This is a genomic window from Cloacibacterium sp. Arc13 (genome assembly GCF_041431305.1).
GTDB classification, from domain to species: domain Bacteria; phylum Bacteroidota; class Bacteroidia; order Flavobacteriales; family Weeksellaceae; genus Cloacibacterium; species Cloacibacterium caeni_B.
The window spans coordinates 114,001-170,346 of record NZ_JASMRM010000003.1 but is presented as its reverse complement, the minus strand read 5'-3'; the positions used below and the strand labels follow the sequence as shown (position 1 = coordinate 170,346).

At 33.2% G+C, this 56,346-nt stretch carries 57 protein-coding genes and 1 tRNA gene (1 of these 58 only partly in view); 39 read left to right on the top strand and 19 right to left on the bottom strand.

The annotated features are described in order from the left end of the window. The first annotated feature begins 242 nt into the window (after nucleotides 1-242). The 8 genes from QO190_RS04500 to QO190_RS04465 all read left to right on the top strand — a co-directional run bounded on the left by QO190_RS04500 (nucleotide 243) and on the right by QO190_RS04465 (nucleotide 8,266). Nucleotides 243-671 (top strand): CBS domain-containing protein, encoded by a 429-nt coding sequence (locus QO190_RS04500; protein WP_371461973.1) that lies wholly within the window; start codon nucleotides 243-245, stop codon nucleotides 669-671. A 111-nt stretch (nucleotides 672-782) separates the two neighbouring features. After that, nucleotides 783-1,970, top strand: a complete 1,188-nt coding sequence (locus tag QO190_RS04495; protein ID WP_371461972.1) for a homogentisate 1,2-dioxygenase — start codon at nucleotides 783-785, stop codon at nucleotides 1,968-1,970. A 195-nt stretch (nucleotides 1,971-2,165) separates the two neighbouring features. Beyond that, complete coding sequence (locus tag QO190_RS04490; protein ID WP_104793296.1) at nucleotides 2,166-3,449, top strand: acetyl-CoA hydrolase/transferase family protein; 1,284 nt, start codon at nucleotides 2,166-2,168, stop codon at nucleotides 3,447-3,449. Between the two features lie 104 nt (nucleotides 3,450-3,553). After that, entirely contained in the window at nucleotides 3,554-4,684 is a 1,131-nt protein-coding gene (hppD, locus tag QO190_RS04485) for a 4-hydroxyphenylpyruvate dioxygenase (RefSeq protein ID WP_371461971.1), read from the top strand. An 88-nt stretch (nucleotides 4,685-4,772) separates the two neighbouring features. Further along, nucleotides 4,773-5,243, top strand: coding sequence for a hypothetical protein (locus QO190_RS04480; protein WP_371461970.1), 471 nt, complete (start codon nucleotides 4,773-4,775; stop codon nucleotides 5,241-5,243). A 72-nt stretch (nucleotides 5,244-5,315) separates the two neighbouring features. Continuing rightward, nucleotides 5,316-6,563 carry a fumarylacetoacetase gene (gene fahA / locus QO190_RS04475; RefSeq protein WP_371461969.1) on the top strand — a complete coding sequence of 416 codons (1,248 nt, stop codon included), beginning with the start codon at nucleotides 5,316-5,318 and terminating at the stop codon, nucleotides 6,561-6,563. 376 nt (nucleotides 6,564-6,939) lie between these two features. Next, nucleotides 6,940-7,353: a GxxExxY protein gene (locus QO190_RS04470; RefSeq protein WP_371461968.1), complete on the top strand. Its 414-nt coding sequence runs from the start codon at nucleotides 6,940-6,942 to the stop codon at nucleotides 7,351-7,353. Nucleotides 7,354-7,444: 91 nt separating this feature from the next. Continuing rightward, nucleotides 7,445-8,266 (top strand): flavin reductase family protein, encoded by an 822-nt coding sequence (locus QO190_RS04465; protein WP_371461967.1) that lies wholly within the window; start codon nucleotides 7,445-7,447, stop codon nucleotides 8,264-8,266. Between the two features lie 64 nt (nucleotides 8,267-8,330). On the opposite strand, the gene QO190_RS04460 is transcribed toward QO190_RS04465, so the two are convergent. The 11 genes from QO190_RS04460 to QO190_RS04410 form a co-directional block, all read right to left on the bottom strand. Then, nucleotides 8,331-9,164 carry an alpha/beta hydrolase family protein gene (locus tag QO190_RS04460; protein WP_371461966.1) on the bottom strand — a complete coding sequence of 278 codons (834 nt, stop codon included), beginning with the start codon at nucleotides 9,162-9,164 and terminating at the stop codon, nucleotides 8,331-8,333. Between the two features lie 111 nt (nucleotides 9,165-9,275). Next, nucleotides 9,276-9,869 carry a hypothetical protein gene (locus QO190_RS04455; protein WP_371461965.1) on the bottom strand — a complete coding sequence of 198 codons (594 nt, stop codon included), beginning with the start codon at nucleotides 9,867-9,869 and terminating at the stop codon, nucleotides 9,276-9,278. Between the two features lie 191 nt (nucleotides 9,870-10,060). Continuing rightward, on the bottom strand, nucleotides 10,061-12,061 hold the full coding sequence (locus tag QO190_RS04450) for a M13 family metallopeptidase (protein ID WP_371461999.1): 2,001 nt from the start codon (nucleotides 12,059-12,061) through the stop codon (nucleotides 10,061-10,063). A gap of 268 nt (nucleotides 12,062-12,329) precedes the next feature. Beyond that, on the bottom strand, nucleotides 12,330-14,417 hold the full coding sequence (locus tag QO190_RS04445; protein WP_371461964.1) for a M13 family metallopeptidase: 2,088 nt from the start codon (nucleotides 14,415-14,417) through the stop codon (nucleotides 12,330-12,332). A 101-nt stretch (nucleotides 14,418-14,518) separates the two neighbouring features. After that, the gene (locus tag QO190_RS04440; protein ID WP_371461963.1) at nucleotides 14,519-15,181 is read right to left on the bottom strand and encodes a head GIN domain-containing protein; all 663 of its coding nucleotides are present in this window, start codon (nucleotides 15,179-15,181) and stop codon (nucleotides 14,519-14,521) included. Between the two features lie 62 nt (nucleotides 15,182-15,243). Further along, nucleotides 15,244-17,943, bottom strand: a complete 2,700-nt coding sequence (locus tag QO190_RS04435; protein ID WP_371461962.1) for a ParA family protein — start codon at nucleotides 17,941-17,943, stop codon at nucleotides 15,244-15,246. Between the two features lie 11 nt (nucleotides 17,944-17,954). Beyond that, nucleotides 17,955-18,380, bottom strand: a complete 426-nt coding sequence (locus QO190_RS04430) for a hypothetical protein (RefSeq protein ID WP_371461961.1) — start codon at nucleotides 18,378-18,380, stop codon at nucleotides 17,955-17,957. A 58-nt stretch (nucleotides 18,381-18,438) separates the two neighbouring features. Continuing rightward, on the bottom strand, nucleotides 18,439-19,698 hold the full coding sequence (locus tag QO190_RS04425; RefSeq protein WP_371461960.1) for a CinA family nicotinamide mononucleotide deamidase-related protein: 1,260 nt from the start codon (nucleotides 19,696-19,698) through the stop codon (nucleotides 18,439-18,441). A gap of 74 nt (nucleotides 19,699-19,772) precedes the next feature. Beyond that, nucleotides 19,773-20,639: a lipoyl synthase gene (gene lipA / locus QO190_RS04420; RefSeq protein WP_213196629.1), complete on the bottom strand. Its 867-nt coding sequence runs from the start codon at nucleotides 20,637-20,639 to the stop codon at nucleotides 19,773-19,775. Between the two features lie 79 nt (nucleotides 20,640-20,718). Further along, nucleotides 20,719-21,267 (bottom strand): RNA polymerase sigma factor, encoded by a 549-nt coding sequence (locus QO190_RS04415; RefSeq protein WP_069797158.1) that lies wholly within the window; start codon nucleotides 21,265-21,267, stop codon nucleotides 20,719-20,721. A 359-nt stretch (nucleotides 21,268-21,626) separates the two neighbouring features. Further along, nucleotides 21,627-22,403: a LuxR C-terminal-related transcriptional regulator gene (locus tag QO190_RS04410; protein ID WP_371461959.1), complete on the bottom strand. Its 777-nt coding sequence runs from the start codon at nucleotides 22,401-22,403 to the stop codon at nucleotides 21,627-21,629. A gap of 266 nt (nucleotides 22,404-22,669) precedes the next feature. On the opposite strand from QO190_RS04410, the gene QO190_RS04405 reads away from it, so the two are divergent. From QO190_RS04405 to QO190_RS04390, 4 genes are all read left to right on the top strand, one after another. After that, complete coding sequence (locus QO190_RS04405; RefSeq protein WP_371461958.1) at nucleotides 22,670-22,873, top strand: hypothetical protein; 204 nt, start codon at nucleotides 22,670-22,672, stop codon at nucleotides 22,871-22,873. Between the two features lie 118 nt (nucleotides 22,874-22,991). Beyond that, entirely contained in the window at nucleotides 22,992-23,879 is an 888-nt protein-coding gene (locus QO190_RS04400) for a DPP IV N-terminal domain-containing protein (protein ID WP_165785729.1), read from the top strand. Nucleotides 23,880-24,004: 125 nt separating this feature from the next. Next, nucleotides 24,005-25,300, top strand: a complete 1,296-nt coding sequence (gene tyrS / locus QO190_RS04395; protein ID WP_371461957.1) for a tyrosine--tRNA ligase — start codon at nucleotides 24,005-24,007, stop codon at nucleotides 25,298-25,300. A gap of 119 nt (nucleotides 25,301-25,419) precedes the next feature. Further along, the gene (locus tag QO190_RS04390) at nucleotides 25,420-26,175 is read left to right on the top strand and encodes an acyl-CoA desaturase (RefSeq protein ID WP_213189708.1); all 756 of its coding nucleotides are present in this window, start codon (nucleotides 25,420-25,422) and stop codon (nucleotides 26,173-26,175) included. Nucleotides 26,176-26,260: 85 nt separating this feature from the next. Here QO190_RS04390 and QO190_RS04385 read toward each other — a convergent pair whose 3' ends face one another. Further along, nucleotides 26,261-26,719, bottom strand: a complete 459-nt coding sequence (locus tag QO190_RS04385) for an Lrp/AsnC family transcriptional regulator (protein WP_069797161.1) — start codon at nucleotides 26,717-26,719, stop codon at nucleotides 26,261-26,263. 199 nt (nucleotides 26,720-26,918) lie between these two features. Here QO190_RS04385 and QO190_RS04380 point away from each other — a divergent pair, with 199 nt between their 5' ends. Both QO190_RS04380 and QO190_RS04375 read left to right on the top strand, forming a co-directional pair. Continuing rightward, nucleotides 26,919-28,124 (top strand): aminotransferase class I/II-fold pyridoxal phosphate-dependent enzyme, encoded by a 1,206-nt coding sequence (locus QO190_RS04380; protein ID WP_371461956.1) that lies wholly within the window; start codon nucleotides 26,919-26,921, stop codon nucleotides 28,122-28,124. Between the two features lie 316 nt (nucleotides 28,125-28,440). Then, nucleotides 28,441-29,073, top strand: coding sequence for an alpha/beta hydrolase (locus tag QO190_RS04375; protein WP_069797163.1), 633 nt, complete (start codon nucleotides 28,441-28,443; stop codon nucleotides 29,071-29,073). 36 nt (nucleotides 29,074-29,109) lie between these two features. On the opposite strand, the gene QO190_RS04370 is transcribed toward QO190_RS04375, so the two are convergent. Further along, nucleotides 29,110-30,408, bottom strand: coding sequence for an aminopeptidase P N-terminal domain-containing protein (locus QO190_RS04370; RefSeq protein WP_371461955.1), 1,299 nt, complete (start codon nucleotides 30,406-30,408; stop codon nucleotides 29,110-29,112). 73 nt (nucleotides 30,409-30,481) lie between these two features. Further along, entirely contained in the window at nucleotides 30,482-31,492 is a 1,011-nt protein-coding gene (locus QO190_RS04365; protein WP_371461954.1) for an NAD(P)H-dependent glycerol-3-phosphate dehydrogenase, read from the bottom strand. Nucleotides 31,493-31,781: 289 nt separating this feature from the next. Here QO190_RS04365 and QO190_RS04360 point away from each other — a divergent pair, with 289 nt between their 5' ends. Further along, nucleotides 31,782-32,672 (top strand): M23 family metallopeptidase, encoded by an 891-nt coding sequence (locus tag QO190_RS04360; RefSeq protein ID WP_371461953.1) that lies wholly within the window; start codon nucleotides 31,782-31,784, stop codon nucleotides 32,670-32,672. A gap of 81 nt (nucleotides 32,673-32,753) precedes the next feature. Then, entirely contained in the window at nucleotides 32,754-32,897 is a 144-nt protein-coding gene (locus tag QO190_RS04355) for a hypothetical protein (RefSeq protein ID WP_371461952.1), read from the top strand. A 48-nt stretch (nucleotides 32,898-32,945) separates the two neighbouring features. Here QO190_RS04355 and QO190_RS04350 read toward each other — a convergent pair whose 3' ends face one another. The 4 genes from QO190_RS04350 to mce form a co-directional block, all read right to left on the bottom strand. Next, entirely contained in the window at nucleotides 32,946-33,599 is a 654-nt protein-coding gene (locus QO190_RS04350) for an NAD(P)-dependent oxidoreductase (RefSeq protein ID WP_371461951.1), read from the bottom strand. 53 nt (nucleotides 33,600-33,652) lie between these two features. Beyond that, nucleotides 33,653-34,063 carry an Rrf2 family transcriptional regulator gene (locus tag QO190_RS04345; protein WP_371461950.1) on the bottom strand — a complete coding sequence of 137 codons (411 nt, stop codon included), beginning with the start codon at nucleotides 34,061-34,063 and terminating at the stop codon, nucleotides 33,653-33,655. Between the two features lie 111 nt (nucleotides 34,064-34,174). Beyond that, a tRNA-Ile gene (locus QO190_RS04340) sits at nucleotides 34,175-34,248 on the bottom strand. Between the two features lie 76 nt (nucleotides 34,249-34,324). Beyond that, the gene (gene mce / locus QO190_RS04335) at nucleotides 34,325-34,723 is read right to left on the bottom strand and encodes a methylmalonyl-CoA epimerase (RefSeq protein WP_213189717.1); all 399 of its coding nucleotides are present in this window, start codon (nucleotides 34,721-34,723) and stop codon (nucleotides 34,325-34,327) included. Between the two features lie 229 nt (nucleotides 34,724-34,952). Between mce and rbfA the strand changes: the two genes are divergently transcribed. The 8 genes from rbfA to QO190_RS04295 all read left to right on the top strand — a co-directional run bounded on the left by rbfA (nucleotide 34,953) and on the right by QO190_RS04295 (nucleotide 43,403). After that, nucleotides 34,953-35,315 (top strand): 30S ribosome-binding factor RbfA, encoded by a 363-nt coding sequence (gene rbfA, locus QO190_RS04330; protein ID WP_069797170.1) that lies wholly within the window; start codon nucleotides 34,953-34,955, stop codon nucleotides 35,313-35,315. A gap of 3 nt (nucleotides 35,316-35,318) precedes the next feature. Next, the gene (locus tag QO190_RS04325; RefSeq protein ID WP_371461949.1) at nucleotides 35,319-36,533 is read left to right on the top strand and encodes an ABC transporter permease; all 1,215 of its coding nucleotides are present in this window, start codon (nucleotides 35,319-35,321) and stop codon (nucleotides 36,531-36,533) included. A 54-nt stretch (nucleotides 36,534-36,587) separates the two neighbouring features. After that, nucleotides 36,588-38,381: an endonuclease gene (locus tag QO190_RS04320; RefSeq protein WP_371461948.1), complete on the top strand. Its 1,794-nt coding sequence runs from the start codon at nucleotides 36,588-36,590 to the stop codon at nucleotides 38,379-38,381. A gap of 61 nt (nucleotides 38,382-38,442) precedes the next feature. Next, entirely contained in the window at nucleotides 38,443-39,177 is a 735-nt protein-coding gene (locus tag QO190_RS04315; RefSeq protein WP_371461947.1) for a shikimate dehydrogenase, read from the top strand. A 173-nt stretch (nucleotides 39,178-39,350) separates the two neighbouring features. Further along, a complete protein-coding gene (locus tag QO190_RS04310) occupies nucleotides 39,351-41,135 on the top strand; it encodes a DUF349 domain-containing protein (protein ID WP_371461946.1) in 1,785 nt (594 codons plus the stop codon). Nucleotide 41,136: 1 nt separating this feature from the next. After that, nucleotides 41,137-41,739 carry a hypothetical protein gene (locus QO190_RS04305; protein WP_371461945.1) on the top strand — a complete coding sequence of 201 codons (603 nt, stop codon included), beginning with the start codon at nucleotides 41,137-41,139 and terminating at the stop codon, nucleotides 41,737-41,739. Between the two features lie 36 nt (nucleotides 41,740-41,775). Further along, a complete protein-coding gene (gene ribD / locus QO190_RS04300; protein WP_371461944.1) occupies nucleotides 41,776-42,798 on the top strand; it encodes a bifunctional diaminohydroxyphosphoribosylaminopyrimidine deaminase/5-amino-6-(5-phosphoribosylamino)uracil reductase RibD in 1,023 nt (340 codons plus the stop codon). Beyond that, nucleotides 42,798-43,403 (top strand): YigZ family protein, encoded by a 606-nt coding sequence (locus QO190_RS04295; RefSeq protein ID WP_371461943.1) that lies wholly within the window; start codon nucleotides 42,798-42,800, stop codon nucleotides 43,401-43,403. The genes ribD and QO190_RS04295 overlap by 1 nt, the downstream gene beginning before the upstream one ends. A gap of 2 nt (nucleotides 43,404-43,405) precedes the next feature. Here QO190_RS04295 and QO190_RS04290 read toward each other — a convergent pair whose 3' ends face one another. Continuing rightward, nucleotides 43,406-44,116, bottom strand: coding sequence for a zinc metallopeptidase (locus QO190_RS04290; protein ID WP_371461998.1), 711 nt, complete (start codon nucleotides 44,114-44,116; stop codon nucleotides 43,406-43,408). 109 nt (nucleotides 44,117-44,225) lie between these two features. Between QO190_RS04290 and QO190_RS04285 the strand changes: the two genes are divergently transcribed. The 15 genes from QO190_RS04285 to QO190_RS04215 form a co-directional block, all read left to right on the top strand. Further along, nucleotides 44,226-45,350 (top strand): GNAT family N-acetyltransferase, encoded by a 1,125-nt coding sequence (locus tag QO190_RS04285; protein WP_371461942.1) that lies wholly within the window; start codon nucleotides 44,226-44,228, stop codon nucleotides 45,348-45,350. A 10-nt stretch (nucleotides 45,351-45,360) separates the two neighbouring features. Then, nucleotides 45,361-45,540 (top strand): hypothetical protein, encoded by a 180-nt coding sequence (locus QO190_RS04280; RefSeq protein WP_069797182.1) that lies wholly within the window; start codon nucleotides 45,361-45,363, stop codon nucleotides 45,538-45,540. Nucleotides 45,541-45,656: 116 nt separating this feature from the next. After that, nucleotides 45,657-46,028 carry an NADH-quinone oxidoreductase subunit A gene (locus tag QO190_RS04275; protein WP_069797183.1) on the top strand — a complete coding sequence of 124 codons (372 nt, stop codon included), beginning with the start codon at nucleotides 45,657-45,659 and terminating at the stop codon, nucleotides 46,026-46,028. Nucleotides 46,029-46,097: 69 nt separating this feature from the next. After that, nucleotides 46,098-46,655, top strand: a complete 558-nt coding sequence (locus tag QO190_RS04270) for an NADH-quinone oxidoreductase subunit B (protein ID WP_069797184.1) — start codon at nucleotides 46,098-46,100, stop codon at nucleotides 46,653-46,655. Nucleotides 46,656-46,780: 125 nt separating this feature from the next. Then, the gene (locus QO190_RS04265) at nucleotides 46,781-47,275 is read left to right on the top strand and encodes an NADH-quinone oxidoreductase subunit C (protein WP_069797185.1); all 495 of its coding nucleotides are present in this window, start codon (nucleotides 46,781-46,783) and stop codon (nucleotides 47,273-47,275) included. A 22-nt stretch (nucleotides 47,276-47,297) separates the two neighbouring features. Beyond that, nucleotides 47,298-48,521 (top strand): NADH-quinone oxidoreductase subunit D, encoded by a 1,224-nt coding sequence (locus tag QO190_RS04260; protein ID WP_371461941.1) that lies wholly within the window; start codon nucleotides 47,298-47,300, stop codon nucleotides 48,519-48,521. 123 nt (nucleotides 48,522-48,644) lie between these two features. Further along, nucleotides 48,645-49,154: an NADH-quinone oxidoreductase subunit NuoE gene (gene nuoE, locus QO190_RS04255; protein ID WP_371461940.1), complete on the top strand. Its 510-nt coding sequence runs from the start codon at nucleotides 48,645-48,647 to the stop codon at nucleotides 49,152-49,154. 12 nt (nucleotides 49,155-49,166) lie between these two features. Further along, nucleotides 49,167-50,519: an NADH-quinone oxidoreductase subunit NuoF gene (gene nuoF, locus QO190_RS04250; protein WP_104793257.1), complete on the top strand. Its 1,353-nt coding sequence runs from the start codon at nucleotides 49,167-49,169 to the stop codon at nucleotides 50,517-50,519. A 45-nt stretch (nucleotides 50,520-50,564) separates the two neighbouring features. Continuing rightward, on the top strand, nucleotides 50,565-51,569 hold the full coding sequence (locus QO190_RS04245) for a 2Fe-2S iron-sulfur cluster-binding protein (protein WP_371461939.1): 1,005 nt from the start codon (nucleotides 50,565-50,567) through the stop codon (nucleotides 51,567-51,569). A gap of 75 nt (nucleotides 51,570-51,644) precedes the next feature. After that, entirely contained in the window at nucleotides 51,645-52,694 is a 1,050-nt protein-coding gene (gene nuoH / locus QO190_RS04240) for an NADH-quinone oxidoreductase subunit NuoH (RefSeq protein WP_213196658.1), read from the top strand. 113 nt (nucleotides 52,695-52,807) lie between these two features. Continuing rightward, a complete protein-coding gene (locus QO190_RS04235; protein ID WP_069797219.1) occupies nucleotides 52,808-53,362 on the top strand; it encodes an NADH-quinone oxidoreductase subunit I in 555 nt (184 codons plus the stop codon). Next, nucleotides 53,363-53,857 carry an NADH-quinone oxidoreductase subunit J gene (locus QO190_RS04230; protein WP_069797193.1) on the top strand — a complete coding sequence of 165 codons (495 nt, stop codon included), beginning with the start codon at nucleotides 53,363-53,365 and terminating at the stop codon, nucleotides 53,855-53,857. Between the two features lie 4 nt (nucleotides 53,858-53,861). After that, a complete protein-coding gene (nuoK, locus tag QO190_RS04225) occupies nucleotides 53,862-54,188 on the top strand; it encodes an NADH-quinone oxidoreductase subunit NuoK (RefSeq protein WP_069797220.1) in 327 nt (108 codons plus the stop codon). Between the two features lie 5 nt (nucleotides 54,189-54,193). Next, nucleotides 54,194-56,086, top strand: coding sequence for an NADH-quinone oxidoreductase subunit L (nuoL, locus tag QO190_RS04220; protein WP_371461938.1), 1,893 nt, complete (start codon nucleotides 54,194-54,196; stop codon nucleotides 56,084-56,086). A 3-nt stretch (nucleotides 56,087-56,089) separates the two neighbouring features. After that, nucleotides 56,090-56,346 carry the 5' end (the start) of a NuoM family protein gene (locus QO190_RS04215; protein WP_069797194.1) on the top strand. The gene runs 1,228 nt beyond the window's last position, so only the first 257 of its 1,485 coding nucleotides appear in the window; its start codon is at nucleotides 56,090-56,092; its stop codon lies beyond the right edge, outside the window.

Below are 56,346 nucleotides of genomic sequence, written 5' to 3'. Positions count from 1 at the left end.
GTTTAAAAAACGAATTGATTTGTATACTTTCCTCACTTAAAATTGCAAATAAATCATTAAAACATCTTTGCGTTTTAAAAAAAATTACACAAGCTATGTACATCGCAATAGCAGATAAGTTTTCATCATTTTAAGTACTTTCTAGCAAAATATTTTCTCAAAAATTTTAGATTTTTTTTTGCTAACTATTTCATATTCAAAATATTTTATTAATTTTAGAAACACACTAAAACCACATGAATATGAGAACTATAAAACACATTCTTGATAGAAAATCAAGAGAACTCGCCATCATCGAACCTGAAAAAACCGTTTTCGAAGCTTTAAAATTAATGGCAGACAAAAACATAGGCTCTGTTATCGTAATGGATGGAATACGATATCTCGGCATTCTTTCGGAGAGAAATTACGCAAGACAAGTTGTGCTTCTCAACAAAAGTTCTAAGCAACTTCCCGTAAGAGAAATTATGAGAACAGACCTCCCAAAACTTTCTAAAAATGACCCCATCGAAAAATGTATGGAAATCATGACTCAACTCAATGTGAGATATTTGCCTGTGGTAGAAAATGAAACACTCATCGGTCTAATTTCTGTAAAAGACCTTCTAGACGAAGTTTTATTGCACCAAAAAGACGTCATCGAAAATCTTACCCACTATATCAACACTTAAATTTTTCGACTGAACTAATACCATTTCTCCTCCCGAAATCCATCGGGAGTTTTTTATGGAGTGAGATTTCTAAATTTTATTATATTTGGGAAAATCAGAACACCAGTAGAAATGAGATACACCACATTAGGAAAAATTCCGCAAAAAAGGCATACCATTTTTAAATCCGAGGAAGGGAATTTCTATTACGAACAGCTTTTTGGGACTGAAGGTTTTCACGGAATCTCTTCGTTACTGTATCATATTCACAGACCTACACAGATTAAATCTATTGGAACGCCAAAAGATGTTACTCCAAAAATTGCAGTAGACCGAAACATCACGCCGCGAATGTTTAAAGGTGTACAAATCACTCCCGAAATTGATTATTTAGAAAGTAGAAAAGTTTTGTTGTTAAACAACGATTTAAAAATGGGCTTGGCAAAGCCTAAAAAATCTACGGAATATTTTTATAAAAATGCAGAATGTGATGAACTGCTTTTCATACACGAAGGAAAAGGCACGCTGAAAACCTTTGTTGGGAATTTAGACTTCGAAAAAGGTGATTACCTTATCATTCCAAGAGGAACGATTTATCAAGTAGAGTTAGAAACTACTGAAAATGTCTTTTTCTTTTTAGAAGCACACTCCCCGATTTATACGCCAAAAAGATACAGAAATGAGTTCGGGCAATTGCTGGAACATTCGCCTTTTTGCGAAAGAGATATTATCGCTCCCACTTTTGTAGAACCCAAAGACGAAAAAGGAGAATTTCTCATTAAAATAAAAAAAGAAAACCTGATTTGGGATTTTATTTACGCTACGCATCTTTTTGATGTGGTAGGTTGGGACGGTTATTTCTACCCTTATAAATTCAATATCAAAAATTTTGAACCGATTACAGGAAGAGTGCATTTACCACCACCCATTCATCAGAATTTTGAAGCGCATAATTTTGTGATTTGTTCTTTTGTGGCGAGAATGTACGATTATCATCCTCAAGCGATTCCTGCACCTTATAACCACTCGAATATAGATTCAGACGAGGTTCTTTTCTACACTGAAGGAGATTTTATGAGCCGAAATTATATTGACTTAATGGATTTTACGCTTCATCCTGGCGGAATTGTTCACGGACCTCATCCTGGCTCAATGGAAAGAAGCATTGGCAAAAAATTCACCGAAGAATATGCGGTAATGATAGATCCTTTCAGACCACTGAAAATTACAGAAGAAGCGATGAAAGTGGAAGATAAAACCTACGCTACCAGTTGGTTAGACACTGAAGAAAATTATTTACACGACAGAAGTCAAGAGTAAAAACCCGAATAAACATTTAAAAATTTTATGGGTTAAAAATTCCTATTTTTATGCACTTTAGCACAAAAACAGGTCAATATTATCAAAAAATCACAACTTTATTTGATAAATCTCATCTTGTACATTCTTCATAAAAATGTAACTTTGGGAAATAGAGAAAATTGAAAAGTTTAGAAACATAAAAACGATTATATTATGTATAATTACGTCACGGCAGAAGAAGCCTTATCACTTGTCCAGAGCAACCAAAGAATATTTTTTCACGGGAGTGCTTGTACTCCTAATTATTTGATTTCGGAATTAGCAAAACAAGCCCATAGATTAAGAGATGTAGAAGTGGTTTCCATCACCGTTCAAGGTGAAGTAGAAATTGCAAAACCAGAATATAGAGACAGTTTTTACATCAACTCTCTTTTTGTTTCGGCACCAGTAAGAGAAGCTGTAAACAGTGACAGAGGAGATTTTGTTCCCGTTTTTTTGAGTGAAATTCCTATTTTATTTAAAAATAATATTCTTCCGTTAGATGTAGCCATTATTCAGGTTTCACCGCCAGATCAGCATGGTTATTGTTCACTGGGAACTTCTGTAGATGTAGCGAGAAGTGCCGTAGATTCTGCAAAATATGTGATTGCACAGGTAAATCCTAAAATGCCAAGAACGCTAGGAGATTCTATGCTTCATGTTAAAAGAATTGATAAAATGGTTTGGCATGAAACCGATTTATTAACAGTAGATTACGCTGCGAAAGTTTCTGATGACGAAAGAACCATCGGAAAATACATTGCCGAAATGGTAGAAGATAAATCTACGCTTCAAATGGGAATTGGTACGATTCCAGATGCGGTTCTAAGTTCTCTACACAATCACAAAGATTTAGGCGTACACACGGAAATGATTAGTGACGGAATCATAGATTTAGTTGCGAATGACGTAGTAAACAATAAATATAAAGGAACACATCTCAACAAAACCATTACTGCATTTTGTTTTGGAACAAAGAAATTATACGATTTCATAGACAACAATCCTTCCTTCCAGTTTATGGATGTGACTCACGTTAATAATCCTTCTATCATTAGAAGAAACAAAAAATTAGTAGCCATAAATTCTGCTATAGAAGTAGATTTAACAGGTCAAGTTTGTGCAGATTCTATTGGCACTTATCAATATTCAGGAATTGGCGGACAAATGGATTTTATTCGTGGAGCTGCACTTTCTGAAGGTGGAAAACCTATTATTGCCCTTACTTCTAGAACCAAAAAAGGAGTTCCTAGAATTGTTCCTTACCTAAAAGAAGGAGCTGGTGTAGTAACGACTAGAGGTCATATTCACTATGTGGTAACAGAATATGGAGTAGCTTATCTCTACGGAAAAAACATGAGACAGCGCGCAAAACTACTCATTGACATTGCCCATCCTGATGACAGAGAAATGCTCGATAAATTCTGCTTCGAACGATTTAAATCACACGCATTATAACATCATAAAACCTATCAAAAAGATAGGTTTTGTTTATTTTTTTTGTTCGCATCACACAATATTTGTAATTTGGCACATAACAAACTCCAAATAAAAAGAGAAAAATGAGCACACTTACTTTTGCCGAAAAAATAGCGCAGGCAGAGAATTTTCTTCCAATAAATGGAACAGATTATATAGAATTTTATGTAGGAAACGCTAAGCAAGCAGCCCATTATTACAAAACTGCTTTCGGTTTTCAGAGCGTAGCTTATGCAGGGCCAGAAACCGGAGTAAGAGATAGAGCTTCTTATGTAGTGCAACAAGGAAAAATAAGATTGGTTCTTACCTCAGGTTTATCTTCAGACTCACCAATTTGTGAGCATCAAAGAAAACATGGTGATGGAGTGAAAATTCTTGCACTTTGGGTTGATGATGCGTACAAAGCATTCGAAGAAACCACAAATCGTGGTGCAAAACCTTACATGGAACCAAAAACGCTAAAAGATGAATTCGGCGAGGTAAAAATGTCTGGAATTTATACTTACGGCGAAACCGTTCACATGTTCATCGAAAGAAAAAATTACGAGGGTCCATTTATGCCAGGATACGAAAAATGGGAATCAGATTATAACCCTTCGGATTGTGGATTGCTTTATGTAGACCATTGCGTAGGAAATGTAGGTTGGGACAGAATGATTCCAGTGGTAAAATGGTATGAAGAAGTAATGGGATTTGTAAATATTTTAAGTTTTGACGATAAGCAAATTAACACCGAATATTCTGCACTCATGTCAAAAGTAATGAGCAACGGAAACGGATTTGCTAAATTCCCAATTAATGAACCAGCAGAAGGGAAGAAAAAATCTCAGGTAGAAGAATATCTAGATTTCTACGAAGGAGAAGGAGTTCAGCACATTGCAGTAGCGACTAAAGACATTATAAAAACGGTAACAGAATTGAAAGCGAGAGGAGTAGAATTCCTTTCAGCACCACCAGAAGCCTACTACGAAATGGTTCCAGAAAGAGTGGGAACAATAGACGAAGACATTAAAAAACTTCAAGATTTAGGAATCCTAATTGACTGTGACGAAGAAGGTTATCTTTTACAAATTTTCACAAAACCTGTAGAAGACCGCCCTACTCTTTTCTACGAAATTATAGAAAGACATGGTGCGCAAAGCTTCGGAGCTGGTAATTTCAAAGCATTATTTGAAGCCTTAGAAAGAGAACAAGCCAGAAGAGGCAACCTATAAATTATGAAATCGCCAAGATTAGCAAACACCAACGCTAATAAATGTTCAGCGATTGCATATGACCTTTAAAAATAATATATGTCTACATATGAAAAAAATAATTTTATTTTTCACCATCTTTTCATTCGCTTTTTCATTTTCTCAAAAAACGAATACTAGAGACTACGAAGACATTAATGCAAAACTAGACCGACTTTTACGCGAAAGAGAGGTAGAAAAAAGAGTACTGGATGTAAATTTAGAAGGAAAAACCTTTGTCCTGATTCAAAATAAAGGAACTGTGGTTTACAAATACGTTGTAAGTTTTTTAGCTGATAAAAATATCAACATTGTAGAGCTCATCAACGATACTTCTGCTCAGAGCAAAACGACCAAACTGTATTCTGGAGATTTCGTTAGAAATAACAATTACATTTCTGTAAGAGCAGATGTTTTAGAAGGTCAAAAAATTGGCATTCCGCTTACGTACAATTTCATGATTCAAGAAAGAGACGGTATTCTTTTTTTAATCAACATGAATAATAATGAAAAGTGGATTGACACTGCTTTGGTAAAATAAAAAACATTGAAATATTGCCCGAAATTCTTTTGTTTTCGGGCTTTTTTATATCTTTAAAACAAATTTTAAGACATGAAATCTTTTATAAATTATCCACAAAATTCAGATTTTTCTATTCATAATATTCCTTTTGGTGTAGCGGTTTTTAACAGAGAATACATCGCTTGTTGTACCAGAATTGGCGATTTGGTGATAGATCTCGCTACTTTATACGATTACGGATTTTTTGACGAAATAGAAGGGTTAAATGAAAACGTTTTCGAAGCATACACGCTCAATGAATTTATAGAACTAGGAAAACCGGTAACCAATGCTGTTCGTTTAAAAATTCAGGAACTTTTATTAGAAGGTTCATCGCTTTCTCATGACGAAAAAACCATAGAAGAATGTTTCTATGATTTAGATAAAGTACAAATGATGATGCCACTTCACGTACAGAATTACACAGATTTTTACAGCAGTATAGAACACGCTACCAATGTGGGGAAAATGTTTCGTGACCCTGCAAATGCATTGCTCCCGAACTGGAAACATTTACCAGTAGGTTATCACGGTCGTGCTTCGTCAATTGTGGTTTCGGGAATTAATTTTCACAGACCAAAAGGTCAAATGAAACCTGCAGATGCAGAAAAACCAATTTTCGGTGCTTCAAAACAATTAGATTTTGAGTTAGAAATGGCTTTTGTATTGAATAAAAATACAGAAATTGGAGAAAGCATCTCTACCCAAGAAGCCGAAGACGCTATTTTTGGAATGGTGATTTTCAACGATTGGAGCGCAAGAGATATTCAGAGTTGGGAATACGTTCCGCTTGGTCCGTTTTTAGGAAAAAATTTCTGTTCGTCTATTTCACCTTGGGTGGTGACTTTAGAAGCATTAGAACCTTTTAGAACTGCATCACCTAAGCAAGAACCTGAAGTTCTAGATTATCTAAAATTTGAAGGAGATAAAAATTTCGACATTAACCTAGAAGTGTATTTGCAACCAGAAAACGGCGAAGAAAACCTAATTTGCCAAAGCAATTACAAATACATGTACTGGAATATGACGCAACAATTGGCACATCATACCATCAATGGTTGTAATGTGGAAGTTGGCGATTTATATGCTTCTGGAACGATTTCTGGAAATGAACCGAATAGTTTTGGTTCTATGCTAGAATTGACTTGGCGCGGACAAAACCCGCTAAAACTTTCAGATGGAAGCGAAAGAAAATTTATAGAAGACCACGATACTATAATTATGAAAGGATTCTCTGAAAAAGACGGAATAAGAGTAGGTTTCGGAGAAGTGAGAGGAAAAGTTTTGCCAGCTAAGTAAAGTTTTCTAACACATAAGTCACATCAGATTAAGAAAAATGATTGAAAATAATTAGAACACATGAGGCTTCGAAAGCTATATTTTCAAAATGAAAAAATAAATGATTTACATTTAAATGTCATTAACAAAGTGAAAAATTTAACACATAAGTCACATCAGATTAAGAAAAATGATTGAAAATAATTAGAACACATGAGGCTTTGAAAGCTACATTTTCAAAATGAAAAAATAAATGATTTACATTTAATGTCATTAACAAAGTGAAAAATTTAACACATAAGTCACATCAGATATACATAAATAATTGAGAATATGTAGAACACATGAGGCTTTGAAAACGATATTTTCAAAGTGAAAAAAAACTAAAAAAACTAAAATGCTAATAACCCAAAAAATAATAAATGAACTCACCTATAACATTATTGGTGCTTGTATAGAAGTTCACAAATTAGTAGGCCCCGGTTTGTATGAAGTAGTATATCATAAATGCCTTGAAAAAGAATTTATTTTAAGAAATATAAGTTTCAAATCAGAGCTAGAAATTCCTTTTAATTATAAAGGAGAACAAATAGATTGCAAAGTGAAATGTGATTTTTTAATTGAAAATTTAATCGTATTAGAATTAAAATCCGTGAATGACATTCATAATATTCATAAGGCACAAACCATGAATTATATGAACTTATTACAAGTTCCTAAAGCAATATTAGTTAATTTTAATGTTTACAATTTATATAACGAAGGAACGGAAACTTTTGTTAGTAGAAATTTTGAAAATTTACCTAGATGAAAATCTTTGATTTTCAACTCATGTGCTCTAAATATTTTCAAAAAAACTAAACTCTAATATGACTAATGTGTTAAAATAGAAATAAATAGAAATGAAAACAATCCATCCATCAGAATTATCACCAACGCAAGTGCAAATGATTTTGCAAACGGCTGTTTCTCCGCGACCTATTGCACTGGCTTCTACCATAGACAAAAACGGAAATGTGAATCTTTCGCCGTTTAGTTTTTTTAATTTATTTAGTTCTAATCCACCGATTCTGATTTTTTCTCCTGCGAGAAGAGTTCGAGATAATTCTACAAAAGACACCCTTCATAATGTGCTAGAAGTTCCAGAAGTGGTGATTGGAAATGTGAATTTTGATATGGTTCAGCAAGTTTCACTTTCATCTACAGAATATGAAACAGGTGTAGATGAATTTATTAAATCTGGATTAACTAAAAAACCATCAGAATTGGTAAAACCACCACTCATTGCAGAATCACCCGTGAATTTTGAATGTAAAGTCATCGAAGTAAAACCACTTGGAAACGAAGGTGGCGCTGGAAATTTAGTCATCTGCGAAGTTTTAAAAATTCACATTAGAGAAGAGTTTTTAAATGAAGAAGGAAATTTAGACCAAAAGAAACTGGATTTAGTTTCTAGATTGGGCGGAAACTGGTACGGAAGAACAAGTGCAGAAACACTATTCGAAGTTCCAAAACCATTGGTTACGAAAGGAATTGGCTTTGATCAATTGCCTTCAGAAATTAGAAATTCTAAAATTTTCACAGGAAATGATTTAGGAATGTTGGCGAATGTAGAACAACTACCTGAAGGAAATTTCTCCGCAGATGAAAATTTACATCTAGAAGCGCAAAAACTGCTTTTAGAAAGCAAAATAGAAGAAGCTTGGAAAGTTCTTTTAAAATAAATTTTGGCTAAATCCAAAGAGGAATTAAAAATTAGGCGGACTAAAGTCCGCCTTTGTTATAGAATTATTTTTTCAAAAATTTAATACAATCATTCGCTACAGCATTCAGCAAAGTGGGTAATTTAAAATCTAACCAAGGTTCTTTGGCTCCAAAAGTATGATTGCCTTTTTCTACTAGAATTAACTCTGAGTTTACAACCCAAGAATGTAAATTTTCGGCAGCAGAATAGGGAACTGCTTCATCTTCTGAACCGTGAATAATTAAGAAATTTCCTTTAAAATTTTTAGCAGCATTTTCTACAGAAAATCTATCTTCGTTTGCTAAGTAATCTTCTAAAAACTGAATATGATGAGGCATTTGTTGCTTGGTTCGGCTGTTGTAATTGTAGTAAACGCCTTGATTTTTCCATTCTTCTAATTTTTCACCAACAGGAAATCTTTTCAGCGTGTCTACACTTGCTAATGTGATGAGATTTTTGATTTTAGAATTTTCTGAGGCAGAAATAATGGAAATTCCGCCACCTCTAGAATGTCCGATTAAAGTAATATGTTCTGCATCTACTCGATTATCTTTGCTAAAATGCTCTATTACGAAATTTAAATCGCTCAATTCCTTAGAATAATTATTCTGTGCGAAACTTTCTAAATCTGCAAAATCACTCGGATTATCAAGCGAAGTTCCATTATGCGAGAAATTAAATTTCACGAAATAAAATCCGTTTTTAGCAAACTTTTCCGCCATCAAATTCCAAGCGCCCCAATTTTTATAACCTTTGTAACCATGAGCAAAAATCACGAGTGGTAATTTCCCTTCTTTTTCTGGAACAAAAGCATCAACCAAAAAAGATTTGGTTGCAGGATTTTCTAAAACGATATTTTTTTCTACTGTAAATTTCATAGTTGTAAATTTATAAAAATATGAAGCAACACCCCGTCAAAATTTTGTCAAATTTTGCCACCCCTCTAAAAGAGGGGAACAAAAAACCACCGAAAATTCGGTGGTTTCTGATTATTCTAATCTTTTATTTTTTATGATTTCTAGATTTTTGACGGTTCCAACTGGCGCTATTTTTATGTTTTTATTCCCTTTTGAAAAATAAAAATAATAGACACTATTGTTATCGACCAAGTGAACTACTTCTGATTCTCCAGAGTTATAATTGAGTTTATAATTATATTTTAAATCACCTTTCATGGCATTATTTGCTTCGAATCTACCTTCTGCAAAACCTATTCCTACAAAAAAGGAAGCCATTGTAAAAATCATAATACTTGCTACTTTTTGGTAAAAATCATGGATGGTAAAATCTTCTTTGCGCTTATTTTTGCCCATGAAATTTTGAAATAATTTTTCATTTTTTGAGTTGTAAGCGTATTTTAGTAAAGCGTAATAGCCTCCAATAAACACGATGAATAATACAAAAATCAATGGATGAGACATTAAATCTGCAATGGGACTCAAAAGAACGTCCATCAAGGTGGAATATTTCAAAATATTAATCCCCAATTGAAAAAAATGAATACTCTCTTTAATAATTCCAAGAATGACTAAATATAAATAACCTAAAGGCAAATACGTTTGAAGATTTTCAAGATTTTTCATGAGAGAATTGCATTTTTAATATTTCAAATATAATTTTTTTCGTCAGAATAAAAAAACCACCGAAAATTCGGTGGTTTTATAGCCCTGATTGAGCGGTATGTTTGAGCTCTTTTTCTGCGGCGGCTTCGCCGCCGCAGAAAAAAGCGAGTAGCGAAAGCAGGATGAAGCTTCTCAATCCCTACTTTATACTTTTACCAGATTTTAATTCTGTCTTCTGGTTTTTTGTAATGTTTGTCGCCTTCTTTTACGCCAAATGCTTTATACCAAGCTTCTGTGTTTACCAGCGGACCAAATGCTCTGTACATTCCTGGAGAATGCGAATCTGTTTTCACTTGGTTGATGTAGAATTTCTCCGTTCCTTTGGTTCTCCAAACGGTTGCCCAACTTAAGAAAAATCTTTGATTTTGGTCAAATCCACTTATTTTACCTGGATTTCCTTTGTCTTTAAGGTACATTTGAAGTGCATCAAAAGCGATATTTACACCACCTAAATCTGCAATATTTTCTCCCATAGTAAATTTACCGTTTACGAAACTTCCTTTTACTGGTTCGTAAGCAGAATATTGAGCATCTAACTTCGCTGTAGCGGCTTCAAATTTCTTTCTGTCTTCGTCTGTCCACCAATTGTTAAGGTTTCCATCTCCGTCAAATCTAGAACCACCATCGTCAAATCCGTGAGAAATTTCGTGACCGATTACTGCTCCAATTCCTCCAAAATTTACAGCAGGATCTGCTTTGAAATCAAAGAATGGCGCCTGTAAAATTCCAGCAGGGAAAACGATTTCATTATTAGAAGCACTGTAATATGCATTTACGGTTTGAGGAGTCATTCCCCATTTTGTTTTATCTACTTTTTTACCAATTTTTTCTAAATTTTTCTCATAATTCCAAGTCGTGATGTTTTGTCTGTTTTGGAAATATGAATCTGGACTTACCGTTAATTTAGAATAATCTTCCCATTTATCTGGATAAGCGATTTTCACTTTGAATTTTGATAATTTATCCAATGCTTTCACTTTAGTCTCATCACTCATCCAATCAAGGTTTGAGATATGCTCGTGGTAAGCTTTTTTAAGATAATCTACCATAGTTACCATTTCTTCTTTCGCTTCTGCAGGGAAATATTTTTCTACATATAATTTACCGAAAGCTTCACCCAAAATACCATTGACTACTTCCAGTCCACGCTTGTTCATGGCACGTTGTTCTTTTTGACCTTGAAGGAATTTTCCGTAAAAATCAAAACGCATATCGTCTAGTTTTTTGTCTAAAACTCCTGCGTTTCCAGAAAGCATGTGGTATTTCATGTAATCTTTTAGCAGAGGAAGATTCGCTTCGTTCACGAAAGCATCAAAGTTTTTAAAATATCCTAGTTCACCAAGAATTACTCTATCGGTTTTTACGCCAACTTGATTTAAATATCCTACTAAATCTACATTTTTAACCAAACCAGAAAGTTCTGAAACAGTTTTAGGATTGTAACGCTTATTGGCATCTCTTCCTTCTTCATTGGTTAATAAAGTTTTTGCTAATCTCTTTTCTAAATCTACAATTTTAGCTGCAGTTTCATTTGCATTTTGATACCCCAAAACTGTCAACATGCTCGAAACATATTTGGTGTATTCTGCAAGAGTTTTGGTATTGGCTTCGTTTTCTTTTTGATAGTAATCTTTTCCTAAACCTAAAGCTGGACCGCCAAGATAAATTGCATTATCATTAGACGCTTTAAGGTCTGCTCCTACTCTCCACATATAGAAAATATTATCACCATTTGGAGTAACTTCTACCAAATATTTTTGTAAATCTGCTACCGTTTTAATAGCATCAATTTTCGCTAAATCTGCTTTTATTGGGTTAATTCCGTCTGCATTTCTCTTGTCCCAATTCATGAAAGAAGAGTACAAATCTTGAATTTTTTTGCCTTCTGTTCCTTCTGCATATTTTTCATTCAAAATATTATTCAAAATGGCTAAAGAGTTTTCGTCTGTTTTCTCACGAAGTTCATTAAAACTTCCCCAACTTGCTTTGTCCGAAGGAATTTCTACTGTTTTTACCCAGTTTCCGTTTACATAAGTGAAGAAATCATCTTGTGGACGAACTGAAGTATCCATAAATTGAAGAGCAATTCCGTTTTCTGGTAATTGTTTTTGTGATGCACATGAACTTACTGTAAGCACAGCAGCTGCAGCCATCACTAGAAAAGGTACCTTTTTCATATGAAGTTATTTATTATTTTTTAAGGTCATATGCAATCGCTGAACATTCGTTGATGTTTGTATTTTTCAACACGGCGATTTCATATATAGTTCATTATTAATTGTTCAAATTTAATAAAATCATCAGTTTTATTATGATTAGTTGATAAAAATTTGAATTTGTTTCAATAGACTTCATAAATAATAAAAAACCACAGAAAATTCTGTGGTTTTGAGGTTTTTATGTTGAGAAAAATTTGGTTTCTTACCAGATTTTGATTCTTTCTTCTGGTTTTTTATAATGTTGGTCGCCTTCTTTCACTTCGAATGCGTTGTAGAATGCTTCTACATTTACCAACGGACCAAAAGCTCTGTATAAACCTGGTGAATGTGGATCTGTTTTCACCTGATTAATCATGTATTTTTCTGTAGATTTAGTTCTCCAAATGGTTCCCCAACTTAAGAAAAATCTTTGGTCTTGGTTGTAACCACTGATTAATCCTGGATTTCCTTTGTCTTTAAGATACATTTGTAGTGCGTCATAAGCAATGGCAACTCCACCTAAATCTGCAATATTTTCACCATTGGTAAATAAACCGTTTACGAAAGTTCCTTTTACTGGTTCATATTTGCTGTATTGTTCTGCTAATTTTTTTGTCGCTTCTTCGAAGTTCTTTTTATCAGCATCAGTCCACCAATTTTTAAGGTTTCCGTCTCCATCGAACATTGCTCCAGAATCATCAAATCCGTGAGAAATTTCGTGACCAATTACTGCTCCGATTCCTCCAAAATTCACGGCAGGATCTGCTTTGAAATCAAAGAATGGCGCCTGTAAAATAGCAGCTGGGAAAACGATTTCGTTATTTACCGGATTGTAATAAGCATTTACCGTTTGAGGAGTCATTCCCCACTCTTTTTTGTCCACTTTCTTGCCTACTTTATCTAATTCTTTTTGGTAAGCCCAGTTAGAAACATTTTTAAGATTTCCGTACAATGTTCCTCCTTCGTTTTTAGAAAGCACTTGTAATTTAGAATAGTCTTTCCACTCATCTGGATAACCTACTTTTACGGTGAATTTTGATAATTTATCTAAAGCTTTCGTTTTGGTTTCATCACTCATCCAAGAAAGATTAGAAATATGCTGAACGTAAGATTTTTTAAGATAATCAATTAAAGTTACCATTTCGGCTTTTGCTTCGGCAGTAAAATATTTATCTACATATAATTTACCGAAAGCTTCACCAAGAACACCATTAATGGTAGAAAGTGCACGTTTGTTCATCGCGCGTTGTTCTTTTTGTCCGCTCAAAGTTCTTCCGTAGAAATCAAACTGTAAATCGTCCAATTTTTGGTCTAAAACAGAAGCGCTTCCGTTCAATAATTTCACTTTTAAGAAATCTTTGATGAATGGTAAATTTTTAGCATTCAAAAATTTATCTAAATTTTTATAATACTCTAATTCACCGATGATTACTCTGTCTGTATTTACACCAGCGTTCTTAAGATAAGATGGTAAATCTACATTTTTCACTAAAGATTTTAACTCTGACAACGTCTTCGGATTGTATTGAAGATTAGCATCTCTAATTTTTTCATTAGGGATTAAAGTTTGAGCGGCAGTTTTCTCAAAGTCAACTACTTTTTGAGCTGCAACTTCAGGATTTTTATATCCTAAAACCGTGTATAATTTGGTTAAATAATCTTTGTATTGACCGATGGTTTTAGTATTTTCTTCATTATCTTTTTGATAATAATCTCTTCCTAAACCAAGGTTTACATCTCCCATGTAAACTGCATTATCCGTAGAATTTTTAAGGTCTGCGTAAACTCCCCATCCATAAAATGGATTATCTCCAGTTTTGGTAGCTTCTACTAAATATTTTTGTAAATCTGCCATCGTTTTAATGGCGTCAATTTTCGCTAAATCACCTTTAATAGGAGCAATTCCGTCTGCATTACGCTTATCCATATCCATATAAGTAGCATAAATATCTTGAATTTTTTGACCTTCAGTTCCTTTAGCGTAAGTTTCTTTCAATAAATTGTCTAAAATTTTAAGAGAATTCAAATCTGTTTTTTCTCTTAATTCATTGAAACTTCCCCAACTTGCTTTATCCGCAGGAATCTGAGCAGTCTTCATCCAAGTTCCGTTTACATAGTTGTAAAAATCGTCTTGCGGACGAACAGATTTGTCCATCAGTTCAATGGCAATTCCGTTTTCTGGAAGTTCTGCTGGTTTTAATTCTTCGATTGGAGCAGGTGTAGGTTCTGTAGTTGCTTGTTTCTGAGTGCCACAAGAATCTAAAATGAGCATTCCTGAAAAAGCCAACACAGCGATTGATATTTTTTTCATGTATATATGATTAATTAATGATGAATAAGTACAAATTTATAAGAAATTGTTACGTTTTAAAATCAAAAAAGCCAAAGTTTAAAACTCTGGCTTAGATTTATTTATTTGAAAGTGATCTTTCCGCCTAAAACATTTTTGGTATTTCTGTCTTTGGGAGAACCATAGACGTCTATATTTCCGCCTGCTCTAGTTGTGGCATTAAGAATTTTAGAAGCATTTACTTCTGCAAATCCACCTGCATTTGCAGTGATGGTAACGGTTTCAGAATCCAAATCTCTTCCGTAAAATTGTGCGCCAGAATTCACCAAAACATCTTGAATCTCTGCGGTTCCAGACACATTAATGATTCCACCAGAATTGGCTTTAGAATTTAATAAATTCACATCTACTTGTAAATTTAGCGTAGAACCTTCGTTGGAAGTAATGCTGAGCATTTTGCTATCAATTGTTCCATCAGAAGTAATTTTAGAACCTTGACTGGCTTGAATTTCATTTATATCTTCATAGAAAACAGTCACTTCAGATTTGTCGCCTTGCATAAGCTTAGTAGGAATCATTCTGATTTTGAGTTCCCCATTTTTATTGACAATTTCCACATCTGGATCATCACCTTTTACCTGAATTTTATTTTCGCTGGATTTTACAAGGGTTACATTAATTCTATCATAAACCTTTACTGCGCTGAAATCTCCAAAATTTTTGGAAGTTTGAGAGTATGCAACCTGAGATAAAACTACAAGGAAGCCAAAAATTATTTTTTTCATTCTACATTATTTTAAAGATATAACAAGTGAAAGCTAGATTTTATTACATATGTAATAAAAATTTATCTCGTTCCTTTTCGTTTAAACTTCAAACCATATAAATATAAGTCTGGAATATGATATCTTTTATCTTCATTATTTGTTTTAGTTTTGGAATAAGCCTTATATTCTTTTAAAACACCTATATCAGATAACTTTACAATAATTTCATTTGAATTTTCACTGAGTTCTTCTAAAGCACTTTCCAAATCTTTTTCATTCATTGGAGTTCTACCATCAGGAACCTTTTTAAACAAATTATTAAAAACATTAACTAGTTCAGGATACTCTTCTCTCAATTCTTCTACTTGTGCTGGAGAAACTTTTTCTTCAAGAGCTTTTTCAATATTTTTAGAACGAATTAATCTGTCTTTAGGATGATCTTTTTCTTGTAACTCGAAATTTGAACTTTCACTAAACAATTTGATTAAAGTTCTTGGATGAATTTTATTGTTTGTATCCTCAATATGAATTCTAATCCAATTATAAGGATAAGCTTTATTATTTCCTCCCATATTTTTTCCAAATATCTGATCTAAAATAGATTTATGCTCACTTTCATTTGTTAAATTTGGAATACTACCCAAAGTTGGATCTTCTGAATCAAATTTAAGATCATTAAACAATAAAGATGATTTATTTTGTTCATAAATTCGCTTCCATACTACATTTAAAAGTTGGTCATACTCCCATTCAATTTTTTGAGAATAATTTAGAATCTTTACTTTATCCGTAACATCTTTTACTTCTCTGGTAAAAATATCATTTCTTAAGAAAATCTTTGACTTTAAATTACTTAAACGATTAATATTTTCGTAATAAAAACTCACCAAAGCACTAACCATTTTTCCTCTAACATCATTTTCTATTGGTAATCCTGCATCTAAATGATCATAAACAATTATAAAAAATTGATTATTTTTTTGTAACTGATTATTAACTTCATATAATATTTGCATTAACTTTTCAGCAATATTCTCTTCCTTTGCTAAGTTCTTTAAATCTATTACTGAAGATGTTTTTATATTAGAGATTATTTCGTTGTAGTTAGATGATTTTAAAATTTCAACATCTAAAGTTCTAATTAATAAAATAATCCAATAATTTCTAAATTCAGTAAGCGTGAAATCTTTTAAAGATTCAAAATTTGTTTTATCAGGAAAGTCTGTTTTATCTTTTTCAAAACCAATTATCCATTTTGTGTTTTCAATCTCTTGAGAGCTAATATCGCAATATTTAGCTAATGCTTCGGCATAATTTTGATGAGACAAAACAGAAAACAATGCTGTCTTGCCAACTCCTTTTTCTCCTAAAATCAAAAATTTATCTTTTTCAAAAATATATTTATAATCTTTTCTAGGATAAAATTTTAGTTTTAAATCTTCTTCAGTAATAAACTCATTTTCCGATGTCCCAGTTTGTATTCCTACAATTGAATCTAATAATTCTTTATTATTAAAAGAAATTGAATTATCTGGTTCAATGATTTCATTTGAATCATTAATTACTAAATTAACAATTTCTTGATAAGGATTATTAACACTATCTATTAAGCTTGATAATTTTTTGTTATTATTTAAAATAAGCGCATTTTGATTATATGGTATATTAATTGGAAAATGATCTGCTGTTTCATCATTCTGAGAAGGGAATGTATCCTTATCATAAAAATATTTTAAAAATATATCATAACTTTTTTCAACAAAAAATCCAGTTTCTTCTTCTGCTAATTGAACATCAGCAGGAACTGGAGAATTTACTAAATAAAATTTAATTCCATTATTATTTAATTTCTTCAATTCAGGTAAAATACTTTCCAACCCAAACATATTTTGTTGATTACCATAAAATAAAAGGAAAATATTCTGTGCATATCGATTAAAAACCAAGCCTCCTACATCATTTATTCCTGTCCGAGTATCTATTAAAATATGATCTGGTTTTAGTTTTTCTTCCATTTTTTTCAAGAAAATATCAGGTGCATAATCTTTTCCTAAACCAAAACGGATATTCGCTTTTGACAATTTATTAATATAATTAATTGAATTTTCACTATTTGTAGCTATTGCTGGTACAATAAATAATTCTCCACCATTACTTCCAACTAATGCTTGTTCATTTTTTCTAAAATAATAATCATCTAAATTTATTTTATTAAAATCTCTTTTGTTAAATTCAAAATCTATTAAAAAATCAACAAAGCCATTTACAGACAATAATTCTTCGGCATTATCACTACGATTTGCAAAAATAGAAGCCAATCCAGGCGCTTCTAAATCAAAATCAACAATCATTACTTTTTTTCCTTGTCGTGCAAGTAATAACGCAGATAAAACAGTTGCAGTAGTTCTTCCAACTCCTCCTTTAAAAGAATAAAAAGAAGTAACGGGTGTGTTAAGTTCATATTTTTCATTTATAAACCAATTGGTATTCTCAATATGTCTTTCCGAAAAGTATACATTAGAAGTTCCTTCAACTAATTGACTTGTTTTCTCCAAATCATTCACTATGAATAAATCTTCATTTGATGAAATTTTCTCTATTGTATCTATAGAATCTTGAAATTCATTAGTTATCTCTTCTTTAAATTTATCTATTTCTTTTTTTGAAATAATATAAATTGCAAAACGTGAAAATATATTTCTAACTAAAAAACATTTCTCAAAAGAATTATTTTTTAATCTTCCTATTATGTCATTTTTTATAGTATCAAAATTGCTCATTACTTTAATTATTAAATTAATATATGTCCATCGATTCTCATTTGTGCTAAAGTTTGCATCGCAACTAAAATTTCAATTTGATAATCTTGAGCAATGACATCAGTCCATTCGCTTGCAACATTTGAATATCTTCTATTTGGATTCCATTTAGTAGCTCCTATTGTTATTTTTCCGAAATTTATTTTTAAATCTTTAATGTATGATGAATAGCTAGAATGATTAAAAATATATAAAAACTCTTTGTTCATCTCTTTCAAATCATGACCAAACGTTTTTAGTTCACTAGAATTAACCCCATAAGAAAGACCAATGATAACTTTAGCATAACATTCAATTACATATCCTGAAAGATAACAAGAATTATGATACTCTTTATTATCAAATAAAATTTTTGAAGATTTTTGCATTCGTTGAGCCGTCTCAAAATAGTTATCCATATTAAGTTATTTCAATATGCTAATTTATTAATTAAAATTTAATTGATTACTTAAACGCTCACCTATTTTTTTCTTTCACCAAAATCTGAATTAAATCCTGCAAAACTTTCTGCGAAACAAAATTCATGAAATCTTTGCGCTCTAAATGAGGAAGATACAATCTGAAAGTTTTTTCAAAATCTTTTACTCTAATCGAATAAAAAACAGTGCCGATTTCTGAATTAAACTCATCTGAATTTGGTCCTGCAACACCAGTGGTAGAAAGTGCAATATCTGTTTTAAATAATTCCTGACAACCCAAACTCATCGCTTGCGCAACTTCTGCTGAAACTACCGTTTTCTCTTTGATTAAATCTTCTGAAACACCTAAAATCTCCGTTTTTTTTTGCGTTTGATAAGTACAAGTTCCACCTAAAAAATAATTAGAACTTCCAGAAACACTTGTAATTAAGTGTGATAATTCTCCACCTGTACAACTTTCGGCAGTAGAAATCGACAAATTTCTAGAAATTAAAAAATCGTGTAAAATTTCTTCTATTTTGTCACCATTTTCAGAAATAATATGCGCTTTCAGCAATGGTCTAATTTTAGAAATTTCTTCTTCTAATTGAATTTCCAAAGCATCTAAATCCTTTCCTGAAGCCGTTAATTTCAACTTCACTCTATTGGCGATTGGCAAATACGAAAGTGAAAAATTTTTAGGCAAATTCAGTTCCCAGTCTTCTAAAGCGTCAGACAATAAACTTTCTGGATAATTCACCACAGAAACGGTTTTAATTTTCAAAAAATTAGATTCAAATTCTTTTTGTAGATAAGGAATAATTTGGTCTTTAACTAGAGGCTTCACTTCATAAGGAACACCAGGAAGACAAATCGCTATTTTGCCGTTATCTTCTACCATTAAACTCGGTGCAGTTCCATTATGATTTTGGAAAACTTTAGCCTTAGAAAGAATCATGGCTTGTTCTCTGTTTCTTTCGATAATTTCTAACCTTCCAATGCGTTCTAATCTGGTTTTCAGATGCTGAAAAGTTTCTTCGTCATAAACGATTTCATCATTGAAAAATTCACAAAAAGCTTTCTTGGTTTTATCATCTTTAGTCGGGCCAAGTCCGCCTGTTGTAATCACCAAATCAGTCAATTGAAAGGCGTTTTGTAATGTATTTTTAATAATTTCTATTTCATCTGAAATGGTAAAAATCTGCGAAACAGAAATCCCAATTTTTGATAATTCTTTTGCAATAAAATTAGAGTTAGTATCTACTGTAGTTCCAGACAGAACCTCGTTTCCTATCGTAATAAGGACAGCGTTTTTCATAAAAATTTCAAGTTTCGAGTTCCGAGTTCCGAGTTACCAAATGCGAATCTCATAACTCGAATCCCGTAACTCAATTAATGAATATGCTTTTCTGCGTGATAAGAACTTCTAACCAAAGGTGAACTTTCTACATGACGGAAACCTAACTGTTCCGCAAAAATTCTATATTCTTCAAACTCTTCCAATTCTACAAAACGTTTTACAGGAAGGTGATTTTTGGTTGGCTGTAGATATTGCCCAATCGTAATTACATCTACATTCGCATTTCTCACATCCTGAATGGTTTCAAAAACTTCTTCTTTGGTTTCACCCAAACCGAGCATAATTCCTGTTTTGGTACGGTTTTGTCCTGCTTCTTTTAAATATCTTAAAACTTCTAAAGAACGCTCGTACTTTGCCTGAATTCTCACTTCTCTGGTTAATCTTTTTACGGTTTCCATGTTGTGAGAAATCACTTCTGGCGCTACTTCTACCAATCTATCGATATGTTTGTGAATTCCTTGAAAATCTGGAATCAGCGTTTCCATAGTTGTTCCCGGAGAAATTCTACGAACTGCATTTACAGTTTCTGCCCAAATGATAGAACCCATATCTTTCAAATCGTCTCTATCAACCGAAGTAAGCACCGCGTGTTTTATTTTCATTAATTTAATAGAGCGTGCTACTTTTTCAGGTTCGTCCCAGTTTACATCAAGTGGTTTACCTGTTTTCACTCCACAGAATCCACAACTTCTGGTACAGATATTTCCTAAAATCATAAAAGTGGCGGTTCCTTCTCCCCAACATTCGCCCATGTTTGGACAAGAACCACTTTGACAAATGGTGTTCAGTTTATATTTATCAACCAAAGTTCTGAGTTCTCTGTAATTTTTTCCTGTAGGAAGTTTTACACGAATCCATTTTGGTTTATTGGTAGTGGTATCTTGAATTTGATTTTCCATAAATATCTAAAATTTTTCTCGCAGATTAAGCTGATTCGGCTGATTTCATCTGCTCAATCTGCACAATCAGCGAGAGATTTTACTCATTTTCGTTTAACAATTCTGCCAAAACTTTTTTGGCTCTCATAATTCTTACTTTGGTATTGGCAACAGAAAGATTGAGTTCTTCTGCAATTTCTTTGATGCTTTTTTCTTCAAAAAATCTCAAATGAATAATTTTTTGATAATTGTGGTCCATTTTGGCAACCGCATCGATGATTTTTTTCTCTTCCTGCACAGAAATCATAATTTCTTCAGGAGATTTTTCGAATTGATTTTTAAAATCCTGAAAACCGTCCATAGTTTCTTCGGTTTCCCGATTTTTTTTGCGCCAATAATCAATTACTGTGTTTTGAGCGATGGTAAGAACCCAAGTTTTAAACTGAAAATTCTCATCATACAAATCTAATTTTGCCAATACTTTAGAAAAAACAGAAACCGTCAATTCATCTGCGGCGTTTTCATCATGAACTTTTTTCATCACAAAAGAAAAAACGTCTGTCCAAAATTGATTAATCAGTTTAGTTTGTGCTTTCTGATTCTTCTCTTTGGCCAAAAAGATGAGTTGTAAAAGTTCTGGTTTTTCCATTGCAAATGCAAAGATAAGGAATTTGTGAGAGCCAAATAAAAAGAGCTAAGTAAAAAATGATTAGATTTTGTCTATAAGATTTATGGCGCGAGCATTTCGACCTGCTCAATATAAACTTCACGAGCGTCGATTGTTTCCAAAGTAAATAAACCTTCAAGGATTTTAAATCCTTGAAGGTTTGAATAAACAACCTTTAAGAAAAGTGAAAAGAAAAACTGACCGCGAATTTTAGCCACGATTGCAGCATTGTTTGAGCTCTTTTAATTTTTTTTGAGGATTGAGCTTTGGCGAAAAATTAAAAAGCGAGTGCGGAAAGCGTGCCTGAAAGTGAAAAAATACAGAACCGTGTGCTCATAAAATTACACCCACGATTCCTGAATAGCTTTTGCAATAAGCTCTGGAACTGTTTCACAACCAGATTTTGCAAGAATGTTTTTTCGGTGTGTATCTACTGTATACTTTGAAATATGTAATTTTTGTGAGATTTCTTTTGAACTTTTGCCTAGTACAACGAGTTCGAGTATCTGTTTTTCTCTAGAAGTGAAAATTTCATCAGAAGGAATAAAAATAAGCCTATCTACAGCAACATTATAATACGAAGGCTCTCCTTCTAATCCTAAAAAAGAAAGCCCCGAGGGTTTATTATCTCTTTTTAAATATGAAATATCGGTATGAACTCCTAAAGTTCTTATCACCGCTCCATTTTCATCACTCTGAATGGTTACAACTTGTTGAAGAATCCATTTATAGTTCCCAAAAAAATCTTTTAAACGATAATCATAAGTTACTTTATACTTGAGTACTTTTTCTGGAGGCAATTGCTCAAAAAATTTCGTAACAGCATGCTCATGTTCTATAAATCGTTTTCTATCTTGAGGATGAATATTTTCAAAAATATATTCTGCAGTAATGGGTTCAGAAACACCTAAAACATCCTTAACTTCTTCGCTCATCCATTCTATAGTTGCAGTAGCAGCATTGAAAATATAGTAATAGTAATGCCCAAAATGAAACAAATTAAACATTTTTTTATCTACTTCAAGCTCAAAATTAGAAACGTCTAAACCATCATGAAATTTTGAAATTTTATTCCAAGTTTTTCTCATGACATCAAATTTAATTATTTCTTTTGCCATAGTCGTGATGTATAAAAACTTTAAATTATATATTCGAAATTAAAAATGAAAACCAATCAACATTTCAATAAAAAACATAATAATTAATCAATATAAAAACAATAAAATCAATATAAATATAATAAAATTGTCTTATTAATGAAAAATTAATTATAAAAATACCTACTATTAGGTATTTTTTTTTGAAATCAAAACAGCCAACTTTGTGAAAATTATATCTTAATTCTACTTAATTCTCATTTTTCTATCAAAATAAAACAACAAGTATGAAAATCCTCAATTCCTTAAAACTATCACTTGCGTTATACTTAATAATTACCTGTTTACAAAATTGTGCTGCGCCACAAAACAGTGTGAACCAAAGAAGTAATTATTTAAATATGCTCAATGAGCAAATGAAAAACAACTCTAACAAAAACAATCCTAACAATTCATCTGGAAGTGCTGCAGGACCAGTAAGAACAAATTAAATTACTTAGAAATAAAAAAACATTTAAACAAAAGACTATGAAGAAAATTATTTTTTTTAAAATTGCTTTTAGCATACTCGTTTTTTCGCTGATTCTCCACAATTGTGGCGCAAAAAAAATGACTAGTATTATTCAAGTAGACCTAGCTCCAGCAGTTACTCCAGATGCTAAGGAACTTACAAGAGTAACTGATGATAATTTACAAAATTTCTTTCCAGTTCTTAGTCCAGACGGAAAAAAATTACTATACCACACGATAGACCCTAGCCAAACTGGCTCTAAAAGATCTCATATAGATCTTAAAACTATTGGCACACAAGGAACTACTCCACTACTTACAGAAGGTTGCATGTTCCCCTCTTGGATGGCAGACAGTAAAGGATTCTACTTTACTTATGCTGTACCTTCTAAACCAGTAATTGCAAAATCCAGAATTGACCAAGGAGGAATAAATTATGTGTCTGCTAATTCTAATGGTGATGATGATTATTCTGCTTCTTTTTTAAAAGCAACTAATAAAATATTATTTAGCACTAAAATAGGAACAGACTATCAACTTTGCACTATGGATCCTAGCGGATTAAATTTTACGTTATTAGGAGCGGGAGATTCTCCGAATCCACACCCAAATAATAAAGAGTTCCTCTTTAGTAAAAAAGTGGGTAACTTTTCTCAAATTTTCATCTACAATTTGGAAACTGGTCAGCAAACCCAACTAACGAGTGGAGATTTTGATTATGTTCATCCTAAATACGCGCCAGACGGAAAATGGATTGTATTCAGTAAACGAGAAAAAAATAAATCAGGAACACAAATCTCATCTCATATCTTCTTGATGGATGTAAATGGAGGAAATGTAAAACAACTTACCACAGGAAATACCTGGAATGCTACACCATCTTTTGGAGTTGATGGATCTATCTATTTCAGTTCAAATGCTGGAAATAGCGATACAAAAAGAAGTTGGGATAATTTTGATATTTGGAGATTGATCCCCAACCTTTAAAACGTAACATAATTATAATTTAAAATCCTGCAGTAAATTCTGTAGGATTTTTTCATATCTCACCTTCAAACAAGAACCCAATTCCTACAAATTTCCTATCTTTGCCATTCAAAATTTTTAAGAAAATGAACGCTTTTATTGAAGAACTAAAATGGCGCGGTTTGTACGCTGATATGATGCCCGGAACGGGTGAACAACTGAATAAGGAAATGACTACTGCTTATATTGGTTTTGATCCTACCGCAGATTCACTTCACATTGGGAGTTTAATTCCGATAAAAGTTTTGGCACATTTTCAGCAACACGGTCACAAACCGATTGCTCTAGTTGGTGGTGCAACAGGTATGATTGGCGACCCTTCTGGAAAATCTTCGGAGAGAAATTTATTAGATGAGGCTACGCTTAATCATTATGTAGATTGCATAAAAGGTCAACTTTCTAGATTTTTAAATTTTGAAGGAAATGAACCAAATAAAGCGGAATTGGTGAACAATTACGATTGGATGAAAACGTTTACGTTTTTAGATTTCGTGCGTGATATCGGGAAGCATCTTACCGTAAATTATATGATGGCGAAAGATTCTGTGAAAAAACGTTTCTCTGGCGAAGCTGGAGTTGACGGAATGAGTTTTACAGAGTTTACCTACCAATTATTACAAGGTTACGACTTCTTACATTTATACAAAAATAACGGAGTAAAACTACAAATGGGAGGTTCTGACCAATGGGGAAACATTACCACAGGTACAGAATTAATCCGTAGAAAAGCGCAAGGCGAAGCTTTTGCATTAACCGTTCCATTAATCACTAAAGCTGACGGTTCTAAATTCGGGAAATCTGAAGCGGGAGAAAATTATTGGTTAGACGCCAAGAGAACCTCTCCGTATAAATTTTACCAATTCTGGTTGAATTCTTCTGATGTTGATGCTGAAAGATTCATTAAATACTATACTTTTTTACCAAAAGAAGAAATAGAATCTTTGGTTGAAGAGCACCAAACTGCTCCACATGAAAGAAAATTACAGAAAAAATTAGCTGAAGAAGTTACGATTTGGGTTCATGGAAAAGCAGAATACGAAAAAGCATTAAAAGCTTCTGAAATCCTTTTCGGCAGAAGTACTGCAGAAGATTTGGTGAGTTTAGATGAAGGATTATTCTTACAAATTTTTGATGGAGTTCCACAAGCGGAAGTTGCAAAACCTGAAGTTTTAGGAAGCAACATTATCGATTTGTTATCAGAAAAATCTGGTTTCTTAAAATCTAAAGGCGAAGCAAAACGCGAATTACAAGGAAATGCTATTTCTGTAAACAAAGAAAAAGTAAAAGACGATTTCGTAGCTGCTGAAAAAGATTTAATTGACGGCAAATTTTTACTGCTACAAAAAGGTAAAAAACAATATTTCATTGTTAAAGCCATCTAGAATAAAATTTACAACGCTATACATAGTTAAATAAATTATAAAAACACGCTCTAGAGCGTGTTTTTTGTTATCATTCATTTTTCAAATGTCTACATTTGCCCCTTTATAAATTCTTATTAATGGTTATTATTATTTTCATCATCGTCCTATGGTATTCAGGACTATTTTTTCAAACTTTTTTCCTTCATCGTTACGCAGCACATCAAACCTACACCATGTCTAAATTTGGTGAAAAACTGTGTTTTATTCTTACTTGGATTACCCAAGGTTCTAATTATCTTTCAGCGTATGGATATGGTGTTATGCACAGAATGCATCACGCTTTTGCAGATACAGAAAAAGACCCACATTCTCCAAAATACGACCCTAATCCACTGGCAATGATGTGGAGAACGAAAAACGTTTATCAACAAATCAACAAACAAAAAATTGCCATCGAAGAAAAATTTACGAAAAACGTTCCTCAGTGGAAATCATTCGACAAGTTTGCCAGTTCATGGTACTCAAGAATTGGTTGGGGAGCTTTCTACACCGTATTCTTTATTATTTTTTCTGAATATTGGTGGCATTGGTTATTATTACCTGTGGCTATTTTAATGGCTCCAATCCACGGAATGATTATCAATTGGTTTGGCCATATTTACGGATATGTCAATTTCAAAGTGAACGACACTTCTAAAAATTTATTCCGTTTTGATTGGCTAATGCTTGGTGAAGGCTACCACAATAATCATCATAAATTCGGCGGAAGAGCTAATTTCGGAGGAGTGAGATGGCACGAAATAGATGTCACGTACATGATTATGTTGCTCTTAGAAAAATTAGGTTGGATTAAAATGAACCGAGTGATGGCAACTCCAAAAAGAGAAATCTAAATTTCACAAAATAGAAAACACGCAGATTTGCGTGTTTTTTTTATCTAACCAAACCTTCAAGGATTTAAAATCCTTGAAGGTTTTTCTACACCTCAATCGTAGTGGTATTTTTCACTTCGGCAATCATAAAAGAACTGTGCGTGGAACCAATGTGCTGTAAAGTAGTGAGTTTAGTCACCATGAAATTTCTATATTCTTCCATGTTTTTTACACAGATTTTTAAGATGTAATCATAATCGCCACTCACGTGGAAACATTCCGTTACTTCTGGCAATGTCATAATCTCTTTTTCAAACTGTAACACGTATTCTTTCTTGTGCTGCGTTAATTTCACATGACAGAGCACGATGAAATTTTTCTCCACCTTATGTTTATCAATCAGCGCCACATATTTAGAAATGACGCCTTGCTTTTCTAATTTTTTGATGCGTTCATAAACCGCTGTCACAGACAAATCTAACTTGTGAGACAATTCTTTAGTTGTTTGTTTGCTGTCTTCCTGAAGAAAATAGAGTAATTTTTTATCAATTGAGTCCAGTTCCATAGATTATTTTTTGGCAAAAGTTTACAAAAATCAAATATAATCATAAATTTTTCTATTAATTTAAAACTTAGCAGATTTATTTTCTATAATTAAAAATAATCATTGTAAAAAAGTTGGAATTTTTAGAATTTTATTACCAGAAATTTTCTTTTCCTCAATCCTAAAGGACGGAAAATTTCTTACATTAACATTCAATATTATGGAAAATTTCGATGCAGCAAATGCCATTCAAGACTTACAATACTTCGGGGAATTCGGTGGTGTAAATCCTTCAATTTCTGATAGTTCTACTTATACTTTCTTATCTGCAAAAACCATGTTCGATACTTTCGAAGGCAATGCAGAAGGTTGCTATTTGTACTCCAGACATTCATCTCCGATGAATTTATATTTGGCTCAAGCTTTAGCAAAAATGGAAGGAACAGAAGCAGCGAACGTTACCGCATCTGGAATGGGCGCAATTACTTCTACTCTACTTCAAATCTGTAAAAGTGGTGACCACATTGTTTCAGCCAGAACGATTTATGGTGGAACTTACGCATTTTTGAAAAACTTCCTGCCACCTTTTAACATTGAAACAAGTTTTGTAGACATCAATAATTTTGAAGCAATAGAAAACGCCATCAAACCTAATACGAAGGTGATTTATTGTGAAAGCGTGAGCAATCCTTTATTAGAAGTAGCAGACTTGAGAAAACTATCTGAAATTTGTAAAAAACATAATTTAAAGCTGATTGTTGACAATACGTTTTCTCCGTTGCAGATTTCGCCTATACATCTAGGTGCAGATATTGTGATTCACAGTTTAACGAAATTCATCAACGGAAGCAGCGATACAGTTGGCGGCGTTTATTGCGCATCTCAACAATTTATAGACGAAACCAAAAATGTAAATAACGGAAGTTGCATGCTTCTCGGTCCAACAATGGACAGTTTTCGTTCGGCAAGTATTTTGAAAAACTTAAGAACTTTGCATATCAGAATGAAAAAACACAGCGAAAATGCAATGTATCTCGCTGAAAGATTCGAAAAAGATGGTCTGAAAATAAATTATCCTGGTTTAAAATCTCACAGAAATCATGAACTTATGAAATCTATGATGCACCAAGAATATGGTTTTGGTGGTTTATTAACCTTGGACGCTGGAACCGTAGACAAAGCCAATGAATTGATGGAAATGATGCAACAAGAAAACTTAGGCTACCTTGCCGTAAGTTTAGGTTTTTATAAAACATTATTCTCTTGCAGCGGAAGTTCTACCTCATCTGAAATTCCTGAAGAAGAAAGAATTTCCATGGGACTTTCTGATGGATTGATTAGATTTTCAATTGGTTTAGACCATGACATTGAAAGAACTTACCAAAAAATGAAAGCTTGTATGGTGAAAGTGGGGATTTTGATGTGATAATTTGATGATGCGATAATTTGGCGATGTGATGATGCGATAATTTGGTGATTTTTCGTTCCGTAGGAACGCAATTTCCATCTTCATTCATCTAAAAAAATAATTTTGATAATTTATAAAACTGACCTTGTGTCAGTTTTTTTTATTTGGCAAAATATTGGTAAAGTGAAAAGAAACGGAAGCCAGTTTATAGCCCAGATTGAAGCGAAAATCCTTTTTTTTTGAAAAAAGATTGCAGCGGAAAGCTGGACTGCGTTTGAAAGAATTTACAAAACGTCTTGCTCCTTTTCAAAATTTAAAAAATTATCTTTGCAATATGGATTTACAATTTATCGTAAGAGAACCCGAAAATATTACGCCAAATACTCAACTTTTGGTAATGATTCATGGTTATGGAAGTAATGAAGAGGATTTATTTTCTTTTCGTCATGATTTGCCAGAAGATTGGATCATCGTGAGTTATAGAGCTCCAAAAATGACCGATTATAATGGTTTTTCTTGGTACGACATTGATTTTAACGATGCTGAAAAATTTATAGATGTAGAACAGGCGGTAGATTCTATGAAAGCGATTATGAAATCTATTGACAATCTAAAACATCATTATCAGTTAGAAGGAAAAACCAATATGATGGGATTTTCGCAAGGCGGAATTCTTACGTATGCCATGACGCTTACTTATCCAGAATATTTTCAGAAAATTGCTTGTTTAAGTGCATATCCAGAACCCAAAATCCTTAAAAACATTAAAGGTAAAAAAGAGATTCAGCATCTTAGATTTTTTATTTCACACGGAACTGAAGACGCTGTAATCCCATTAGATTGGGGAAGGAAAGCAGCAGATTTCTTGTATGAATTAGGTGCATTTTTCACTTTTAGAGAATACATGAACGGACATGGCGTGAATCAAAAAAATTACATGGATTTAATTAACTTCTTTAAATCATAAAAAAGGTGTTTCTGACTTAGAAACACCTTTTATTATTTAAGAATTCATCAATTCTTCTATTTCTTCTACTTCAATCGGAATGTTTTTCATCAGATTAAAAGCAGGTCCAGAATTCTGAATCACCATATCATCTTCTATTCTCACACCGAAACCTTCTGCAGGAAGATAAATTCCCGGCTCTACGGTAAACACCATATTTTCTACAAATTTATCTTTTAGAATTCCGTAATCATGTGTATCAAGACCTAAATGGTGAGACGTTCCGTGCATCATATATTTTTTGTAAGCTGGCCAATTTTTATCTTGGTTTTGAACATCTGCTTTATCTAGAAGTCCTAATTCCAAAAATTTAGACGTGTAGAATTCTCCGCATTCTTTATGATAATCATACCAATTATTTCCAGGAACTAAAAGAGAAGTCGCAAAGTTTTTCATGTCTAAAACTGCATTATAAATCTCTTTTTGTCTCGCCGTAAATTTGCCATTAACAGGAATCATTCTTGTAAGGTCAGATGAATAATTAGCATATTCTGCACCTACATCTAATAAAATTACATCTCCATCTTTACATTGCATATTATTAGCAATATAGTGCAGTACATTGGCGTTTTCGCCACTTGCAATAATTGGTGTATACGCAAAACCTTTACTTCTATTTCTCAAAAATTCGTGCATGAGTTCTGCTTCAATTTCGTATTCCCAAACTCCAGGTTTCACGAAAGAAAGCAATCTTCTCACTCCTTTTTCGGTGATGTTACATGCTTTTTGTAATAATTCTATTTCTTCTGGCTCTTTGATACTTCTCAAATGCTGAAGAATAGGATTACTTCTTAAAATTTTATGAAGCGGAAACTCTCTTTTTACTCTTTCGATGAATCTGTCTTCACGAGTTTGCACTTCTAAAACCGCTCTATAATGTTCGTTTCTATTGAGATAAATATTTTCTGCTTCGTTCATCAAATTGTAGAAAATTCTATCAAAATCTGATAACCAAAGTACTGTTTTTACTCCAGAAACTTCAGTAGCTTTTTCTTTGGTCAATTTTTCCCCTTCCCAAACAGCGATATGTTCATTGGTTTCTCTTAAAAAAAGAATTTCGCGGTGTTCTTCATTGTAAGCATCAGGAAAAATCAACAAAATGCTTTCTTCTTGGTCTACTCCGCTCAGATAAAAAATATCTCTATGCTGCGCGAAAGGCATCGTAGAATCTGAACTTACCGGATAGATATCATTAGAATTAAAAATAGCCAAAGAATTAGGCTGCATTTTTTCTACAAACTTTTTACGATTTTTGATAAAAAGTGAACTAGAAATTTGTTCGTATTTAGTTGTCATTGTATGAAAATTAGAAAGTGTGGTAAAGTTAATGAATTTTGAAAAAAGCGATAAGGCTTTAGCGCCATTAATTTTACGTTAATTTTTCCGTTAATTTTTTAAATTGTTTTTCGGCATCTTTTCCTTCGTATAAAATACTGAAAACTGTGTTGATGATTGGCGTTTTCAATTTCTTTTCGTAAGCAATTTCGTAAATTCCACGAGTTGCGTAATATCCTTCTGCAACCATGCTCATAGATTGCACCGCAGATTTCACAGTGTAGCCTTTACCGATAAGATTTCCTAAATTTCTATTTCTAGAAAAAAGCGAATAAGCCGTTACCAATAAATCTCCTAAATACGCACTGTCATTCACTTCTCTGTGCTCTGGATAAACTGCATCTAAAAACAATTCCATTTCTCTAATTGCATTAGAAACCAAAACCGCATTAAAGTTATCACCATAACCTAATCCACTTGCAATTCCTGCTGCAATAGCATAAATATTTTTAAGAATAGCACTGTATTCATTGCCTAAAATATCTTTGGAACAGCTTACTTTGATATAATCCGAAGTAAAAAGTTCTCTAAGTGAATCAATATGTTCTTTTTCTGCTGCTGCAATGGTAAGATAAGACAATCTTTCCATCGCCACTTCTTCTGCGTGACAAGGTCCTGCAATTACCGCCTGACTTCTGAAACCAATTTTAAAAACATCTCTTAAATAATGCGCTACCACATCATTATGTTTAGGAACAATCCCTTTGATTGCAGAAACGAATAATTTTCCTTCGTAATCGCAAGTCATTTTTTCTATTGCATCTGCAAGATAGATAGAAGGAGTTGCTAAAACTACGATATCACACTCAGAGACCAACTCATTAATATCTGTAGTGATTTTCAGTTTTTTTACATCAAAAGCAACCGCAGTAAGGTAATTAGGATTATGACCGCGCAATTCTAGAGCTCCTTTTACAAACTCATTTCTTACGCACCAATGCACCAATTTCGCATTTTCTAATAGCATTTTTACAATTGCCGTAGCGAAACTGCCGCTTCCTACAACCCCAACAGTTGGCAATGTTTTGCCTTTCTTTTTAGCCATTTTAAAAAATTTGGTAGAAAAACAAAGATACAAATTATAGTGAGAAGCTAAACCTTAAAAAAATCATATTAACAAAAATAGATTTCACAGATTGACTTTACCTACTGAGTTTCAAGTATAATAAAAGCAATAATAATCAATTATTTTTAACAAATTTATACTTTTATTAACAATACTTTGGCATAATTTTTATCATAATTCATCGTTTTTGGATGAGCAAAAACATTGATTTAAAATATTTTAATTAATTTTGGCGTCGCTAAAAATTGAAAAACTGAGAAAAAAAGTAATGAAGAAATTTTTTATAAAAAAGAAGAATGTTCAGCTATTTATGGGTGCGCTTCTTTTCGTTATCCTTCTGCAAAGTTTTGTTATTGCAAAATTATATTCAGAAAAAGATGACAAAAACTATCAAGTCAATTTAGTAAAAATTAACACCCAAAAAGACAGCTTAGATTTCTTTAAATTAAAAAATGATTTAGCCACTTTAGATAATACAGTAAGAACAATCAACAATTATCTAAAGGCAAAAAACGCCTCTAATCTAAGCATTGAAGCCCTCTCTAGAGATAGTTTATCTAGTTCGGTCTATCTGTCTAATCAGAGTTCCAGATATTCTGAATATCTCGTAGAATTAGAAAAACGTTTACAACAAGTTCCTGTTGGACATCCTATAAATAACGGTTTTCTTTCTTCTAATTTTGGGATGAGAAAAAATCCTATTCCGTCTAAGAAAATCCTACTCGCTTCTGCAAGACCTCTTGCTATTTCATCTGAAAAAATAGAAAAAGACAGCGCTGGAAATGTAATCAACAAAAGCAATGTAAACGTACCATCAAAAAACGCTGCTCCTGCTGAAAAAGACCAAATGCAATTCCACAAAGGAATAGATTATGGCGTAAGTTATGGTAGCGATGTAATGTGTACTGCTACTGGAAAAGTGATTTTTGCAGGTCAAAAAAGTGGTTACGGAAGCTGTGTAATAATCAGTCATGGCAATGGTTTAGCAACGCTTTATGCACACCTTTCTAAAATTAATGTAAAAGCCAACCAAAGTGTAAAAGCAGGAGAAGTAATTGCACAATCTGGCAATTCCGGAAGAAGCACTGGTCCGCATTTGCATTACGAAGTTCATAAGAACAATACACCTGTAAACCCTAAATTATTTCTGAATTTATAAAAATCGAAATATAAAATTTGAAGAGAGCATCCACTTGATTGGATGCTTTTTTTTATTTAACTTTAGTGAAAATTTTGGGTCATGAAAAAAGACAAAGTTCCTAAAAAGACCAAAAAGAATTCTACTAAAAAAAATTCTGTTGAAAAGAAGGAAATCATTATCAATGAAAATTCCTCGCCAGTTTGTTTTGCTAAAAGTAAAGAAATAAGAGACGAATACCAATAAAAAAACTGACTCTAATTAAAGAATCAGTTTTATAATATTTTTATTGAATTAATAAGCCGCAGTAAATCTTTGTTTCACAAATTTACCATTCTCTAATTCATCTACTAGAGCTACCGCAACATCTTCTACAGAAAGAACACTTCTTCCGTTTTCATCAAAAACAGGATTTTCTAGCGCCGTTCTGTAAGTTCCTTTTCTTACACCTGCTGTTCCTTGATGCATTTCTATGGCTGGAGAAAAGAAAGTCCAATCTAGATTCTCATTCTTTTTAATCATCTCTAAATACTGTCTGGCTGCTTCTGCACCAGGTTTAATCTCCGCAGGAAATTCTGGAGTATCTATTAATTGAAGGTTTTCAGCAATATATAAACTTCCTGCTCCACCTACTGTAATAAATCTTTTTACGCCAGATTCTTCTACCGCTTTTTCTATGCTAGTCGCTCCTTTTAAGAAATCTTCGAAAATATTAGGATTCGTCCAACCCGGATTGAATGCGCTAATCACCGCGTCATTTCCTTTTAGGATTTCTGATAATTCAGCGGTATTATAAATATCTGCAGTTACTGCTTTTACATTTTCTGATTCTTCGATTTTAGAAGTATTTCTAGCCAAAGCATTTACAAAATATCCTCTATTTGCTAATTCTTTTACTACTTGAGTGCCCACAAAACCTGTTGCACCAATGACTGCGACTTTTTTCATTTTTATATAATTTAAATTGTAATAATAATTGTTACATTTATGCTTAAAAAATTTTATTTGAATTGTTCTATAAAATTTTTCAAAGATTTTTCTTTTAAGAAATTCACCACTACCTCATCTGTTTCAGAAAAAAGAAGATCCAAATGCTGATTAATCACTTTTCCTACTTCACATTGCGGATTAGGATGTTGATTTTTTTTACCTAAAACCTCTGAGTTTTTTACGGCATTGTAGATTTCGGCAATTGTAATTTGGTTGAGGTTTTTCCCTAATCTAGTGCCACCTTCTTTCCCTTTTTTGCTTTCAACCAAACCTGCTTCTCTCAGTACAGAAATTTCTTTTCTAACGACTACTGGATTTACATTGATGCTTCCAGCTAACCAATCAGAAGTATGCCATTCTTCTGGTTTACTACCAAGAATAGTCATAATATGAAGCGCTGTGGAAAATCGAGTATTATTCATTTCTGTTGCAAAGATATAAAAATTTTTAAATGTAACAAATTTTATTACATTTATGGTTGAAAAAAAATTCTCTTTAAAAAAACAAAATCCTCAGAAATTCTGAGGATTTTGTGGCCCAGCTTGGGCTCGAACCAAGGACTTGCTGATTATGAGTCAGCTACTCTAACCAACTGAGTTACAAGGCCAAATATTTATGATAAAATATCTTTATTTCAATTGGGTGTGCAAATGTAAGATTTTTTCGGAAAATTCAAAAAAAAATTAAGGTTTTTCTTGACACAATTCTACCAAAACTCCATTTGTAGACTTAGGATGTAAGAAAACCACCAACTTATTATCTGCGCCATCTTTTGGTTCTTCGGAGATAAAAACAAAACCTTCTGCTTTTAATCTTTCTATTTCTGCTCTTATATCTTCTACTCCGAAAGCAATATGGTGAATTCCTTCTCCTTTTTTGTCGATAAACTTCGCAATAGGACTTTCTGGATTGGTGGCTTCCAAAAGTTCTATTTTGCTTTCTCCTAATTGATAAAAAGAAGTAGTTACGCCTTCTCTTTCTACCGATTCTTGTTTATAGTTGCTTTTCCCAAGAAGTTTTGCAAAAAGATTGTCTGAAGTTTCTAGACTTTTAATTGCGATTCCTAAGTGTTCTATTTTCATGATGATGTGGTAATTTTTTACTTAATTTCTATTAAAATCTTAGTTTGCGTGAGGGAGTAGGCGGAACTCTTTTTCTAAATTTTTATTGCAAAGGCATAGGTTTTGATAAAAAATTTAGAAAAAAGTGGGAGCCGAATACCGACCTTTTCTTTTTATGGTCAAGACCTTGCGATTGGCAAAAAGAAAAGGACACGCCCAAAATCTCAAACAAAAATACTAAATTTGCAACATGAATGAAAGTAACAGACAAAGAAAAGTAGCACAGATTATTCAAGAAGATTTTGCTGAACTTTTTAGAAAACTCGCTTCAGAGAGCAAACAAAATTTTCTAATCACCGTTTCTGATGTAAAGGTAACGGCTGATTTAAGCATTGCTAAAATTTATTTGAGCATCTTTCCGCAAGAATTTAGAACGCCAATTATGAAGGAGATAGATGAAAATAAGTCTTTCTACAGAAATTTTATTGGTCAGAAAATGGCAAAACAAGTGCGAATTATTCCTGAACTTAATTTCTATTTAGACACTACATTAGATGATGTAGAACGTATAGAAAAAGAACTAAAAGGTCTAGGAGACAATCCTATTTTATAAAAAATGGCCAAAGGAAATACCGCTTTTTATATCGCGAGAAGATATCTCATTGCTAAAAAAGGAAGCCAAGCTGTAAGTTTTATTACAGGATTGGCTGCTTTTGCTATGATGGTTGCTGTAGCCGCTATGTTTATTATTATTTCGGTTTTTTCAGGATTGGAAGACCTCAACAAAGATTTTATTTCTAACCTTCATGCAGATCTTACCCTAAAAAGCACTCAAGGAAAAGTTATTCCCAATATTCAAAAAGTAACTTCTACCCTGAAATCTGAAAATGAAATCAGTCATTTTTCTAAATTGATTGAAGAAAAAGTCTATATCGATTACAAAAACACAGGAGAAATTGCTTACATAAGAGGCGTAGACTCTGCTTATGTAAAAGTAAATCCTATTGACAAAAACATTTTCTACGGAAGTTTTCCTTCATTTAAATTTATGAATGAAGTGATTATGGAAGCTCAACTGAACAACAGATTGGCAATTCCCGTAGCTAATGATGTAAATGTAGCGACTCTTTTTATGCCAAAACCTGGCAAAGGATTCATCAATAAAGAAGAAGATATTTTCAACAAAAGAGATATTTATGTTACTGGAATTTTCCCTGGAAATGACCAATTGAACAATTACATTATCGCTCCGCTTGAACTGACTTCGGAGTTACTAAATTTACCTAAAAATTCTGCTTACGAAATTGCCATAAAACTAAAAAACCCTGAAAAAGCAGACGCTGTAAAAGAAGATTTACAAAATAAACTCGGCAATCAAGTCACCATAAAAACAAAAGCAGAAGAAAACGCTGCCTTCTGGAAAATGATTAACACCGAAAAACTGATGATTTACCTCATCTTTGCTTTGGTGATTTTTATTACTACGTTTAACCTTGCTGGTGCTATTATTATTCTTCAATTGGATAAAAAAGACCAAGCTAAATCATTGATTTCTTTAGGTTTTACAATTAGTGATTTAAGAAAGACTTATTTCAACACTGGTTTACTTATTGTACTGTTTGGGGTAATCTCTGGTTTGATTTTGGGGACGATTATTTGTGTTGTCCAAATACAAACTGGCATTTTCAAAGCTACTGAAACATTACCTTTTCCTGTAAAAATTTTTTGGCCTAATTATTTCTATGTGTCTTTAATAGGACTTTTCTTTGGAATTTCAGTTTCTTGGATTTTTTCTAAAATTAATAAAGAGAACATTATTGAAAATAATTAATTATCTTATTGATAATTATTATAACTTTGTGTCCCTTTTTATTACTTTAACATTATGAAGATTAAAACTTTACTAATTGTAGGATTATTATTCTCTGCTGCAAATATTTTCGCACAGATACCTACAGGTTACTATGACGGAACAGCTGGTTTAACTGGAGCTGCACTTAAAACAAAATTAAGCCAAATCATTACAAATGGTCACCAGACGAAGTCTTATGATAATTTGTATAATGGATATCCCTCGACAGATACAGACAATTACTACGAAAAAGACGGCTCTGTATTAGACATTTATTCAGAAAATCCTAGCGGAAAAGACCCTTATGTCTATCAACATGGCTCTAAACAATGTGGTAGTTATAAAGTAGAAGGAGACTGCTATAATAGAGAGCACGTTTTTCCACAAGGATATTTCAATTCTGCATCTCCAATGGTTTCGGACATTCACCATATTGTCCCAACTGATGGAAAAGTCAACGGATATAGAAGTAATTTTCCATTCGGAAAAGTAGGATCTGCAAATTTCGTTTCAGAAAACGGCTCTAAAAGAGGAACCAGCGCATCACCTAACTATAGTGGAACAGTATTCGAACCTATCGATGAATTCAAAGGCGATATAGCAAGAATGATTTTATATTTTGCAACAAGATATGAATCTAAACTGTCAACTTTTAGCGACAATGATATTCTCACTAATACCGCATTTCCAGGTGTAGAAGATTGGGAATTGGCAGTTCTAAAAGAATGGCACACAAATGACCCAGTATCTCAGAGAGAAATTGACAGAAACAATGCAGCTTATACTTATCAAGGCAATAGAAACCCATTTATAGACCACCCAGAATATGTAGCTTTAATATGGGGAACAACAACTCCTGACACAGAAGCACCTACTACACCAACAAACCTAGCCGTTACGGGAAGTACTTCTAGCACAATATCTTTATCTTGGACAGCTTCCACTGATAACATTATAGTTGCTGCATATGACATTTATGTTGATGGAACACTTAAAACATCTTCGGCCACAAATAGCGCAACTGTAACAGGCCTTAATCCGTCTACAACATATACATTTTATATAAAAGCCAAAGACGCTGCAGGAAATACATCCAATCAAAGTAATACTGCTACTGGAACTACCACAGAAAATACTGGTGGCGGTGGAAATAACAATAATACCACTTGTGGCACAGAAAATTTCGAGGAAATTAGCGGAACTCCTAATGCCTATGAAACCATAAATTGGACCAGCGCTGGAATTACATGGACAGCAACGGATTCTAGATCCGACCAAACAATTAATAATAAAGCAATTACGGTAAGAAATGGCAAATTAAGTTCTTCACCTATTTCAGGAGGAATAGGAAGTTTAACAGTAACTACACAACTTAAATTCTCTGGAACAAATGGAAGTTTTAAATTATTTATTAATGGTGTTGAAAAAGGAACAATCCCATACTCAGACACTGTAACTACCACTACCATTTCAAACATCAATGTTTCAGGAAATGTAACGATTAGCATACAAAATAATAGCACAACCTCTAACAGAGTGGCTTTTGATAATTTAAGTTGGACTTGCTATAACGATTTAGCTACCTCAGAAATAAAATCTAACAAATTCAGCATTTATCCGAATCCTATTAAGAACAACATGCTTTTTGTTAAAAGTGAAAATTTAAGTAAAATTAAAAAAGTAGAGATTTACAACACAAGCGGAGTTTTAGTTCAAGTAGCAGAAAAACCCTTTTTGAATAAAAATTACTTAGTTCTTAAAAACTTACCAAAAGGAATTTATTTTGCAAAATTTGATGATAATGCTCAGAAATTTTTAGTAGAATAAACTTGATACAAATCATTGCAAGGCTGGAAACATTTCCAGCCTTTTTTATTACCTTTGAATTATGGAAAAATCAGTAAAATTAGGTTTGGTAGGAAGAAATATTTCCTACTCGTTTTCAAAAAAATATTTCGAACAGAAATTTCAAAAACTTTTCTTGAAAAACCATTCCTATGAAGTATTTGACATCGAAAATCTTCAGAATATTCCTGAAATTTTTCAGACCGAAAATCTTGTAGGGCTTAATGTGACCATTCCATACAAAGAACAAATCATTCCTTATCTAGACGAACTGAGCGAAGAAGCTCAAGAAATAGGAGCCATCAATTGTATTTCCATCAAAAACGGGAAAACAAAAGGTTTCAATACTGATGCATTTGGATTTGAAAAAACACTTCTTCTGCACAAAAAACCACACCAAAAATCTGCCATCGTTTTAGGAAATGGAGGAGCAGCAAAAGCCGTTCAATTTGTATTAAAAAAGAATAATATTCCGTTTATTACCGTTTCTAGAACTACAGAAATTAATTATCAAAATCTTACTGAAAATCAAGTTTTAGAAAACCTCATCATCATACAATGTACACCAGTAGGGACTTTTCCTAATGTAGAAGAAACGCTTCACTTCCCATTTGAAAATATTACAGAAAATCATCTCGTTATCGATTTAATTTACAACCCTACTCTTTCTAAATTTTTAAATAACGCTGCCGAAAAAGGGGCAAAAACCATTAACGGTTATTTCATGCTAGAACAACAAGCCGAAAAAGCTTGGGAAATTTGGAATGAAGAACTGTAAACACTTCTGAGCCATCAAAGATTTAGACTAATGTATTTTTTGAAAGTGAGCACAATTATCGCCTTCAAAAAAATTGCATATTTCATAAAAAACCCTTAATTTAGTGCCGAAATGCGTTCAAACATTCAAAAAAGTGTTTGAAAAAAGCATATTACTTTTAAAATTAATTTGCTATGATTACAGATAACCCTAATTCTGAAGCTCAAGAGAACATTGTAAATCCAAACGAAGAAACTGCTAATCAAACTGTTGCTCCTCAAGAAAGTCATGATTCAGAAGTTCATGAAGAAGAAACTCATGATATGGTAGAACACCACGAACATGAAAAAATGACTTCGGGTGAATTAATGACCAAGTTAGAAGCACTGATTAATGCTGAAGATGCAGGAGCTAATCATAAAAAATTTAATGCAGTAAAAGAAATGCTTCTTCACAAAATAAACCTAGAAAGTGAAGACCAAAAAGAAGCAGATGCACATTATGAGCACCCTCTTCAATCAAAAGTTTCTGCACTAAGCAATATTTTCAAAGAAAAATATGATGTTTTTCACAGAAAACAAGAATCTGAGCAAAAAGACAATCTCGAAAAGAGAATCTCAATCATAGAAAAATTAAAAAATCTTTACACGCATTCTGAACCAAACACCAATCTTTTCCGCGCCATCAGAGAAATTAAAGAAGAATGGAGCCATGCTGGACAAGTAGCAAAATCAGAATTCAAAAACCTTAACAATAATTATTTCTACCATTTGAATAATTTCTATCAAATGTTAGACTTAAATAAAGAATACAGAGAGCAAGAATATGCACATAATCTAGAAAAAAGACAGCATATTATTGCCAGAGCCAAAGAATTACAAAACGAACCTGTAGTACAAAAAGCATTAAACGAATTACAGTTTTTACACAAACTTTGGAAAGAAGAAGCAGAACCAGTTGCTGAAGAATTCCGTGATAAAACTTGGGAAGAATTCAAAGAAATTTCTAACAAAATTCACGAAAGAAAATCAGAATTATTAGCCGTAATCGAAGGTGAACAACAAGCTACTCTTGAGAAGAAAAATCAAATCATCGAAACGATTAAAAAACTGACTTCTCCAGATAAAGCTCCGAATCATAATTATTGGCAAAACGCCATCAACACCGTAGAAAGTCTAAGAGCAGATTTCTTAAAATTAGGAAGCGTTCCTAGAAAAATTTCTAACCAAAACTGGAACGAATTCAAACTGGCACTTAGAGCTTTCAACGCGAAGAAAAATGAATTCTACAAAGGGCTTAAAAACTCTCAGCATACCAATTTAGAAGAAAAACTGAAACTTATCCAAACTGCTCAGGATAATATGAATTCTGAAGATTGGGAAATTGCAGTTCCACTATTCAAAAAACTACAAGAAGACTGGAAAAAAATAGGTCACGTTCCTAGAAGTATGACCAATAAAGTTTGGGATGATTTCCGTGAAGCTTGCAACACGTTTTTTAACAATTACAGAACTAAAAACAATGCTGTAACAGACGACTGGAAAGAAAATTACAAACAAAAACGCGCGCTTTTAGATGAATTAAAAGAAATTGGCGACGAAGAAGGAAGCGTAGAAAAAATTGAAAACATTAAGACTGCTTGGAACAACATCGGAAAAGTACCAAGAGATAAAATGGCTATCAATACAGAGTTTAATAAAACGATGAGAGAGAAATTAAGACTGAACAAAATCAATGAATTTGATTTGAAAGAAGAAGGTCTTACTGAATCTCAATTAACTGATAAAGCTAGAAAAATCAAAAATCAAGTGGCTGATTTAGAAGCAGAAATTGTAAAATTAGAAAACAACCTAGGCTTCTTTGGCAAAGTATCTCGTGATAATCCTTTATTGAAAGATACTTTTGATAAGATTGATGACAAAAAAGCTCAGTTAGAAATGTTAAAACAAAGCCTTCACCACATTATTTCTGGAGAATAAGATGATTCGTAAACTGTTTTCGATTGTTGTACTTTTACTATTTTCGGGGATTTTTTATTCACAAAACACCGAAGACTTAATTGGTGTGCCAGAACTTACCTTTAACGAAAGTAAATATGTTTTGGTTTCGGCACAACAAAAATCTAAAGTCCAATTTGTACAAGAATACATTTTAGAAGACGAAAGAATAGAAGATGCTTCTGCTATCATTACTATTTATTTTTTCAATAAAAATATAGATGCTAAAGAAGCTACTTATCAAAAAACAGAAGAACTCGACCGAAGAGCCGAAACGGATAAATACTGCACTTACAATGTTACCGAAAATCCTAATGGAACCGAATTCGTAGTAGATTTTATCACCACCAATGTTCCAAAAGATAAAAAAGCGGAAGCCCCAGAACAAGAATTGGCAGATTATAACATTTATAGATTTAGAAACACTCTGTTAGGCGAAGAAAGTACTTTTATGATTATTGCCTACAAAGAAAAATCTACTGGCTATGCTAAAGGCTTTCAAAAATCAATCGGCAAAAAAAGAAATAAACTTTTAGAAGGAATCATCACCATGACCATTCCTTCTGTAACTCTAAAAACTAACTAATTCCGGAATTTTTTTCGGAATTTTTTTTCAAATAAAATGAATCACGAAACTTACATAAAACGTTGTATAGAACTCGCCAAAAAAGCGACTGGAAAAACCTATCCAAATCCTTTAGTTGGCGCAGTAATTGTTCATAACGATGTCATCATCGGCGAAGGTTTTCACCAAAAAGCGGGTGAAGCTCATGCAGAAATCAATGCGATTAATTCTGTACAAAATCCAGAACTTTTACCAGAGTCTACGATTTATGTTTCCCTAGAACCTTGTGCACATTTCGGAAAAACACCGCCTTGCTCTCTGAAATTAAAAGAAATTGGTTTTAAAAAAGTGGTAATTGGTGCAATGGACAGCCATGATAAAGTAAACGGAAAAGGCAAAAAAATCCTTATGGATACAGGGATAGAAACCGTTTCTGGAATTTTGGAAAAAGAATGCAGAGATTTAAACAAAAGATTTTTCACTTTCCATGAGAAAAAGCGTCCTTATTTGATTCTGAAATGGGCTGAAAGCAAAGACGGTTTTATTGACCAAAACTTTAAACCTACAAAAATATCCAACGAATTAGCTTCTCAATTTGTACATCAAATCAGAAGCGAGGAACATGCTATTTTGGTGGGAACTCAAACAGCTTTGAATGACAATCCTAGCTTAACTACTCGATTAGTGGAAGGTAGAAATCCTGTGAGAATATTGATTGATTTTGATTTAAAAGTTCCCAGAAATTTTAAAATTTATAATGATGAAGCTCCTACTTTGGTTTTCAATCAAGAAAAAGAGGAAGAAGAAGGAAATGTAAAATTCATTAAAATTTCTAAAGAAAATTTCACGGAAGAATTGATGCAGAAACTTTACGAAAATCAGATTCAATCGGTTTTAGTAGAAGGAGGAAGCAGAACTTTACAAACTTTTATTGACCAAAATCTTTGGGACGAAACCATCATCATAAAAAATGAAAACCTCCTATTAGAAAATGGCACAAAAGCTCCTAAATTTAATGGAAAATCGACTAAAGAAAAGCTTTTTAGAGATAATGTAGTTTCTATTTATAGAAATCTGTAATGCAATACAATTACACCACCATAAAATCTGAAGTTCGAGATATTTTGCTCAAAGAAAAAGGGAGCAAATTTATCGGCTTTGCATTTCCTGTCAATAACGAAAAGGAACTCAAAATTGCTTTAGAAAGCTTAAAAGAAGAACATCCAAAAGCTACGCATCATTGTTATGCTTTCAGAATAGGAATTAATGGTGAAAATTACCGCGCAAATGATGACGGAGAACCTTCAGGAAGTGCTGGTTTACCTATTTACAATCAACTTCTCGCTCATAATCTTACCAATATTTTAGTGGTAATCGTTCGTTATTATGGGGGAACCAAATTAGGCGTTTCTGGCTTGGTAAAAACCTACAAAGAAAGCACCAAATATACTTTGGAACACGCAGAAATCATTACCAAAGAACTAGAAACCGAACTAGAAATTCAATTCAAATTTTCTCAACAAAACATCATTTTTTCTCTTCTCAATAAATTTGATGCGAAAGTCTTGAATTTCGATGCACAAGAAGATTGTATGATAACAGCAAGGCTCAATTTGTCCGAAAAAGAAAAAATCTCGGAACTTTTGTCCGAGATTCAATATGTAAATTTTAAATTTTTAGAATAAGATTACTCTCTTCTTCCTCCGAAAAGCATTGATGCCCAATAAAGCAATTGCGCTAATGAACCAAGCGCTGCTACCACATAAGTTCTCGCTGCCCATTTTAGAGAATCTTCAGCCGCAGCATGTTCTTCTCTGCCTAATGTTCCAGAATTTTCTAACCAAGCTAGCGCTCTTTTACTCGCATCATACTCCACCGGCAAAGTGATGAACGCAAAAAGCGTAGTTACCGCAAAAAGTAAAACACCAATTGCTAAAACCGTAGTGTTTCCTTGTGGATTCTGAATACTTCTAGAAGCAATCATTACAGAAATCCCCGCAAAAATTACAAACTGAGAAAGTGTAGAACTAATATTTACCAACGGAACCAGTTTAGAACGAAGCTGCAACATAGAGTAACCAACTGCATGTTGTACAGCATGACCACATTCATGAGCGGCAACTGCTGCTGCAGCCGCATTTCTCTGCATGTAAACTCCTTCTGATAAATTTACTGTTTTATTTGCTGGATTATAATGATCCGTTAATTGACCAGGAACCGAAATCACTTGCACATCATGAATTCCATTATCACGAAGCATTTTTTCGGCAATTTCTTTCCCAGACATACCATTTCTGAGATGAAGTTTAGAATAATGTTCGAATTTCGACTTCAATCTGGCCGAAACCAACCAACTCACGAGCATTAACACTCCTAAAATTAAATAATAACCTGTCATATTTTTATTTTCTTTTTTATATTTATTTACCCTTTTTGAAGTAAAAACTGTGCCAAACTTGGGCATTGTCATCTTTTACGCTATCTTTGTTTTTCTAATTTTTATCAACATGTCTGAAGTAAAAATCATTCAAGTTACTACCGAAAAACAATTATCAGATTTTATCAAATTTCCGATGAATCTGTACAAAAATAATCAAAATTATGTACCATCTTTAATCAAAGATGAGAAAAGCATTTGGAACAAAGAAGAAAACCCTGCTCTTGCCTATTCCGAAGCTAAGCAATTTTTAGCTTACAGAGATCATGAAATCGTAGGAAGAATTGCAGTGATGATTAATCACAAAGAAGCACAAGAACTCGGCATAGAAAAAGTGAGATTTGGGTGGTTAGATTTTATAGATAACGAAGCCGTTTCTAAAGCACTTATTGATACTGCTATTACTTACGCCAAAGAAAAAAACATCAAAAAAATAGAAGGACCGATGGGTTTTACCAATCTAGACAAGGCAGGAATGCTCACTTTCGGATTTGATAGATTGGCAACGATGATTGGAATTTACAATTTCAGCTATTATCCAAAACATTTAGAAAAATTAGGATTAGTGAAAGAAAAAGAATGGGTAGAATTCGAAATTATGTTCCCTGATGTTTTACCAGATAAAGTTGAAAAATTTAGCCAACTTATTGCAGAAAAATATCAACTAAAAACTATAAAATTCAATTCCAAAGAAGAAATTCTTCCTTTGGTAGAACCGATGTTTAAATTATTAGACGAAACTTACAAAAATCTTTCGACTTACACTCCTATTACCGATGAGCAAATCCTGCATTACAAAGAAAAATACTTCGGTTTTATTGACAAAGATTACATTATCTGCATAACTGATAAGGATGACAAGTTGATTTCCTTTGCGATTACCATGCCTTCGTATTCCAGAGCTTTGCAAAAAGCCAATGGAAGTTTATTACCATTCGGATGGTATCATTTACTAAACGCTGGAAGAAAAAACGAAAGAGCTAATTTTTATTTGATCGGGATTCATCCAGAATACCAAAGAAGAGGAGTTACGGCGATTATTTTCAAAGAAATCTGGAAAACCTTTAAGAAAAAAGGGGTGAAATTTTTAGAGACCAATCCAGAATTAGAAGAGAACAAAAACATCCAGTTACTTTGGCAAGATTACAATCCTGTAAACCACAAGAGGCGAAGAACTTACACTTTAGAATTTTAAAAATTTAAAAATGAAAACTCAACTTTATTATTACATTGGCATTATCATCATGTACGTGATGTACAATCAGTTTTTCCAAGTAAAAGATGAGAAAACTAACGCTATCATTAATATTTTGTTTGCGAGTTTTCTTTTTGGGTACATTGCATTCATTGCTTTTAAGGTTTTAAAAAATCTTAAAAATAAATAGTTATTTTTATTAATTCTAAATTGCGAAAAACCCTTTTTTATCTACAAAAGTCATAAAAATACTTCTCTTTTCTATTTATATTTCGTAAATTTGCCTGTTAGAAATACTTAATAGAGATGAATTTACCTGATAATTATATCCCTGTTCTTATTCAGGCGGCAGTAGGTTTAGGTTTTGTGTTATTTACTTTATACGCATCACACAATTGGGGTCCTAAAAGACACACTTCTGGAGCTACTAAAGATGACACTTTCGAGTGTGGAATTGAAGTAGAAGGAAATGCAAGAACTCCGTTTTCTGTAAAATATTTTCTTACCGCTATTTTATTCGTTTTATTCGACATAGAAATTGTTTTTTTCTATCCTTACGCTGTAAATTTTAAAGAATTAGGATTTGAAGGATTCCTTGCTGTAACTACGTTTATAGCAATCTTCTTCATAGGATTTTTCTATGTACTAAAACGTGGAGCTTTAGATTGGAATAAGTAAATTTATACCGCTAAAGTGTTTTACACATTAGAGTAAGATTTTTCAAAAAAAACTTTAAAAAAATTAAAAATGTCAGATAATAAACCTGTAATCAATACTAATGCACCTGCGCCTCCAGGAATTGAAGGTGAAGGTTTTTTCGCAGGAAAATTAAGCGATATTATCGGTATGGCTCGTAAGTTTTCGCTTTGGCCATTACCATTTGCTACTTCTTGTTGTGGTATCGAATTTATGGCAACTATGGCTCCTAACTATGATTTATCTAGATTCGGAGCAGAGAGAATGAGTTTCTCGCCAAGACAAGCAGATATCCTACTGGTTTGTGGTACTATTTCTAAAAAATTAGCTCCAGTTCTTAAACAAGTTTATACACAGATGGCAGAACCAAGATGGGTAGTTGCTGTAGGTGCTTGTGCAAGTAGCGGTGGTATTTTTGACACTTATTCTGTTTTACAAGGAATTGATAAAATTATTCCTGTAGATGTATATGTTCCAGGATGCCCTCCAAGACCAGAACAAATTCTAGAAGGCTACATGCAAGTACAAGCTTTGGCAGAAAACGAAAGCTTAAGAAGAAGAGATTTACCAGAATACAAAGCTTTATTAGAAAGCTACGGAATTAAGTAATTTGAAAATGTAAAGATTTGAATTTCAAGTCTTGCGTTTATCAAAAATAAATTTGAAACAATAATAGAAACAAATTTTTGAAGGCGATGTAATTTACCTCGATTTCAAATTTTCAAATTAATAATATGACAAGCGAATTTGTTTTAGAAGCCATCAATAGAGAATTTCCAGAAGCAGTGATTTCTTCGTCTGAACCTTATGGATTTCTTACTGTAGAAGTAAAAAAAGAAGAGCTTAAAAAAGTGATTCATCACCTTAAAGAGTCTTCTCTTAATTTTATGTTCCTTACAGATATTTGTGGCATTCATTATCCAGACCATAAGGAGAAGGAACTTGGAGTAATCTATCACCTTCATAATTTACAAGAAAATTTTAGAATAAGAATCAAAAGCTTTTTCCCAAAAGATAATGCCGAGGTAGATTCTATCACAGACTTGTATTCAGGAGCCAATTGGATGGAAAGAGAAACATATGATTTCTACGGAATTACGTTTAAAGGTCACCCAGATTTAAGAGTTATTCTAAACATGGAAGAACTAGGCTATCACCCTCTTCTAAAAGAATATGCACTCGAAGATGGAACCAGAACTGACAAAGACGACTCTATGTTCGGTAGATAAAAATTCTGAAATCTAAATTATTATGAAAGACAATCAACTATCCAATATACTTAACCAATACGATGCTCAAGAGCAAGTAGATGGTCAATTATATACACTGAACCTCGGTCCTACTCACCCTGCTACACACGGAATTTTCCAAAATGTGTTAACTATGGATGGCGAAAGAATTCTTCATTCTGAACAAACCGTAGGTTATATTCACAGAGCTTTTGAAAAAATTGCTGAACGTAGAAATTTCACACAAATTACCACTCTTACAGACCGTTTAAATTATTGCTCTGCACCTATCAATAACATTGGTTGGCACATGACAGTAGAAAAACTTCTAGGAATTGAAGTCCCAAAAAGAGTAGATTACATGCGTGTTATCATGATGGAATTGGCTCGTATTGCAGACCACTTGGTTTGTAACTCCGTAATTGCTGTAGATACAGGAGCTTTAACTGGTTTCACCTACGTTTTCCAAGACAGAGAAAGAATTTACGATATCTACGAACAAGTTTGTGGCGCTAGAATGACTACAAACATGGGTAGAATTGGTGGCTTCGAGAGAGATTTCACTCCTAAATTCCACGAATTATTAAAAGATTTCTTAAAAACTTTCCCTGCAAGATTCCAAGAATTTTCAAATTTAGTAGAAAGAAACAGAATCTTCATGGACAGAACCATCGGTGCTGGTCCTATTAGTGCAGAACGTGCATTAAATTACAGTTTTGTAGGTCCTAACTTAAGAGCTGCTGGTGTAGATTATGACGTGAGAGTAGCAAGTCCTTATTCATCATACCAAGATTTTGATTTCAATATTCCAATTGGTACTGCAGGAGATACTTATGATAGATTCATGGTTCGTCAACAGGAAATTTGGGAAAGTTTGAAAATCATTAACCAAGCTTATAACAATTTACCAGAAGGAGATTTCCACGCAGATGTACCAGAATTTTTCTTACCAGAAAAAGCAGAAGTGTACAATAATATGGAAGCATTAATCTATCACTTCAAAATCGTGATGGGCGAAACTGATATTCCTGCTGGAGAAGTTTATCATTCTGTAGAAGGAGGAAACGGAGAACTTGGTTTCTATCTAGTAAGTGATGGCGGTAGAACTCCATACAGATTGCACTTTAGAAGACCTTGTTTCATCTATTACCAAGCGTATCCAGAAATGATTAAAGGTGCCGTAATCTCTGATGCAATCGTTACGATGAGTAGCATGAACGTGATTGCTGGAGAATTAGACGGATAAAAAGATTATAAATTTTAGATTATAAATTTAAAATTATTAATCTAAAAAATCCATAGTTAATTATTTGAATTAAAGATATTTAAAATCTAAAATTCAGAATTTAAAATTTAAAATTTTAAAGAAGTGAGCGAAACAATTGCTTTTAAACCAGAAACTTTAGAAAAAGTAAAACAAATCATTGCAAGATATCCAGAAGGAAAACAAAAATCTGCATTAATTCCTGTGCTTCACTTAGCGCAGAAGGAATTTGGAGGTTGGTTAGACGTTCCTGTAATGGATTATGTAGCAAGTGTTTTAGAAATTACTCCAATAGAAGTGTATGAAGTAGCTACTTTCTACACCATGTTTAATATGCAACCTGTAGGAAAATACGTTTTAGAAGTTTGCGTTACAGGACCTTGTATGTTAAGAGGAAGTGATGATATCGTAAATTATATCAAAGAAAAATTAGGCATCAAAGCTGGCGAAACTACTGCAGATGGTTTATTTACTCTAAAACCTGCAGAATGTCTTGGAGCTTGCGGTTATGCACCAATGATGCAACTTGGAAAATTCTATCACGAAAATTTAACTAAAGAAAAAGTAGACGAAATCCTTGAGATTTGCAGACAAGGACAAATCGCTCTTGATTAATAAATAACAGTTATGAGTAAAAAACTTTTACTTAAAAACGCACACATAGAAGGTATCAGATATTTTGATACTTACAGAGAACATGGTGGTTACCAATCTGTAGAAAAAGCATTGAAAATGACTCCGGACCAAATTGTAGAAGAAGTAAAAACTTCTGGTCTTAGAGGTCGTGGTGGTGCTGGTTTCCCTACAGGAATGAAATGGAGCTTCCTAGCAAAACCAGAAGGTGTGCCTAGATATTTGGTTGTAAATGCAGACGAATCTGAACCTGGAACTTTTAAAGACAGATATTTGATGGAGTTTCTTCCTCATCTTTTGATTGAAGGAATGATTATCGCATCTTATGCATTAGGTTCTAACACTTCTTACATCTACATCAGAGGAGAATATGCTTGGATTCCAGATATTTTAGAACAAGCTATTGACGAAGCTAAAAAAGCAGGTTTCCTAGGTAAAAATATTTTAGGCAGTGGTTTCGATTTAGAAATTTATGTTCAGAGAGGAGCTGGAGCTTATATCTGTGGAGAAGAAACTGCCCTTCTAGAATCACTAGAAGGAAAACGTGGAAATCCTAGATTAAAACCACCTTTCCCTGCGGTAAAAGGTCTTTGGCAATGTCCAACTGTGGTAAATAACGTAGAAACCATCGCTGCAGTAGTTCCAATTATAGATATTACAGGAGCAGAATACGCTAAAATTGGTGTAGGACGTTCTACAGGTACTAAATTAATTTCCGCTTGTGGAAATATCAATAAACCAGGAGTTTACGAAATAGACATGACCATCACCGTAGAAGAATTCATCTACTCTGATGAATATTGTGGAGGAATTCCGAACGGTAAAAAATTAAAAGCATGTATTCCTGGAGGTTCTTCAGTTCCAATTGTTCCTGCAAATTTATTGCTTAAAACAGCTTCTGGCGAACCAAGATATATGAACTACGAATCTCTTTCTGATGGCGGTTTCGCTACAGGAACGATGATGGGTTCTGGTGGTTTCATTGTTTTAGATGAAGACCAATGTGTGGTAAAACACACCATGACCTTAGCACATTTCTACAACCACGAAAGTTGCGGACAATGTACACCATGTCGTGAAGGAACTGGGTGGATGTATAAAATTCTGAAAAAAATAGAATCAGGACAAGGCGAAATGAAAGATATCGACTTGTTATGGGATATTCAGAGAAAAATTGAAGGAAACACCATTTGTCCATTAGGAGATGCAGCAGCTTGGCCTGTAGCAGCAGCAATTCGTCATTTTAGAGATGAATTCGAATGGCATATCAATAATCCAGAATGCTTAACCAGAAATTATGGAATTGCACATTATGCAGATCCACTTCCGGTAGTTGAAAAACAATAATATTAGACATTAATAAAGCTAAAGCTTAATTCATAATACATAGAAATGAGCGAAGAAATTAAAAAATTTAAAGTAACCATTGACGGGCAAACTACGGAAGTAGAACCAGGTACTACCATTCTAAACGCAGCGCGCCAGATTGGTGGAAAATCTGTACCTCCGGCAATGTGTTATTACAGCAAATTAGAAAACAGTGGCGGTAGATGCAGAACTTGCTTAGTAGAAGTTTCTAAAGGTTCTGAAGCAGATCCTCGTCCTATGCCAAAATTAGTGGCAAGCTGTAGAACCACAGTAATGGACGGTATGGAAGTGAAAAACCTTACTTCTGAAAAAACGCAAGAAGCAAGAAAAGCCGTTACCGAATTCCTTTTACTCAATCACCCACTAGATTGCCCTATTTGTGACCAAGCTGGTGAATGTCACCTTCAAGATTTAGGTTACGAACATGGTCTTCAGCAAACCAGAAATGATTTTGAAAAAAATACTTATGATGCTGATGATTTAGGTCCAAACATTAAGCTAAACATGAACAGATGTATCTTGTGTGCAAGATGCGTTTTGGTGGCAAATCAGTTAACTAACAAGAGAGAGCACGGTATTCTTTTCAGAGGTGAGCATGCAGAAATCTCTACTTATCTTAATAAAGCTTTAGATAATGATTTTATTGGAAACGTGATAGACGTTTGTCCAGTAGGAGCATTAACAGATAGAACAGCAAGATTTGCAAGCAGAGTTTGGTTTACAAAACCAGTAGACGCAACTTGTACTTGTTCTAAATGTTCTGGTAAAGCAGTTCTTTGGATGAAAGGAGACGAAATCGTAAGAGTAACTGCCAGAAAAGACCAATACGGAGAAGTAGAAGAATTTATCTGCAACGAATGTAGATTCGAGAAAAAAGATGTAAAACACTGGAACATAGAAGGACCAAGACACATCAGCAGACATTCTGTAATTTCTCTTAACCATTACCAAAAACCAGAAGAAATGGTGGTAAAAGCGTTAGAAAATGAAACGGCTAAAGAAATTAGCAAAAAAGATAATTTAGAATAATTTGGAGAAAGATGAATGGTTAAAGATTCTCAAAATCTAAAATCTAAAATCTAAAATCTAAAATCTCATAAAGAAATGGATTTAATACTTTTCAAAACAATACTTGTAGTATCACTTTTCGCCCTATCTATGGCTGTAGCAGCCTACTCTACTTGGGCAGAGAGAAAGGTGGCTGCCATTATGCAAGACAGAATTGGTCCCAACAGAAGCTGGAAATTCGGTTTACTTCAACCATTAGCTGACGGTGGAAAATTCTTCTTCAAAGAAGACTTTATCCCAGAAAAAGCAGAAAAATTCTTATTTTTCTTCGGGCCTGGTTTAGTAATGTTTATTTCACTTATTACCGGAGCTGTAATTCCTTGGGGAAAATCTCTGAATATTGGCGGACAATCTTTTGATTTACAAGTAGCCAATCTAGATGTAGGTGTTCTCTACTTAATGGGAATGGTTTCTATCGGTGTTTACGGAATTATGATTGGAGGCTGGGCTTCTAACAATAAATATTCATTAATCGGAGCAATTAGAGCTTCATCTCAAATGATTTCTTACGAATTAGCAATGGGATTATCTCTATTAGCGATCATCATGATGAACAGTTCTCTAGACCTTAAGGTAATTGCAGAATCTCAAAGTGGATGGTATGGTATGAAATGGAATATCTTCTTCCAACCATTAGCATTTATCATCTTCTTTGTAGCAGCATTAGCCGAAACCAATAGAGCTCCTTTTGATTTACCAGAATGTGAAACAGAATTAGTAGGAGGTTTCCATACAGAATATTCTGCGATGAAACTCGGACTTTTCTTATTCGGTGAATATGTAAACTTATTTATTTCTTCAGCATTAATCACTACCCTTTTCTTAGGAAGTTATAATTTCCCAGGATTAGCATGGATTGGTGAAAACTGGGGAGAAAATGCTGCTGGAATTGCAAGTATTTTAGCATTCTTGGCTAAAACCATTGCCGTAATCCTTACCTTTATGTGGATTAGATGGACTTTACCAAGATTTAGATATGACCAATTAATGCACCTTGGCTGGAAATCATTAATTCCGCTTGCATTAGTAAACTTGTTGGTAACTGGAGCTTTAGTTCTTTTGAACCAACATTATCAATGGATTTAATCATTTGAAATTGATTATTTGAAATTTGAAATTATAAAAAAATTAAAAATTTAAGATAAAGTTTGAGTAGAGAAAAATCTCCTCTCAAATCTCACATCTCAAATCTAATTTATATGAAACTAACCAATAGATCAAAGGTAGCTTCTAACAAAAAGATGACTTTTGCAGAGAAAATTTATCTCCCTGCAATCATCAAAGGAATGGGAATTACCGGAAAACATGCGATAATGACTCTTACTGGGAAATTACCTACGGTAAGTTATCCTGAAGAGCAAAGAGAATTTTCTAAAATTTATCGTGGCTTACACGTTCTGAAGCGTGATGATGAAGGCAGAGAAAGATGTACTGCTTGTGGATTATGTGCGGTAGCTTGCCCGGCAGAAGCCATTACCATGACTGCGGGAGAACGTACCAAAGAGCAAAAACATCTTTACAGAGAAGAAAAATATGCCGAAGTATATGAAATCAATATGCTAAGATGTATCTTCTGTGGATTATGCGAAGAAGCTTGTCCTAAATCTGCAATTTACCTTACCGATAGAATTGTAAAACCAGAACAAAACAGAGGCTCATTTATCTACGGCAAAGATCTTTTGGTAGAAAGCATGGAAAACAGAATAGATATTTCTGAAAGACAAACAGAATCACAAAAAAAAGCTCTTAAATAAATGGAACAGTTCTTATTCTTTTTTATCGCTTTAGTAGCGGTTGCAAGTGCTGTTTACTTTGTATTTGCAAGAAATCCTTTGTATGCAATTTTATCATTAATTGTTACTTTCTTTAGCATTGCCGCATTATATGTTTTACTGAATGCGCAGTTCTTAGGAATTGTACAAATTATCGTGTATACAGGAGCCATCATGGTGTTATTCCTTTATGTATTAATGATGCTTAATCTTAATGCTAAAGACGAAAGCAAAAAACAAAACCTTACGAAATTTATCGGTATTTTTTCTGCCGGAATCCTTTTCGTGGGAATGTTAGGAGCTTATAAAGGTCTTTCTCAATCGAATGTTGTTCAAAATATTGATAGCAGCATCGGTTTGACTAAAAACCTTGGAAAATTATTGTTTAACGAATATGTATTACCATTCGAACTCGCTTCTATCCTGATTTTAGCAGGTATTGTAAGTGCAGTATTAATTGGTAAAAAAGATTTATAGAATTATGGAAGTCAATTCATTTTTACAAAACATACCGCTCAATTGGTACATCATTTTAAGTACTACATTGTTTTGTTTAGGAGTTTTAGGAGTTCTCGTTCGTAAAAATGCCATCATCATTTTAGGATGTGTAGAATTAATGCTTAATTCTGTAAATCTACTTTTGGCTGCATTTTCTGCTTATAAAGGAGATGGACACGGACAAATTTTGGTATTCTTTATCATGGTAGTGGCTGCTGCAGAAGTTGCGGTAGGTCTAGCGATTATCACTATGATGTATAGAAATACCAGAAATGTAGATGTAAGTATTTTTAATAAATTAAAAGGATAATGCAGATGGAAAATTTAGTTTACGCAATCGTTTTACTTCCTTTAATTGGATTTGTAATCAACGGATTATTCGGAAAGCGCTTACCAAAAGCTTTGGTTGGCGGATTAGCTACCTTAGTAGTATTCGCGGCTTTTCTAATTTCTGTAAGTATTTTTATAGGTTTTCCTGCAGACGGAACACCAGTTATTGTAAAAGCATTTGAATGGTTCACTATCGGTGGAATTCAGGTGAATTTCGGGTTCCAAATAGACCAATTATCATTAATGATGATGATGATTGTTACAGGGATTGGTTCTTTGATTCACTTGTACTCAATTGGTTACATGAGTCATGACAAAGGTTTCTACAAGTTTTTCACTTATCTGAATTTATTTATTTTCTCCATGCTTCTTTTGGTAATGGGAAGCAATTACCTTATTCTTTTCATCGGTTGGGAAGGTGTAGGTCTTTGTTCTTACTTACTGATTGGTTTCTGGTACGAAAATACAGAATATGGTAAAGCAGCAAGAAAAGCTTTCATTATGAACAGAATTGGTGACCTTGGTTTATTGATTGGTATTTTTCTAATCGCCTCACAAACCAATGCACTAGATTATCTTTCTGTAGCACAAAACGCTTCAAAATTTGAATTTGACGGAGTAGTGATTATGTTTATCACGCTTAGTTTATTCATTGGAGCTATGGGTAAATCTGCACAGATTCCTTTATTTACATGGCTACCAGATGCGATGGCTGGTCCTACTCCGGTTTCAGCGTTAATTCACGCGGCAACCATGGTTACGGCTGGTATTTATTTAGTTGTACGTTCTAACTTCTTATATCATCTTTCACCGAGTACTTTAGACTTTATTCTTGTAATAGGTCTTGCTACTTCATTAATTGCAGCATTCATCGGTTTAAGACAAAATGATATCAAAAAAGTGTTAGCATATTCTACTGTTTCTCAGTTAGGTCTTATGTTTATAGCACTAGGTGTAGAAGCTTATACTTCTGCTATGTTCCACTTAATGACGCACGCTTTCTTCAAAGCATTGTTATTCTTAGGAGCTGGTTCGGTAATTCACGCCATGAGTGGAGAACAAGATATGAGATTTATGGGTGGCTTAAAATCTAAAATACCTGTAACGTATTGGACTTTCTTAATCGGAACACTTGCAATTGCTGGAATTCCGCCATTGTCTGGTATGATTTCTAAAGACGAAATTTTAGTGGCACTTTGGGCAAAATCTCCAATAATTTGGGGCTTAACATTGTTCAGTGCTGCATTAACTGGAATTTATATGTTTAGATTGTTATTCTTAACCTTCTTTGGAAATTTTAGAGGAACAGAAGAACAAAAACATCACTTACACGAAAGTCCTATCTCTATGACTTTACCATTAGTAGTATTAGCTGTATTATCAGTGGTTGGAGGTTTCATTAATTTACCTCATTTTATAGGTCATGGTGAATATCAAAATTTAGCGCATTGGTTAGAACCACTTTACGTATATGGAGCGAAACATGCAGAAGTTCCATTTAATATTGAAATGATTCTTTTGGCGATTACATTAGTAATGGTAGCAGCGGTATTCTTCATCGTAAGAAATATCTATGTTACTAAAAACAAAATGGCTCAACCAGAAGAAAATTATAAAGGCTGGGAAAGACTTTCAGCTAAAAAATTATTAATAGACGAACTTTATAATGCTACGGTAGTGAAACCTGTAGAAGGTCTTGGAAAAGGCACCAGAATGTTTGATAAACTGATGGATAGATTCTTCAATTTTGTAGGTTTCGGAGCAGTAGAATCTGGAAGATCGTTTAAAAAATTCCAAAATGGTAATGTAGAAAATTATGTTCTCATTATGTCTTTGGCAATCGGTTTAATTTTAATTGTTAACTTTTTATTACAATAGCAAATGTTAGAAGCACTGTTACTTTTACCTTTAATTGGTTCAGGATTAGTTTTTGCGTTTAGAAACTCTAATAGCAAATATTTAGCAGTAGGAATTGCTTTCGTGCAGATGTTTTTAACATTCTACATGCTATCACAATTTAATAATGTACCTACGGTAGACTCTCCATTACAATTTGAGATTATCAAACCGTGGTCCTCCTATATTAAAAGCACATTACACTTCGGTGTAGACGGAATGAGTATGCTTTTGTTATTATT

Coding starts and splice junctions, on each gene's coding strand:
- QO190_RS04425 (WP_371461960.1), bottom strand. CDS start 19,698: ATGAAAAACGCTGTCCTTATTACGATAGGAAACGAGGTTCTGTCTGGA.
- QO190_RS04285 (WP_371461942.1), top strand. CDS start 44,226: ATGTCTGAAGTAAAAATCATTCAAGTTACTACCGAAAAACAATTATCA.
- QO190_RS04320 (WP_371461948.1), top strand. CDS start 36,588: ATGAAGATTAAAACTTTACTAATTGTAGGATTATTATTCTCTGCTGCA.
- nuoH (WP_213196658.1), top strand. CDS start 51,645: ATGGATTTAATACTTTTCAAAACAATACTTGTAGTATCACTTTTCGCC.
- QO190_RS04370 (WP_371461955.1), bottom strand. CDS start 30,408: ATGACAACTAAATACGAACAAATTTCTAGTTCACTTTTTATCAAAAAT.
- QO190_RS04465 (WP_371461967.1), top strand. CDS start 7,445: ATGAAAACAATCCATCCATCAGAATTATCACCAACGCAAGTGCAAATG.
- QO190_RS04410 (WP_371461959.1), bottom strand. CDS start 22,403: ATGGCAAAAGAAATAATTAAATTTGATGTCATGAGAAAAACTTGGAAT.
- QO190_RS04405 (WP_371461958.1), top strand. CDS start 22,670: ATGAAAATCCTCAATTCCTTAAAACTATCACTTGCGTTATACTTAATA.
- ribD (WP_371461944.1), top strand. CDS start 41,776: ATGAATCACGAAACTTACATAAAACGTTGTATAGAACTCGCCAAAAAA.
- QO190_RS04365 (WP_371461954.1), bottom strand. CDS start 31,492: ATGGCTAAAAAGAAAGGCAAAACATTGCCAACTGTTGGGGTTGTAGGA.
- QO190_RS04360 (WP_371461953.1), top strand. CDS start 31,782: ATGAAGAAATTTTTTATAAAAAAGAAGAATGTTCAGCTATTTATGGGT.
- QO190_RS04470 (WP_371461968.1), top strand. CDS start 6,940: ATGCTAATAACCCAAAAAATAATAAATGAACTCACCTATAACATTATT.
- QO190_RS04390 (WP_213189708.1), top strand. CDS start 25,420: ATGGTTATTATTATTTTCATCATCGTCCTATGGTATTCAGGACTATTT.
- QO190_RS04440 (WP_371461963.1), bottom strand. CDS start 15,181: ATGAAAAAAATAATTTTTGGCTTCCTTGTAGTTTTATCTCAGGTTGCA.
- QO190_RS04350 (WP_371461951.1), bottom strand. CDS start 33,599: ATGAAAAAAGTCGCAGTCATTGGTGCAACAGGTTTTGTGGGCACTCAA.
- QO190_RS04275 (WP_069797183.1), top strand. CDS start 45,657: ATGAATTTACCTGATAATTATATCCCTGTTCTTATTCAGGCGGCAGTA.
- QO190_RS04445 (WP_371461964.1), bottom strand. CDS start 14,417: ATGAAAAAAATATCAATCGCTGTGTTGGCTTTTTCAGGAATGCTCATT.
- QO190_RS04460 (WP_371461966.1), bottom strand. CDS start 9,164: ATGAAATTTACAGTAGAAAAAAATATCGTTTTAGAAAATCCTGCAACC.
- nuoK (WP_069797220.1), top strand. CDS start 53,862: ATGGAAGTCAATTCATTTTTACAAAACATACCGCTCAATTGGTACATC.
- hppD (WP_371461971.1), top strand. CDS start 3,554: ATGAGCACACTTACTTTTGCCGAAAAAATAGCGCAGGCAGAGAATTTT.
- QO190_RS04235 (WP_069797219.1), top strand. CDS start 52,808: ATGAAACTAACCAATAGATCAAAGGTAGCTTCTAACAAAAAGATGACT.
- mce (WP_213189717.1), bottom strand. CDS start 34,723: ATGAAAATAGAACACTTAGGAATCGCAATTAAAAGTCTAGAAACTTCA.
- QO190_RS04375 (WP_069797163.1), top strand. CDS start 28,441: ATGGATTTACAATTTATCGTAAGAGAACCCGAAAATATTACGCCAAAT.
- QO190_RS04490 (WP_104793296.1), top strand. CDS start 2,166: ATGTATAATTACGTCACGGCAGAAGAAGCCTTATCACTTGTCCAGAGC.
- QO190_RS04230 (WP_069797193.1), top strand. CDS start 53,363: ATGGAACAGTTCTTATTCTTTTTTATCGCTTTAGTAGCGGTTGCAAGT.
- rbfA (WP_069797170.1), top strand. CDS start 34,953: ATGAATGAAAGTAACAGACAAAGAAAAGTAGCACAGATTATTCAAGAA.
- QO190_RS04400 (WP_165785729.1), top strand. CDS start 22,992: ATGACTAGTATTATTCAAGTAGACCTAGCTCCAGCAGTTACTCCAGAT.
- nuoF (WP_104793257.1), top strand. CDS start 49,167: ATGAGTAAAAAACTTTTACTTAAAAACGCACACATAGAAGGTATCAGA.
- QO190_RS04315 (WP_371461947.1), top strand. CDS start 38,443: ATGGAAAAATCAGTAAAATTAGGTTTGGTAGGAAGAAATATTTCCTAC.
- QO190_RS04430 (WP_371461961.1), bottom strand. CDS start 18,380: ATGGATAACTATTTTGAGACGGCTCAACGAATGCAAAAATCTTCAAAA.
- tyrS (WP_371461957.1), top strand. CDS start 24,005: ATGAACGCTTTTATTGAAGAACTAAAATGGCGCGGTTTGTACGCTGAT.
- QO190_RS04355 (WP_371461952.1), top strand. CDS start 32,754: ATGAAAAAAGACAAAGTTCCTAAAAAGACCAAAAAGAATTCTACTAAA.
- nuoL (WP_371461938.1), top strand. CDS start 54,194: ATGGAAAATTTAGTTTACGCAATCGTTTTACTTCCTTTAATTGGATTT.
- QO190_RS04305 (WP_371461945.1), top strand. CDS start 41,137: ATGATTCGTAAACTGTTTTCGATTGTTGTACTTTTACTATTTTCGGGG.
- QO190_RS04500 (WP_371461973.1), top strand. CDS start 243: ATGAGAACTATAAAACACATTCTTGATAGAAAATCAAGAGAACTCGCC.
- QO190_RS04450 (WP_371461999.1), bottom strand. CDS start 12,061: ATGGCTGCAGCTGCTGTGCTTACAGTAAGTTCATGTGCATCACAAAAA.
- QO190_RS04270 (WP_069797184.1), top strand. CDS start 46,098: ATGTCAGATAATAAACCTGTAATCAATACTAATGCACCTGCGCCTCCA.
- QO190_RS04310 (WP_371461946.1), top strand. CDS start 39,351: ATGATTACAGATAACCCTAATTCTGAAGCTCAAGAGAACATTGTAAAT.
- QO190_RS04415 (WP_069797158.1), bottom strand. CDS start 21,267: ATGGAAAAACCAGAACTTTTACAACTCATCTTTTTGGCCAAAGAGAAG.
- QO190_RS04380 (WP_371461956.1), top strand. CDS start 26,919: ATGGAAAATTTCGATGCAGCAAATGCCATTCAAGACTTACAATACTTC.
- QO190_RS04265 (WP_069797185.1), top strand. CDS start 46,781: ATGACAAGCGAATTTGTTTTAGAAGCCATCAATAGAGAATTTCCAGAA.
- QO190_RS04345 (WP_371461950.1), bottom strand. CDS start 34,063: ATGAATAATACTCGATTTTCCACAGCGCTTCATATTATGACTATTCTT.
- QO190_RS04280 (WP_069797182.1), top strand. CDS start 45,361: ATGAAAACTCAACTTTATTATTACATTGGCATTATCATCATGTACGTG.
- QO190_RS04325 (WP_371461949.1), top strand. CDS start 35,319: ATGGCCAAAGGAAATACCGCTTTTTATATCGCGAGAAGATATCTCATT.
- QO190_RS04245 (WP_371461939.1), top strand. CDS start 50,565: ATGAGCGAAGAAATTAAAAAATTTAAAGTAACCATTGACGGGCAAACT.
- QO190_RS04385 (WP_069797161.1), bottom strand. CDS start 26,719: ATGGAACTGGACTCAATTGATAAAAAATTACTCTATTTTCTTCAGGAA.
- QO190_RS04295 (WP_371461943.1), top strand. CDS start 42,798: ATGCAATACAATTACACCACCATAAAATCTGAAGTTCGAGATATTTTG.
- QO190_RS04435 (WP_371461962.1), bottom strand. CDS start 17,943: ATGAGCAATTTTGATACTATAAAAAATGACATAATAGGAAGATTAAAA.
- QO190_RS04260 (WP_371461941.1), top strand. CDS start 47,298: ATGAAAGACAATCAACTATCCAATATACTTAACCAATACGATGCTCAA.
- QO190_RS04290 (WP_371461998.1), bottom strand. CDS start 44,116: ATGACAGGTTATTATTTAATTTTAGGAGTGTTAATGCTCGTGAGTTGG.
- QO190_RS04455 (WP_371461965.1), bottom strand. CDS start 9,869: ATGAAAAATCTTGAAAATCTTCAAACGTATTTGCCTTTAGGTTATTTA.
- QO190_RS04480 (WP_371461970.1), top strand. CDS start 4,773: ATGAAAAAAATAATTTTATTTTTCACCATCTTTTCATTCGCTTTTTCA.
- lipA (WP_213196629.1), bottom strand. CDS start 20,639: ATGGAAAATCAAATTCAAGATACCACTACCAATAAACCAAAATGGATT.
- QO190_RS04495 (WP_371461972.1), top strand. CDS start 783: ATGAGATACACCACATTAGGAAAAATTCCGCAAAAAAGGCATACCATT.
- fahA (WP_371461969.1), top strand. CDS start 5,316: ATGAAATCTTTTATAAATTATCCACAAAATTCAGATTTTTCTATTCAT.